General features: G+C 45.3%; 51 protein-coding genes and 2 tRNA genes (2 of these 53 only partly in view). 16 read left to right on the forward strand and 37 right to left on the reverse strand.

Features of this window, described 5'->3' with window-relative positions; genetic code table 11:
* The 3 genes in view from EMP01_RS01105 to feoB are tightly spaced (at most 12 nt apart) and all read right to left on the reverse strand, a layout consistent with a single transcriptional unit that may run on beyond the window.
* Window positions 1-121, reverse strand: the 5' portion of a protein-coding gene (locus tag EMP01_RS01105; protein WP_129019654.1) for a SprT-like domain-containing protein. Its footprint begins 521 nt before the window's first position; the window shows 121 of its 642 coding nt (coding positions 1-121); it begins with the start codon at window positions 119-121; the stop codon falls past the left edge of the window.
* 12 nt (window positions 122-133) lie between these two features.
* A complete protein-coding gene (locus EMP01_RS01110) occupies window positions 134-514 on the reverse strand; it encodes a hypothetical protein (protein ID WP_129019655.1) in 381 nt (126 codons plus the stop codon).
* A gap of 6 nt (window positions 515-520) precedes the next feature.
* Window positions 521-2,629, reverse strand: a complete 2,109-nt coding sequence (gene feoB / locus EMP01_RS01115; RefSeq protein WP_129019656.1) for a ferrous iron transport protein B — start codon at window positions 2,627-2,629, stop codon at window positions 521-523.
* Window positions 2,630-3,294: 665 nt separating this feature from the next.
* Here feoB and EMP01_RS01120 point away from each other — a divergent pair.
* Window positions 3,295-4,983, forward strand: a complete 1,689-nt coding sequence (locus EMP01_RS01120) for an acyl--CoA ligase (RefSeq protein ID WP_129019657.1) — start codon at window positions 3,295-3,297, stop codon at window positions 4,981-4,983.
* 136 nt (window positions 4,984-5,119) lie between these two features.
* Here the strand turns inward: EMP01_RS01120 and EMP01_RS01125 are convergent, their stop codons facing one another.
* Together EMP01_RS01125 and typA are read right to left on the reverse strand one after the other, a co-directional pair.
* Window positions 5,120-6,157 (reverse strand): acyltransferase family protein, encoded by a 1,038-nt coding sequence (locus EMP01_RS01125; protein WP_161971182.1) that lies wholly within the window; start codon window positions 6,155-6,157, stop codon window positions 5,120-5,122.
* 139 nt (window positions 6,158-6,296) lie between these two features.
* Entirely contained in the window at window positions 6,297-8,102 is a 1,806-nt protein-coding gene (gene typA / locus EMP01_RS01130) for a translational GTPase TypA (RefSeq protein WP_129019659.1), read from the reverse strand.
* Between the two features lie 156 nt (window positions 8,103-8,258).
* On the opposite strand from typA, the gene EMP01_RS01135 reads away from it, so the two are divergent.
* Window positions 8,259-8,813 carry a hypothetical protein gene (locus tag EMP01_RS01135; RefSeq protein ID WP_129019660.1) on the forward strand — a complete coding sequence of 185 codons (555 nt, stop codon included), beginning with the start codon at window positions 8,259-8,261 and terminating at the stop codon, window positions 8,811-8,813.
* Complete coding sequence (locus EMP01_RS01140) at window positions 8,806-9,672, forward strand: hypothetical protein (RefSeq protein WP_129019661.1); 867 nt, start codon at window positions 8,806-8,808, stop codon at window positions 9,670-9,672. The genes EMP01_RS01135 and EMP01_RS01140 overlap by 8 nt, the downstream gene beginning before the upstream one ends.
* Before the next feature lie 10 nt (window positions 9,673-9,682).
* On the opposite strand, the gene EMP01_RS01145 is transcribed toward EMP01_RS01140, so the two are convergent.
* On the reverse strand, window positions 9,683-10,486 hold the full coding sequence (locus tag EMP01_RS01145) for an SDR family oxidoreductase (protein ID WP_129019662.1): 804 nt from the start codon (window positions 10,484-10,486) through the stop codon (window positions 9,683-9,685).
* 160 nt (window positions 10,487-10,646) lie between these two features.
* Here EMP01_RS01145 and EMP01_RS01150 point away from each other — a divergent pair, with 160 nt between their 5' ends.
* The gene (locus EMP01_RS01150; protein WP_129019663.1) at window positions 10,647-10,859 is read left to right on the forward strand and encodes a hypothetical protein; all 213 of its coding nucleotides are present in this window, start codon (window positions 10,647-10,649) and stop codon (window positions 10,857-10,859) included.
* Between the two features lie 55 nt (window positions 10,860-10,914).
* On the opposite strand, the gene EMP01_RS01155 is transcribed toward EMP01_RS01150, so the two are convergent.
* The 6 genes from EMP01_RS01155 to EMP01_RS01180 form a co-directional block, all read right to left on the reverse strand.
* Complete coding sequence (locus EMP01_RS01155; RefSeq protein ID WP_202615968.1) at window positions 10,915-12,000, reverse strand: PhoH family protein; 1,086 nt, start codon at window positions 11,998-12,000, stop codon at window positions 10,915-10,917.
* Between the two features lie 134 nt (window positions 12,001-12,134).
* Window positions 12,135-12,386, reverse strand: a complete 252-nt coding sequence (locus EMP01_RS01160) for a hypothetical protein (RefSeq protein WP_129019665.1) — start codon at window positions 12,384-12,386, stop codon at window positions 12,135-12,137.
* A gap of 52 nt (window positions 12,387-12,438) precedes the next feature.
* On the reverse strand, window positions 12,439-12,675 hold the full coding sequence (locus tag EMP01_RS01165) for a hypothetical protein (protein ID WP_129019666.1): 237 nt from the start codon (window positions 12,673-12,675) through the stop codon (window positions 12,439-12,441).
* 55 nt (window positions 12,676-12,730) lie between these two features.
* Window positions 12,731-13,507 (reverse strand): (Fe-S)-binding protein, encoded by a 777-nt coding sequence (locus EMP01_RS01170; protein WP_129019667.1) that lies wholly within the window; start codon window positions 13,505-13,507, stop codon window positions 12,731-12,733.
* A 41-nt stretch (window positions 13,508-13,548) separates the two neighbouring features.
* Window positions 13,549-14,010 carry a DinB family protein gene (locus EMP01_RS01175; RefSeq protein WP_129019668.1) on the reverse strand — a complete coding sequence of 154 codons (462 nt, stop codon included), beginning with the start codon at window positions 14,008-14,010 and terminating at the stop codon, window positions 13,549-13,551.
* 24 nt (window positions 14,011-14,034) lie between these two features.
* A complete protein-coding gene (locus tag EMP01_RS01180) occupies window positions 14,035-15,357 on the reverse strand; it encodes a (Fe-S)-binding protein (RefSeq protein ID WP_129019669.1) in 1,323 nt (440 codons plus the stop codon).
* A gap of 206 nt (window positions 15,358-15,563) precedes the next feature.
* On the opposite strand from EMP01_RS01180, the gene EMP01_RS01185 reads away from it, so the two are divergent.
* Window positions 15,564-17,495, forward strand: a complete 1,932-nt coding sequence (locus EMP01_RS01185) for a KUP/HAK/KT family potassium transporter (RefSeq protein ID WP_129019670.1) — start codon at window positions 15,564-15,566, stop codon at window positions 17,493-17,495.
* 22 nt (window positions 17,496-17,517) lie between these two features.
* Entirely contained in the window at window positions 17,518-18,441 is a 924-nt protein-coding gene (locus tag EMP01_RS01190) for a bifunctional riboflavin kinase/FAD synthetase (RefSeq protein ID WP_129019671.1), read from the forward strand.
* Here the strand turns inward: EMP01_RS01190 and EMP01_RS01195 are convergent, their stop codons facing one another.
* The 11 genes from EMP01_RS01195 to lysS all read right to left on the reverse strand — a co-directional run bounded on the left by EMP01_RS01195 (window position 18,442) and on the right by lysS (window position 31,931).
* On the reverse strand, window positions 18,442-19,422 hold the full coding sequence (locus EMP01_RS01195) for a hypothetical protein (RefSeq protein ID WP_129019672.1): 981 nt from the start codon (window positions 19,420-19,422) through the stop codon (window positions 18,442-18,444).
* Between the two features lie 21 nt (window positions 19,423-19,443).
* The gene (locus tag EMP01_RS01200; RefSeq protein WP_129019673.1) at window positions 19,444-20,397 is read right to left on the reverse strand and encodes a hypothetical protein; all 954 of its coding nucleotides are present in this window, start codon (window positions 20,395-20,397) and stop codon (window positions 19,444-19,446) included.
* A gap of 12 nt (window positions 20,398-20,409) precedes the next feature.
* On the reverse strand, window positions 20,410-22,230 hold the full coding sequence (dnaX, locus tag EMP01_RS01205; RefSeq protein ID WP_129019674.1) for a DNA polymerase III subunit gamma/tau: 1,821 nt from the start codon (window positions 22,228-22,230) through the stop codon (window positions 20,410-20,412).
* A 152-nt stretch (window positions 22,231-22,382) separates the two neighbouring features.
* Window positions 22,383-23,105: a hypothetical protein gene (locus tag EMP01_RS01210; RefSeq protein ID WP_129019675.1), complete on the reverse strand. Its 723-nt coding sequence runs from the start codon at window positions 23,103-23,105 to the stop codon at window positions 22,383-22,385.
* Between the two features lie 27 nt (window positions 23,106-23,132).
* Entirely contained in the window at window positions 23,133-23,618 is a 486-nt protein-coding gene (locus EMP01_RS01215; RefSeq protein WP_129019676.1) for a hypothetical protein, read from the reverse strand.
* Between the two features lie 122 nt (window positions 23,619-23,740).
* Window positions 23,741-25,993, reverse strand: coding sequence for a T9SS type A sorting domain-containing protein (locus tag EMP01_RS01220; RefSeq protein WP_129019677.1), 2,253 nt, complete (start codon window positions 25,991-25,993; stop codon window positions 23,741-23,743).
* 166 nt (window positions 25,994-26,159) lie between these two features.
* Window positions 26,160-26,675 carry a response regulator gene (locus EMP01_RS01225; protein ID WP_129019678.1) on the reverse strand — a complete coding sequence of 172 codons (516 nt, stop codon included), beginning with the start codon at window positions 26,673-26,675 and terminating at the stop codon, window positions 26,160-26,162.
* A gap of 95 nt (window positions 26,676-26,770) precedes the next feature.
* On the reverse strand, window positions 26,771-28,081 hold the full coding sequence (locus tag EMP01_RS01230) for a methylmalonyl-CoA mutase family protein (protein ID WP_129019679.1): 1,311 nt from the start codon (window positions 28,079-28,081) through the stop codon (window positions 26,771-26,773).
* A gap of 15 nt (window positions 28,082-28,096) precedes the next feature.
* A complete protein-coding gene (locus tag EMP01_RS01235) occupies window positions 28,097-28,504 on the reverse strand; it encodes a thiol-disulfide oxidoreductase DCC family protein (RefSeq protein ID WP_129019680.1) in 408 nt (135 codons plus the stop codon).
* A 1-nt stretch (window position 28,505) separates the two neighbouring features.
* On the reverse strand, window positions 28,506-29,534 hold the full coding sequence (galE, locus tag EMP01_RS01240; RefSeq protein WP_129019681.1) for a UDP-glucose 4-epimerase GalE: 1,029 nt from the start codon (window positions 29,532-29,534) through the stop codon (window positions 28,506-28,508).
* 675 nt (window positions 29,535-30,209) lie between these two features.
* Window positions 30,210-31,931, reverse strand: coding sequence for a lysine--tRNA ligase (gene lysS / locus EMP01_RS01245; RefSeq protein ID WP_129019682.1), 1,722 nt, complete (start codon window positions 31,929-31,931; stop codon window positions 30,210-30,212).
* Between the two features lie 612 nt (window positions 31,932-32,543).
* Here lysS and EMP01_RS01250 point away from each other — a divergent pair.
* A complete protein-coding gene (locus EMP01_RS01250) occupies window positions 32,544-32,867 on the forward strand; it encodes a hypothetical protein (RefSeq protein WP_129019683.1) in 324 nt (107 codons plus the stop codon).
* A gap of 73 nt (window positions 32,868-32,940) precedes the next feature.
* Here EMP01_RS01250 and frr read toward each other — a convergent pair whose 3' ends face one another.
* The 5 genes from frr to EMP01_RS01275 all read right to left on the reverse strand — a co-directional run bounded on the left by frr (window position 32,941) and on the right by EMP01_RS01275 (window position 38,215).
* On the reverse strand, window positions 32,941-33,504 hold the full coding sequence (gene frr, locus EMP01_RS01255; protein ID WP_129019684.1) for a ribosome recycling factor: 564 nt from the start codon (window positions 33,502-33,504) through the stop codon (window positions 32,941-32,943).
* An 80-nt stretch (window positions 33,505-33,584) separates the two neighbouring features.
* The gene (gene prmC, locus EMP01_RS01260; RefSeq protein ID WP_129019685.1) at window positions 33,585-34,439 is read right to left on the reverse strand and encodes a peptide chain release factor N(5)-glutamine methyltransferase; all 855 of its coding nucleotides are present in this window, start codon (window positions 34,437-34,439) and stop codon (window positions 33,585-33,587) included.
* Window positions 34,429-35,433, reverse strand: a complete 1,005-nt coding sequence (locus EMP01_RS01265) for a cation diffusion facilitator family transporter (RefSeq protein WP_129019686.1) — start codon at window positions 35,431-35,433, stop codon at window positions 34,429-34,431. The genes prmC and EMP01_RS01265 overlap by 11 nt, the downstream gene beginning before the upstream one ends.
* 1 nt (window position 35,434) lies before the next feature.
* Entirely contained in the window at window positions 35,435-35,815 is a 381-nt protein-coding gene (locus tag EMP01_RS01270) for a hypothetical protein (RefSeq protein ID WP_129019687.1), read from the reverse strand.
* Between the two features lie 6 nt (window positions 35,816-35,821).
* Window positions 35,822-38,215, reverse strand: coding sequence for a penicillin acylase family protein (locus EMP01_RS01275; protein ID WP_161971183.1), 2,394 nt, complete (start codon window positions 38,213-38,215; stop codon window positions 35,822-35,824).
* A gap of 192 nt (window positions 38,216-38,407) precedes the next feature.
* Between EMP01_RS01275 and EMP01_RS01280 the strand changes: the two genes are divergently transcribed.
* From EMP01_RS01280 to EMP01_RS01295, 4 genes are read left to right on the forward strand one after another with little or no spacing between them, the layout of a single operon-like run.
* Complete coding sequence (locus tag EMP01_RS01280; RefSeq protein ID WP_129019689.1) at window positions 38,408-38,860, forward strand: MarR family winged helix-turn-helix transcriptional regulator; 453 nt, start codon at window positions 38,408-38,410, stop codon at window positions 38,858-38,860.
* Window positions 38,861-40,276 (forward strand): TolC family protein, encoded by a 1,416-nt coding sequence (locus tag EMP01_RS01285; protein ID WP_129019690.1) that lies wholly within the window; start codon window positions 38,861-38,863, stop codon window positions 40,274-40,276.
* 3 nt (window positions 40,277-40,279) lie between these two features.
* Window positions 40,280-41,239: an HlyD family secretion protein gene (locus tag EMP01_RS01290; protein ID WP_129019691.1), complete on the forward strand. Its 960-nt coding sequence runs from the start codon at window positions 40,280-40,282 to the stop codon at window positions 41,237-41,239.
* A 3-nt stretch (window positions 41,240-41,242) separates the two neighbouring features.
* On the forward strand, window positions 41,243-42,412 hold the full coding sequence (locus EMP01_RS01295; RefSeq protein ID WP_129019692.1) for an ABC transporter permease: 1,170 nt from the start codon (window positions 41,243-41,245) through the stop codon (window positions 42,410-42,412).
* 71 nt (window positions 42,413-42,483) lie between these two features.
* Here the strand turns inward: EMP01_RS01295 and EMP01_RS01300 are convergent, their stop codons facing one another.
* The 5 genes from EMP01_RS01300 to EMP01_RS01320 all read right to left on the reverse strand — a co-directional run bounded on the left by EMP01_RS01300 (window position 42,484) and on the right by EMP01_RS01320 (window position 46,828).
* Complete coding sequence (locus tag EMP01_RS01300; protein ID WP_129019693.1) at window positions 42,484-44,139, reverse strand: T9SS type B sorting domain-containing protein; 1,656 nt, start codon at window positions 44,137-44,139, stop codon at window positions 42,484-42,486.
* 393 nt (window positions 44,140-44,532) lie between these two features.
* A complete protein-coding gene (locus EMP01_RS01305; RefSeq protein WP_129019694.1) occupies window positions 44,533-45,801 on the reverse strand; it encodes an adenylosuccinate synthase in 1,269 nt (422 codons plus the stop codon).
* 119 nt (window positions 45,802-45,920) lie between these two features.
* Window positions 45,921-45,992 (reverse strand) — tRNA-Glu (locus EMP01_RS01310).
* Window positions 45,993-46,019: 27 nt separating this feature from the next.
* Window positions 46,020-46,094 (reverse strand) — tRNA-Glu (locus tag EMP01_RS01315).
* Window positions 46,095-46,156: 62 nt separating this feature from the next.
* Window positions 46,157-46,828, reverse strand: a complete 672-nt coding sequence (locus EMP01_RS01320) for a toxin-antitoxin system YwqK family antitoxin (RefSeq protein ID WP_129019695.1) — start codon at window positions 46,826-46,828, stop codon at window positions 46,157-46,159.
* A 102-nt stretch (window positions 46,829-46,930) separates the two neighbouring features.
* On the opposite strand from EMP01_RS01320, the gene EMP01_RS01325 reads away from it, so the two are divergent.
* The 5 genes from EMP01_RS01325 (at window position 46,931) to EMP01_RS01345 (ending at window position 52,310) form a co-directional block, all read left to right on the forward strand.
* The gene (locus EMP01_RS01325; protein ID WP_129019696.1) at window positions 46,931-47,737 is read left to right on the forward strand and encodes an NHL repeat-containing protein; all 807 of its coding nucleotides are present in this window, start codon (window positions 46,931-46,933) and stop codon (window positions 47,735-47,737) included.
* 18 nt (window positions 47,738-47,755) lie between these two features.
* Window positions 47,756-48,340 carry a MarC family protein gene (locus EMP01_RS01330; RefSeq protein ID WP_129019697.1) on the forward strand — a complete coding sequence of 195 codons (585 nt, stop codon included), beginning with the start codon at window positions 47,756-47,758 and terminating at the stop codon, window positions 48,338-48,340.
* Between the two features lie 20 nt (window positions 48,341-48,360).
* Window positions 48,361-48,870 carry a hypothetical protein gene (locus EMP01_RS01335; protein WP_129019698.1) on the forward strand — a complete coding sequence of 170 codons (510 nt, stop codon included), beginning with the start codon at window positions 48,361-48,363 and terminating at the stop codon, window positions 48,868-48,870.
* 154 nt (window positions 48,871-49,024) lie between these two features.
* Window positions 49,025-50,182 (forward strand): cystathionine gamma-synthase, encoded by a 1,158-nt coding sequence (locus EMP01_RS01340; RefSeq protein ID WP_129019699.1) that lies wholly within the window; start codon window positions 49,025-49,027, stop codon window positions 50,180-50,182.
* Window positions 50,175-52,310: an OstA-like protein gene (locus tag EMP01_RS01345; protein ID WP_129019700.1), complete on the forward strand. Its 2,136-nt coding sequence runs from the start codon at window positions 50,175-50,177 to the stop codon at window positions 52,308-52,310. Before EMP01_RS01340 ends, EMP01_RS01345 begins: the two co-directional genes overlap by 8 nt.
* Window positions 52,311-52,374: 64 nt before the next feature.
* Here EMP01_RS01345 and EMP01_RS01350 read toward each other — a convergent pair whose 3' ends face one another.
* The 4 genes from EMP01_RS01350 to EMP01_RS01365 all read right to left on the reverse strand — a co-directional run.
* The gene (locus tag EMP01_RS01350) at window positions 52,375-53,700 is read right to left on the reverse strand and encodes a T9SS type A sorting domain-containing protein (protein WP_161971184.1); all 1,326 of its coding nucleotides are present in this window, start codon (window positions 53,698-53,700) and stop codon (window positions 52,375-52,377) included.
* Window positions 53,701-53,797: 97 nt separating this feature from the next.
* Window positions 53,798-55,642, reverse strand: coding sequence for a PorT family protein (locus tag EMP01_RS01355; RefSeq protein WP_129019702.1), 1,845 nt, complete (start codon window positions 55,640-55,642; stop codon window positions 53,798-53,800).
* A gap of 3 nt (window positions 55,643-55,645) precedes the next feature.
* A complete protein-coding gene (locus tag EMP01_RS01360) occupies window positions 55,646-56,236 on the reverse strand; it encodes an RNA polymerase sigma factor (protein ID WP_129019703.1) in 591 nt (196 codons plus the stop codon).
* 745 nt (window positions 56,237-56,981) lie between these two features.
* On the reverse strand, window positions 56,982-57,671 hold the final stretch of the coding sequence (locus tag EMP01_RS01365) for a choice-of-anchor I family protein (protein WP_129019704.1). Its footprint extends 3,393 nt past the window's final position; the window shows 690 of its 4,083 coding nt (coding positions 3,394-4,083); its start codon lies off the right edge, out of view; the stop codon is at window positions 56,982-56,984.

Genomic DNA, 57,671 nt, shown 5'->3' on the forward strand with positions numbered 1-57,671 from the left:
TGCGCTCACGGGTGATGATCAGTTTTATGGTATATTGCTGAAACCAGGGCTTTACCTTATCTAAAGTGCCCTGTGGCAGATACCGGCCAAACGCATCAAAACTCAACTTCTCTGCACTCATCAGGACTTTATCTTAAGCTTTTTTCTTCCCTTTCTGTGATAATACCGCAGACTCGAGAATAGAATAAATCACGTACATACCCAGGAACATGAATACTGTTGGCTTGATACCAGCCTTGCCATGCACATATGCGTAACCGATGAATAAGACCACACAAAGGAAAAAACGCATCATTGTGCTGCCCATTTTGGCGCGGATAAAGGCATTGGGATTATCACTCTTCAGCGCACCGGTTACCATAAAATAGGTTACGGCAGAAAGAATGGCCAGTACGCCATTACCGATCAGTAAGGCATTGAAATCGTAACTGCCCGGCTGGGATGCATCAAAGGCATATACCATTCCGCATAAAGCCAGGAATACCCCGATAATGGCCAGTAAATATTTGTTCATGAATCTTTATTTTAAAACCTGGTAAACAATTAATGCGCAAATGTACGCCAAGCCGGACATATATGCGAACTGAATCAGGGGCCATTTCCAACTTTTTGTCTCCCGCTTCACAATAGCGAGGGTACTCATACACTGCATGGCAAATACATAGAAGACCAGCAGCGAGCTGCCTGCAGCCAGTGTATATACCGGACTACCGTCGCGGTGACGGGCCTGTGCCATTTTTTGTTTTAAGGTAGACGCTTCTCCATCGGCATCACCCACACTGTATAAGGTAGCAATAGTGCCGACGTAGGCCTCACGTGCAGCAAAGGAGGTGATCAGCGCAATGCCGATCTTCCAGTCATAACCCAGGGGCTCAATCGCCGGCTCTATGGCCTTGCCCATGATACCTGCATAAGACTGCTCCAGTTTCTCATGTGCCTCTTCTATCTTCTGGTCCTCTGTAAGTTCCCCACCCTGTGCAGTCCTGAATGCTTCATACCTGGCTTCTACCGGCGCCATTCGTTTTGAAGGGCCATATGAGGCCAATGCCCAGAGCACTACGGAGATCACCATAATTACCTTACCGGCATCTTTTACAAAGATCATTGCTTTTTCTGCCATCGTCTGTAAAGCATTACGCCAACGCGGCGCACGGTACAGCGGCAGCTCCATCAGGAACATACTTCCGTTGCTGGTTTTCAGCAATATACTCAGCACTTTGGATACGACCAGGGCCATCACAAAACCTAAAAGGTATAAGCCCATCATGACCAGTCCCTGTAAAGACAGGAAACCCAATATATTGGTTTTAGGGATCACCAGGCTGATGAGTATGGTATACACCGGCAGACGGGCCGAACAGCTCATGAGCGGTGTAATCAGGATCGCGATCAGGCGCTCCTTCTTGTTTTCAATGATGCGGGTGGCCATCACAGCAGGAATCGCACAGGCCAGTCCGCTGATCAGGGGCATAGCCGCGCGGCCGTTCATACCTACCGAACGCATCAGGCGATCGGTCAGGAAACTGATACGGGCCATGTAACCGCTGTCTTCCAGTATGGTAATGAGTCCGAAAAGAATGGCAATCTGGGGCACAAACACCACTACCCCACCAATACCGGCAATAAGGCCGTTGATGATCAGGTCGCTCCACCAGGCTTCGGGCAATACACCACTGAGCCAGCCGGTAAGCATTCCAAATCCGGAATCGATCCAGTCCATAGGATAGGAGGCCAGCCAGAAGATGCTCTGGAACAATAGTATGAGTACCAGCAGCAGGATCAGGTTGCCCCAGACTTTATGCAGTAATATTTTATCTAAACGGGCAGTAACAGACGTTTTATTTTCCGGACCATCGGTACGGGTTGCAGATTGCAATACCTGGTCTATAGTCGCATAGCGGTCCAGTACCTCTGCTGCCTGGACTTTGGCTTTGGAGAACTGGTATTCTTTTTTTGCCTGCTCAATAGACTCCAGTTGTGTACCGGTCAGGAAGCTCAGTCGCTCTGATGCACAGGCGATATGCAATGCCGCATAATCATTATCGATCTGTGTGATTTCACGGATCTGCTCCAGAAAACCCGGCTGCAGCGAGGGGAAGGAGACAAAGGGTTGTTTCAGTACCCCTACACCACTCTTTGCATGTACGATGGCTTCTTTCAGCGGGCGAACGCCCTTACCTTCTCTGGGATTGACATTCAATACCGGAATGCCCAGCATGCGGGAAAGGATGTTTTCATCAACAGAAAGTCCTTTCTTGCCGGCTATATCCATCATGGTCAGCGCCAGGATAACAGGCTTTTTCAGATCCATGATCTGCGAACAGAACAGTAAATTACGTTTGAGATTGGTGGCATCGGCCACAACAACAATGACATCAGGCACATCTTCTCCTGAAGGATTAATGAGGGTTTCATAGGCCACATACTCATCAGCACTTTTAGGATAAAGGCTGTAAGTACCCGGCAGATCGATCACTTTTGCCTTATTACCATCCGGTAACTGGGTATAGCCGATCTTCTTATCTACGGTTACGCCAGGGAAATTACCCACCTTTTGGTTCAATCCAGTCAATACATTAAACATTGATGTCTTACCACTATTGGGATTTCCTGCAAGCGCTATATTCATGTCCTATCACATTAAAAATTGGATGCAAATATACGACCAGATTTTCTAGCGAGGGGACCTGACAGGCTTTTGTCATCAAGATCTGACAATCGGCAACCTGCTAAAAATCTCTAAAAATCACGGTTTTGCATATAATTTTAACTGAGTATCCGCTTTTAGGAAACAATACTAAATATTACTCTTTTGGTTTCCACCTATACTTATTGGTACCTTTTGCCTTGATGCAAAAGGTACCGCCAAAAAATCAAGGCTGTATAAATCCCTGGCTAAAAATCAATGTGTCGGTCGGTCGCAAACCAGAACGCTGCGCTCAGACAATGGTTTACGACTTTATCGACCGAGCCAATGATTTTCTTAACGCCGGATTTATAAGGCCTTTCGAGCGATCTGTACTGTACGGATTGCTTGTTGTTTTCATCACAGCGATAGCCATTTTGGTTGGAGCTGCGATCGTTGAGCACCGAACGCATCACACGTTAAGCTCAGACGATCAATGCACGCAACGGTACAAAATGGCGGTGCACCGCAATCGCCTTGATGAAAACAAAGGCACTTTTGGTCCTTTTGTTGCCGGACAAAAGGACGAAGAAAATAGTTTACTATATGCGGATAGTCAGCTAATTTTATTAACTTGTACAGGTATAATCCCTTCTTTTAATTGCTTTATGGAACAGCTGTTCAGACGCTTCCGGGAACTTCCGGAGCAGGAAAACTCCGACGCATTAGCTTCAATAAATATTCGAAAACCACAACATTTTAACTGGGTACAGGAAGTCTTTGAACAGATCAATATCAAAGATCAGCCGGATGCCACTGCCCTGCTCTGGACCAATGGTCTTGAAACGCAACGATACTCGTTCCGAGAAATGGGTATCGCCTGTAACCAGCTGCTGAACCTGCTCCGGGATAAAGGGTTGCAACAGGGCGATGTGATCCTGACCCAGCTCTCGCTGCAGACCATTAACTGGCAGGCGATCCTGAGCACGATCAAAGGCGGCTTCCGGATGATACCGGCTGCAACCATACTGGGTACACAGGATATAATATACCGCTTTCAGAAACTGATGCCCAAAGCTGTTATCGCTGACCAGGACAATGCAGCCAAGATCGAAGAGGCAGAGGCTCAATTAGGCATACAGATTCCGGTAAAGATCATTGCTGACGGCATTCGCAGTGGCTGGATCAATACAGATGAGATAGATGACTACCCGGAAACGGCGGTTGCGGCAGATACCCAAGCCGATGATCCTTTGTTCCTGTTTTTCACCTCCGGCACTACAGGAATGCCTAAAGTAGTAACCCATACACAGTTCAGCTATCCTGTAGGGCATCTGACCACAGCCAGCTGGATTGGCTTGCGTGCAGGAGACATCCATTATAATATTTCGCAACCTGGCTGGGCCAAATTTACCTGGAGCAGCTTTTTCGCGCCCTGGAGTGTAGGCGCAACTATATTTGCCTACCATACAACAGAGCGGTTTAACAGCAGCAGACAACTTGAACTCATCTCCCGACACGGAATCACTACATTTTGTGCACCGCCGACGGTATTACGTATGCTTATTACAGAAGACCTGGAAGCCTATACATTTCAGTTCAGGAGCTGTGTGGCTGCTGGCGAACCTTTAAACCCCGAAGTAATTGAGGCCTGGAAAAAAGGCACGGGCATACTGATCCGTGATGGCTACGGACAAACGGAAAGTACCTGTATGGTTGCCAATATGCCGGGTGCAAAGGTTAAGTTTGGCTCTATGGGCAAGCCTACCTTCCTGTATGATATTATTATTGCTGATGAGGAGGGCAATGAGCTGCCTATCAGCGAAGAGGGCAATATATGTGTACGTACCGGAACGGATATACCTAACGGTATCTTCCTAGAGTACCTGGACGAGCCGGAAAAGATGAACACGGTATTCAAACACGGTTTGTATTATACCGGGGACAAGGCGTACAAAGATGAGGAAGGCTATCTATGGTTTGTGGGTCGCGACGATGATGTGATCAAATCTTCGGATTATCGCGTGGGACCTTTTGAGGTTGAAAGTGTATTGCTGGAACATACTGCAGTGCTGGAATCAGCTGTGGTCGGCAGCCCACACCCGGTGAAGGGTTTTGAGGTGAAAGCATTTATCATCCTCAATGCGGGTCAGGAACCCTCTGTAGCCCTGGCCGAGGAGTTATTTTCCTATTGCCGCAAACAATTAGCTCCGTATAAAATGCCAAGAGTTTTGGAGTTTGTACTCGAACTGCCGAAAACGATCAGTGGAAAAATACGCCGTATAGAATTGCGTGCCCTGGAAGCAGAACGTAAGGCTAAAGCCATTGTACCGGATATGGAATATCGTGCTACATAATAAGCATTACGATCGTACTCATTATATCTAACCAAGTTACAAAACCAGAGGAAAGAAATATCACGTTATAAACACTTACATTTTACTGGCCCGGGTTGCTAACCTGCGCCAATAGATAAAATCAAAAAAGGTCCGGCTATAACCGGACCTTTTTTCTGTATATAAATTGCTTCTCTATAAAATGGTAGGAGCACCAGCCTGCAAGCCAGCTGCACAATAAGGACCAAAGCAATAACCAGCCTACCTCCCGTACTCCGGAAGCGATCAGCAGCTGCTGTATAGGATAAGCGTAAATATAGGTTCCGTAACTGATGTCCCCGATCTTATTCCCTACCTGCAATGCCGGACTATACTGGCTGCCAAAGCTGATGAGCAGTAAAGGATATATCCAGACAGAGGCCCAGGACATCCAGGCAGGTTGCAGCCACATAAATAAGGCAAGTACAACCAATGCTATCGGGAAGATGGTACGAACGTATGGTTTCCATGCCTGGGGCCATAGTGCCAGTAATACACCACTGTAAAAATAGGTGGTTAAGGTAAAAAGATTATCGAGGTGGTACGCCAGGCCTGCAGATACGATACCGGGCTTCAGCGTCAGTAACAACATACCTGATAAGGCCAGCCCGTAAATGGTCAGGGCACCTGCCTTATGCAACCGTTTCGGAATCATAAAAAACAGGAGCATACCCATATAGCACAATACTTCGTACCGCAGGGTCCAAAGCGATCCGTTGATCTCGGGCCGTGGATTATTACGGAATACTCCGGGTAGAAGATTGTCAGAAGGGATCAGGAATATATTTTTCAGCAGGTACTTATAAGTTGCTGTATCACGAAGGTACGCGCTAAGGGGCAGATCAGTCACCAGCACCCCCAGTGCAAAGGTGCTCAGCAGCACTACCGCAGCCAGCCCGGGAAAGATGCGCAGTAACCTTTTTCGGATAAATATGCCTACACTCTGGCTATTCACCACACTCTGGTATATGAGCATCCCGCTCAGTACAAAGAACCCGCTGACACCTATTCCGGAAAACACCATTCCGGTAAGCCTTTTTAACGGCTCCTGGTCTTCCATACCCAGTAAGGCATAGCTGTGTGAGATGATCACAAAGGAGGATAAAAGCAGCCGGAGGAAATCGAAATTATTGCGATGAACAGTTTGTTGTTGCACGGTGTAAGAATAGATCCGTTCAAAAATAATGTATTACAGCTCAAAATGCAAAAGTCAGCATAAACCTGAGATCCTATAAAAGAAAAAGCCGTGCTCGATGAGCACAGCTTTTTCTGTTATATCTGTATGAAAAAATCGATTAAGATAATTTCAATTGTTTTGCAACTTTGTTACGTTCAGTTTCTTCCAGGATGATCTTACGGATACGGATGCTCTTAGGTGTACACTCGATACACTCATCTTGCTGAATGTATTCCATACACTCTTCCAGAGACATCTGGATCTTAGGAGCAATGTTAGTTGCTGCATCAGAACCGCTCGCACGCATGTTCGTCAGTTTTTTACCTTCTGTAGCATTAACTACCAGGTCACCTGGTTTAATGTGTTCAGCGATAACCTGACCCATGTATACTTCTTCACCCGGATCTACGAAGAATGAACCTCTATCCTGTAATTTATCGATAGAATAACCAGTAGTAGTACCACCTTGTTTCGCGATCAGTACACCGTTGTTACGGCCAGGGATCGGACCTTTCCATGGTTTATATTCAGAGAAGTTATGTGCCATAACCGCTTCACCAGCAGTTGCTGTCAGCATCTGCGAACGCAGACCGATCAGACCACGGGAAGGGATATCGAACTCTAAGTGCTGCATTTCGCCTTTAGCTTCCATAATCAGTAATTCACCTTTACGCATGGTAACCAGGTTTACTACTTTACTGCTGAATTCATCCGGAACGTCAACTACCAATGTTTCATATGGTTCGTTTTTCTTACCATCGATTTCTTTAGTAATTACCTGAGGTTGACCTACAGTCAGCTCATAACCTTCACGACGCATTGTTTCGATCAGTACAGACAAGTGGAGGATACCACGGCCATATACCAGGAATTTATCTGCATCATCAGTATCTTTTACGCGTAATGCCAGGTTTTTCTCCAGTTCTTTCATCAGACGGTCACGCAGGTTACGGCTGGTTACGAACTTACCTTCTTTACCGAAGAATGGAGAGTTATTGATGCTGAACTGCATGTTCATTGTAGGCTCATCGATAGCGATTACCGGTAATGCTTCAGGATTTTCGAAATCAGCGATAGTTTCACCGATCTGGAAATCTTCAATACCTACAACAGCACAGATATCACCGGCAGCTACTTCCGTAACTCTTTTCTTACCCATACCTTCGAATATGTACAGTTCCTTAACCTTGTTACGAACCATAGTACCGTCCAGTTTGCATAATTGGATGTTCTGACCTTCTTTGATACTACCACGGCTTACACGGCCAATAGCGATACGACCCAGGAAGGAAGAGTAATCCAGAGAAGTAATCTGTAATTGCAGGTTACCTTCTGCTACTTTAGGAGCAGGTACTTTTTCCAGGATGATATCCAGTACAGCATCGATGTTGTCTGTTTGCTCCAGGGTAGTATTGAACCAACCTTGTTTAGAAGAACCGTACAGGGTCGGGAAGTCTAATTGCTCCTCGTTTGCATCCAGTTGGAAGAACAGATCAAATACTTTATCGTGTACTTCATCCGGACGACAGTTAGGCTTATCTACTTTATTGATTACAACGATCGGACGCAGGCCCAGACCTAATGCTTTTTGCAGTACGAAACGTGTTTGCGGCATTGGTCCTTCGAAGGCATCTACCAGAAGCAGTACACCATCAGCCATTTTCAGAACGCGCTCTACCTCACCACCAAAGTCGGCGTGACCAGGAGTATCGATAACGTTGATTTTTACACCTTTATATGTAACAGAAATATTTTTAGCTAAGATCGTAATCCCGCGTTCACGCTCCAGGTCATTATTATCCATTAATAATTCACCAGTCTCCTGGTTCTCTCTGAATACCTGCGTTGCGTGAATGATTTTGTCCACCAAAGTAGTTTTACCGTGGTCAACGTGTGCAATGATGGCAATGTTACGAATGTTCATTTATTATAAAATTTTCTATTTTAAGGCTGCAAAGGTAGCATTAATATTTAGATTTTTTGTGATTAATGCTAAAATATGGATTATTAATAGATTAAATTTGCGCAATACCATGTAAAAGGCAGTCTTTTTATCCATTTTTACCTGAATGTAAACCGTATGAAAAATACTTATCTGGCCCGGCTCAAACAACAGAACAGGAGACTGTACCGTTTTGTTATTGCCTTTATAGTAGGCTCTGTATTGCTGATCCAGACAAGATATACATCGTTTATGTTCTTCGACCTGACACCGGTATATACCTGGGGTATGTTCTCTACCGAACTTAATCCTGCAGAGCATCAGAACTATACTTTTTATGTATTAAAGTACGATGGACAAACTTTTAACCTGCCTACTTATAATGATCATAAAAAAATATTCTTTACCTATACTATACTCCATTATGACCGGATAATGGGCAATGGTTATACCGATCCGGCCAACCAGAATTATGCGTCCCTGGCCCGCAAATTACACCTCCCGGACCACTATGCCGAACGCATGGGCAATACGCCTGATGCCGCACAGCAATACCCGGCCTGGCTGAAAAGATACATGTCGCAAAACCTGGGGCAACCGATCTCAACAATAGAGGTCACTAGATACTGGACCCGGTTTGACGAACAGGCACAACTTATTACCGACAGCAGTAAAGTACTGATCCATGAATAATACCAGCACTTCTCCTTTTGCCACCAACCGGGTCATCATTACCCGCCTGGTTATGATCCATTGCCTGTTCTGCCTGCTGCTCAGGGCCTATTCGCATACACTACCCATGCAACTGGCCCAGCCTGTGCTGACCCGTGCCAGTTATAATATTACCCATCTCCTGTATAATATCAGTGGTATAGGTCAATTGCTCACCCAGCATTATGCTACATCAGTATTTTTTACCGCTGCGCTATTTGCAGTGGTGATCCTGCTCTTCCTGTTTCCGCGAAAATCCTGGCTGGCTATTGCGTTTGCCCTGCTGTTCCTGCTGCTGATTGTAACCACCAATGTATATGTAGATTTCAACCAGCACTACCTGTTCCTGTTATGGATCGGTATACTTCCCTTCTGTGCCCGCCGGGACAGCACCTTCGGCTTATTATGGGAAGGTGCCCGCTATTATGCCTGCTGGGTATATGGCTCTACTTTCATCCTGAAACTCATCAATGGGGCTATGTGGCAATGGGATTACGGGATCATGACGATGAAGGAACAGATTGCCGAATATGTGTTTCTCAATCCCGGTACCAACCTTACGGCACTGTACACCTGGCTGATCCGCCATCCCGAGCTGGTCAATGTAGGACAGAAGCTGGTGTTCCTGGCAGAGGGCCTATTCCTGGTCGGCTTTTTCACCCGTAAATATGACCGCCTGCTGATCGCTTCCGGTCTGATTATCTTTATCACTACGTCTTTGTTTGCCAATGTATTCTTTATAGAACAACTGGGCATTATGATTATGCTGCTGTTGCCTGCTGGTCAGTGGGTAAAATGGAAAAACCGGTTCCGCAAAGGGCAACCGGTTGTATCTTTCTAGTATTTCTTTATTATTTCTTCAGCGGACTATTCGGCTCTTTGGCGAAATGGTTGAATACCATTTTATCAAGGAAGCCTGGCAACAGTTTGCTCAGCAGTACTGTAAGCTTGCCCTGTGATGTCATAACAATAGTACGCTTGCGTTTCTCAATACCATCAAGGATAATACGGGCACAGGTTTCTGAGCTCATCAGTCTGCTTTCATCAAGCGGGGTTTCCTTTTGTGCCTTACCATCTGCAGCCAGTGCGGTATTGCGGATATTGGAAGAAGTAAAGCCAGGCGCTACCCACATGACATTTACATTTTTATACAGCAGTTCTGTACGCAGCGATTCCAGGAAGCCCTGCATCGCAAACTTGGAGGAAGAGTAACCTGTTCTGCCCGGCAAACCTCTGTAACCGGCAATAGAAGATACGCCTACAATGGTCCCTCCGTTTTTAATAATGCTTGGCAAAGCCGCTTTGGTCGTACATACCGTTCCCCAGAAGTTTACATCCATCAGCTCGCGCAGTACTTTTATATCCAGTTCCTCAAACAAAGCACGCATACTGTTGCCTGCATTATTGATGAGTACATCTACCCTGCCCCATTTGGCCATAACAGCATCTATAAAGGCAAAACAATCTTCTTCTTTAGACACATCAGCCTGTACGCATAAGATATTTTCGTGCTGCGGATAAGCTTGTTGTAATTTTTCCAGGCTTCTGGCGCATACAGCCACCTGTGCTCCTCTGCTCAGGGCATCCATAGCCAGTGCTTTTCCGATCCCGGAAGAGGCCCCGGTAATGGCTACTACTTTATGATTCAGGTTCATTGATTATGTTTGTGCGCCCAAAATTAATTGATTTGTGTGTATGCACACAGTAATTTTAAGAGAAACAGTATTGCACAATTTTTGTGCATTTTATTCACCTCACTTATTATTATCTTTACAAGGTTCCGGCGGACAAATCTCCTAACCCATAATCCATTACATGAAAACGGTTTTCAGAATTATACTTATGACCCTGGTCTATAGTATTGTGAGCACTTTAGTTAAAAAATTTCTCTGGCAGGATCCAGATGTAACCTCAATCAAATCACTGATGAAGACAGGAATAGCTGCGCTGGTCTTCTCCATTGTCTTCGTTTATCTCGGCAAAAGAGGTATCCGGAAGCAGCAGGTAGCCTCTATAAAGAACACATAATAAAAAAGTGCACCATAAGTGGTGCACTTTTTTATTATGATTGCAATTATTTGCATTAAGATGCTTGTCTCGGCTCTGTATGCTCCGGCTCTACTCCGGTTTGCGGCTCTGCCGGTGGTGTGCCATACTGGGCACGTCGTTCTTCTTTGTACTTTTCTTTCAGTTTATCTTCTCTTTCAGTTTCATGATCATATGCTCTGATGATCTGTTTTACCAATCGGTGGCGCACTACATCATCTCCTGTCAGTTCGATAAAGCTGATACCATCGATATTTTTCAGGATGCGATGGGCACGGGCCAGGCCTGATTTCTGGTTTTTAGGCAGATCGACCTGCGACATATCCCCGGTAATGAGGGCTTTCGCAGCCGGTCCTATACGGGTCAGGAACATTTTCAGCTGCAGATCGGTTGTATTCTGTGCCTCATCGAGGATAATATAACAGTTATCAAGCGTACGACCACGCATATACGCCAGGGGTGCAATTTCTATAATGCGATTGGCCATATAATAGCTGAGCTTATCCGGCGGAATCATATCGTCCAGGGCATCGTATAAAGGACGCAGGTACGGATCAATTTTTTCCTTCAGATCTCCGGGCAGGAAACCCAGGCTCTCACCCGCTTCTACAGCCGGGCGGGTCAATACTATTTTCTTCACTGATTTGTTTTTCAGCGCTCTTACAGCCAGCGCTACGGCGGTGTACGTTTTACCGGTACCGGCAGGCCCTACCGCGAAGATGATGTCGTTTTTCTCTGCAGTAGCTACGAGTAATTTCTGATTCTTCGTTTTTGCCTTAATGACTTTACCATTGTTTCCAAAAACAATGATGTTGTTATCAGAATCGATGTCAAGAATACTGCTGACGGCATTATCGTCTACGCCTCCGTCGGCGTCGCCTAATATGGTAGAGAAATAATCTTCGGAAAGATGTCCGTTTTTCTCCAGGTACTGTACAATTAATCCAATTTTGTCTTTTGCTAAAGCAACTTCATCGGGATGGCCTACGACTTTGAGTTGTGAACCTCGGGATAATATTTTCAGTAAGGGAAATCGCTTCTTTATCAGGTCAAATTTGTTGTTATTAACACCAAAAAACTCAATGGGATTTACGGATTCTAAGTTGATGATTTGTTCTGTCAAAATCGGGGATGTTTAGTTGTACTAAAAATACGCTTTTTTTCGAACTATACCATTAAGGAAATAATAAATTTAGAAGGGCATTCTCGTAGAGAATGCCCTTCTAAATTTATATGCTTTTTTAGTATTTTTAAAACTTAACTTTTATTGAGATTACAGTATTTAACGGTGTCTTTACTATCATTTTCAATATAGTCTTTCTGCTTCTGACCTTCGATCAGTTCGCAATTAAATATGGCATCTGCTTTTGTTGAATTTTCAATGGCCGTATCTTTTGTACTATACTCACCGTTATTTAAACTCACACAAGAGCAGGTATAATCTCTTTTACAAGACTGCAGCAGGAGAATTGATGCCACCGCCGTTACATACAATACTTTCTTTTTCATGGCTTAAAGTTACGGAAAAATGAATTCCCAATTTACAAGTTTGCGGTAAACACTATTTCAGCGAGCAGGAAACATCGGAGAAGCTGGACTTCAGACCGATCTCAATTGCATCGCAGGAAGCTTTGGCATCTACACGGGTATATCCTGCCAGAGTAGAGTTGTTGGTTTGTTTAGTACCGCTTCCATCGTCATATGAACATTCACATTCATAGCTTTTAGAGCAAGATACCAGACCAATTGTAGTGCAGATTGCAACTGCAGCCAGAGCGGTAAAAATTACTTTTTTCATATTGAATTTTGTTTTTAGGGTGAATGAATATAGAGCCCTAAGGGCTGTATTTGGGTTAAATGCTTTGTGCAATCATTTCGGCAATGTCCAGAACCTGTACACTATCTTCTTTTTCCTGGTTTTTCACCCCATCCATCAGCATGGTAGTACAGAAAGGACAGTTTGCGGCGATGATTGATGCACCGGTCGCTACCGCTTCTTGTGTACGTTCAAAATTCACGCGGGTTGTACCCTGTTCTTCTTCCTTAAACATCTGCGCTCCACCGGCACCACAGCAAAGGCCATTGGTACGGCAACGCTTCATTTCTACCAGCTCTACATCCATCGCTTCCAGTACGGCTCTCGGTGCTTCATAGATATTATTGGCACGCCCCAGGTAGCAGCTGTCATGATAGGTAATTTTTTTACCCTTAAAGGTTCCACCCTCTTTCATAACAATGCGGCCATCATTGATGAGCTGCTGCAGGAAAGTAGCGTGGTGAATCACTTCATACTCGCCACCCAGTGCAGGATACTCATTTTTAAGCGTATTAAAACAGTGCGGGCAGGCAGTTACGATCTTTTTGATACCGTAGCCATTCAACACCTGTATATTATTATAAGCCATCATCTGGAACAGGAATTCGTTGCCGGATCTGCGGGCAGGATCTCCCGTACACCCTTCTTCCTGACCCAGGATTGCGAACTGTATACCTACTTTATTCAGAATCTGTACAAAGGCTTTGGTAATTCTTTGCGCGCGCTGATCGAAACTTCCTGCACATCCAACCCAAAACAATACTTCTGGTTCCGTTCCTTCAGCCATATATTCGGCCATTGTTTTTACCGTCATGCTCTAGCGTAATTTTATGTAAAATTATTTCTTTTTATGTTCTATACCAGCTTACTCATGGCACCGGCTTGGCCCAAGTGCAGGAGATCGTGGTGTGTACAGCACTGCAGCACTGTATCTATATTATCCATATCAAAACCGAAAGTCATCGTCTGGAATGGTGTTATGGTTGCAAAACGACCGGCAGCATAATCTGCACTAATCTCTTCCAGCGATACCACCAGGCGGTCTTTCAGGCGTGTAATTTCTTCGGCAGGTATATAGGCTTCCGGCCTGGTACCATGACGGTATTTTTCCACTCCTTCGATTACTCTTTCAGGATCTACACCTGTTTTGTAATAACACAGTATTTCCGTACTGACTACAATATGTCCCAGGTGCCAGGCTATATTGTTTTTAAAGTGCTCCGGTATAGTATTCAGCTGATCTGTACTTAACTCCTCTACCCATTGTGCAAATTTTCTGCGGGCGCTGAGGGCAAAGGCAAACTGATCATTCATCATAATATGTTGTATTGAGGCTGTGGATTAGCTATGTGCCCAGGCATCACGATCGCTAGGGCTCATTTTCCACGGAGCCATGTTATTTTCAATATTGTTAGACATCTGCATCCATTCCTGCGGCACATTACTTTCTTCCATATACAGGTTACGGCGCAGCTCCAGGATAATATTCAACGGATTAATACTTACCGGACAGGCTTCTACACAGGCATTACAGCTGGTACAGGCTCTTAATTCTTCAGTACTAATATAATCATGCAGCAGCGATTTGTTATCGTCTACAAATTCTTTATTGGCATCAATGTTCTTACCTACTTCTTCCAGACGGTCGCGGGTATCCATCATGATCTTGCGCGGAGACAGTTTCTTACCGGTAATATTGGCCGGACAGCTGGCGGTACAACGGCCACATTCTGTACAGGCATAGGCATCCAGCAAGCTTTTCCAGCTCAGGTCCATCACATCCTTAGCACCGAACTTAGGCATCGCTGCATCTGCAGGCACTTCTGTAGGTGCTTTATCCGGTTCCATAGCATATAATACTTCGTTCTGAATATCCTTCATATTGTGCATTTCTCCGGCAGGCTCCAGCGATGCATAGTATGCATTAGGGAAGGCCAGTACAATATGTAAGTGCTTAGAATAAGGCAGATAGTTCAGGAAGGCCAGGATACCGATAATGTGGATCCACCAGGCACCACGCTCTACAGCCAGCAGGCTGCTTTCGCTCAGGCCGGAAAATAATGGCGCAATATATTGAGAGATCAGGAATGGTCCGGTTTGCGCATAATGTTCTGCATGCAGCTGCTGCAGGTTATAGTCACAGGCATTCATGATCAGCAGTAAAGACATCAGTACGATCTCTGTAACCAGGATCAGGTTTGCATCTGTTTTAGGCCATCCTCCGCTCAGTTCACCGGTAGTCAGGCGTTTCAGCTTCAGTACGTTTCTTCTGATCAGGAAGATCACACAGGATACCAGTACTGTCAGTGCCAGTATCTCGAACATACCTAAAAGCACAGGATATACTACACCCAGGAACGGGGAGAATAAACGGTGGGTACCTAATATACCATCCAGCACGATCTCCAGCATTTCTGCATTGATAATGATGAACCCTGCATATACAAAGAAGTGCAGGATAGCCGGTGTCATGCGTTTAAACATTTTCTTCTGTCCGAAGGCCAGCAGCAAGACATTTTTCCAGCGCAGGCCAGTATCACCTCCGAAAACTTCCTCTTTACCGAGGTTGATATTCCGGCGGATGGACATGATCTTTTTATAGAAGACAAACGATGCAAAACCCAGAACGAGAATAAAAAGGACTTGTTGTATAATATGTAACATACGTGGTATTGAATATATTATTTACAGCGTGCAAGGTACTGATTTCCGGTTGGTAACCGCATTGCAGGACACACCCTGCGAAAATACATCAGTTTTCGTAACTACAAAAGCCTTTGTCATGTTTCTGTAAAAGATTTTACACAGAACAATAATTTTGTAGTTTGGAATTTCCGTATACCTTTGTCGTCTAAAATCTCTTTTAAGCCGTGAGTGCACAGTCTAAAAAGTTATCCTTAGCCGGTATTATTATCGCATTAGGAATTGTCTACGGAGATATCGGTACTTCTCCGCTCTACACTATGAGTGCCATTGTCAGAGACCGCGTGATTGATGAACTGCTCGTTGTGGGTGGTGTATCCCTGATCATCTGGACCCTGACCCTTCAGACCACTATTAAATATGTATGGCTCACCTTGCGGGCAGACAACAACGGCGAAGGAGGCATCTTCTCCCTGTATGCGCTGGTGAGGCGACACTCCAAATGGATTGTAATCATTGGTATGATCGGCGGTGCGGCATTGCTGGCCGATGGGCTCATTACCCCCCCCATTACCATTACCTCGGCTATTGAGGGACTGAAGCAATCCCAGAGTACTACAATCTCTATCGTAATCGCGATCCTGGCTGTGGTCTTCTTAATGCAGCAGTTCGGCACCAAATCGATTGGTAAGCTATTCGGGCCTGTTATGTTATTATGGTTCCTGATGATGGCGGGCATTGGCCTGATCCACATTGGTGATGATGCAGCCATTTTTAAAGCCATCAATCCTTATTACGGTATTAAACTACTGATCGCAGAGCCTAAAGGGTTCTGGATATTGGGTGCGGTATTCCTCTGTACTACGGGGGCTGAAGCACTCTATTCCGACCTGGGCCACTGTGGCCGTGCCAATATACGCATGTCCTGGATCTTTGTTAAGGTCTGCCTGATCCTGAACTACATCGGTCAGGGTGCCTGGATCCTGCACCATTATCATGGTAAGGTGATGCCGAGAGAGGTAAATCCTTTCTTCCAGATTATTCCGGAGCAATACCGTACTATTGGTATCGTAGTGGCTACTTTTGCAGCGATTATTGCCTCTCAGGCACTGATTTCCGGAGCCTTCTCGCTGGTAAGTGAGGCTATTAAAATGAACTTATGGCCTAAGCTGAAGATCAATTACCCGACTACAGAACGTGGTCAGTTATATATTCCGGCGATCAACTGGTTCCTGTTTGCCGGTTGTTGTATGATTGTATTCTATTTCGGTAGTTCAGAGCATATGGAAGGTGCTTATGGTTTATCCATTACCCTGACTATGATCATGACCTCTACCCTGTTTGCCTTTTACCTGTATACCCGCCGCATTTCCAAGATGCTGATTTTGGTGTACCTGCTGGTATACCTGACCATTGAGGTATCTTTCCTGATTGCCAACCTGGATAAGTTTGAGCATGGTGGTAAGGTGACCCTGGTGATTGCGGTAGTGCTGTTTGGTATCATGTATGTATGGTATCGTGCCCGCAAGATCAAAAACCGCTACGTGGAATTTGTACGCCTGGAAGATTATGTGCCGATTATACAGGATCTGTCCAACGACCGTTCTATTCCTAAATATGCTACACACCTGGTATATCTGACCAGTGCAGATGATCATAAAGAGATCGAACATAAAATTATTTACTCTATCCTGTACAAAAAACCGAAACGTGCCGACATCTACTGGTTTGTACACGTGCATGTACTGGATGAGCCTTATACTACCGAGTATTCTGTACATACCATTATCCCGAATGAGATCATCCGTATCGAATTCAGACTGGGCTTCCGTGTGGAACAAAAGGTGCAACTGATGTTCCGTAAGGTGGTGGAAGACCTGGTGGCCAATAAAGAGGTGAATATCGTGAGCCGATATGAGTCTCTGAGCAGCCATAATGTACGCGGCGATTTCCGCTTCATTGTACTGGAGAAATTCCTGTCGAGAGATAATGAACTGTCTTTGTTTGAGAAGATGGTGATGCGCGGATATTTCATCCTGAAAAACATCAGCTTATCTGAAGAGAAAGGTTTCGGACTGGACCCTTCTGATGTAACGATAGAGAAGTTCCCGCTGGTGGTATCTCCGAGTACTACGATCAACCTGAAACGAATCGATTAATCCCGAAATAAAAGCGACTAAAGTGAGTGTATTTTTTGCGACCCATGACCTTCCAGCATTCCGTAATCCTGTACTGACGATCGGCTCTTTCGACGGGGTACATGAGGGGCATCAGAAGATCATCAAGCATGTGGTGGACAGGGCGAAGAGTGTAGGAGGCGAAAGTATCCTGCTTACTTTTGAACCGCACCCGCGCAAAATTATACAACCCGACCAGCCGCTGGGCCTCCTGTCTTCTCTGGAAGAAAAAATGGCCCGTATTACTGCCGAGGGTATTGATCATATTATCGTCATTCCGTTCTCCCGCGATTTTTCGATGATGAGTGCGGAGGATTATGTGATCGACTTCTTATACAATACGTTCAAACCATATACCATCATTATCGGATATGACCACCATTTCGGGCATAACCGCTCGGGCAATATCCATACTTTAAAGGAAATGCTGCCGGCTTCTGTGCAGGTAATCGAGATTGCCGAACACCTGATCCATGAAGCAGATGTAAGCTCTACCAAGATTCGTAAAGCGATCATGCAGGGGCAAATTACTACTGCGACTGAGATGCTGGGACGCACTTATGGTTTCGAAGCGGTAGTGGTACACGGCAATAAAATAGGCCGTACCATCGGCTACCCTACGGCTAACCTGCAACCGACTTACGGGGATATACTGGTGCCGGGTATCGGTATCTATGCAGTAAAGGTACAGCACAAGGATCGTGTGTATAAAGGTATGATGAGCATAGGCAAGCGCCCGACCGTAACAGACGACAATATTGTGACGCTGGAAGTAAACATCCTGGACTTCAATGAAGATATTTACGGAGAGAAGTTATATGTGGAGTTTATCGCTTATGTACGCGGGGAGGAGAAATTTTCCGGCCTGGAAGAGCTGAAAGCACGCATTGCACAGGATGAACTGGAGATACGTGCTATACTTTCCTGATTATTCCACTTTTGAGGTGCCAATCGCACCACCACCCCATTCTACTAATACAAAACCCTTTCTTAGCGTTTGCTGTAATTGCTGCTCTGGAAGCTTTGGCGTTGTACCATCGTAGGCTTTGTATTCCATAAACACACGAATTACTGTTTCCGGTTTAGGTTCTACATCCAGCGTTGAAGAATGGTCGATATCATCATTCACCCAGAAATGGATAAAATTGGTCTCATTTTTACTTAATGCCGGTAACCAGTACACTATAAAGTCGTTGATCTCCGTTTCGTTCAGACCCATCTGTGCCAGGCGTTGCTGTAAAAATGGTATAATCTCTTTGCGCGATACATAAAAGCCATCCTTGTACACAAAGTGCTCTTTACCGAAATGAGTCGATCCATCCCAGAACAGGTAGTTATAATTACGGCCATCGGCCTTGTTTTTCAGCTTCCCATCCGGACTCGCCACTACATTCCAGCCATCTTTGTATTCGGGAAAGGTATTGAGCACCGTACCCTTGAAGGTATGCTTAATCGAAACGGCTGTTTCCTGCTCGGGATAGAGGTAGATAGCGGGTTTCATGACATATGCATTCGGATCCAGTTTCTGACCATAAACTACAAAATACAATTCTACATCTATAGAATCAGATTTAACCTTCTCTATTGCAACAATATCGTTCTTATCACCGGATGGAAATTTCACGAACTCCAGAAATTTGTATTTTTTCAACTGCTGTTGATCCAAGGTCAATTCAAATGCAGAAGTGCTGCCCCAGGCAAATGTATCCTTACGTCTTCCATCTTCCTTTTCCTTAAGAAAGATGACATATGAAGCACATTCTTCATAGTACTCAGTATCTACCTGTTCTCCATCTATCGTATCTAGTCCGTTGCTCCATTCATACACCTTACCCTTAATTGTTTTCTGTGCTGTAGCAGTGTATACGAATCCGATAAGGCAAATAATGCCTGCTATTATGTTTTTCATAAATCCTTAATGTATCTGTGATTACTCTAGTCTTCCGCTACCGATGGTTCCACCACCCCATTCTACTAACACAAAACCCTTTCTTACCGTTTGCGGCAACTGCTGCTCTGGAAGCTTTGGCGTTTTACCATCGTAGGCTTTGTATTCCATAAAGATGCGAATAACCGTCTCGGGGTTGGGAGTGACCGAAAGTTTTGAAGAGTGGTCTATATCATCATTCACCCAGAAGTGGATGAAATTGGTTTCATTTTTGTTCAGTGCTGGTAACCAATACACGATAAAATCGTTGATCTCCGTTTCGTTCAGACCCATCTGTGCCAGGCGTTGCTGTAAAAATGGTATAATCTCTTTGCGCGATACATAAAAGCCATCCTTGTACGCAAAGTGCTCTTTACCGAAATGAGTCGATCCATCCCAGAACAGGTAGTTATAACTACGACCATCGGCCTTGTTTTTAAGCTTCCCATCCGGACTAGCCACTACATTCCAGCCATCTTTATATTCGGGGAAGGTATTGAGTACGGTACCCTTGAACGTATGCTTTATGGAAACAGCTGTTTCCTGTTCAGGATATAGATAGATGGCGGGTTTTAATACCTGCACTTCTCCATCATACTCATAATTAAGCCTCCGTAGGATAACATCTATCGAATCCGGGCCTATATCCTTTATTTTCAATACACGGTACGTACCGCCCCAAAGAGACCCAAATTCTATGAACTTATATTTTCGTAGCTGTTCCTTAGTCAGGGTAAATGCAAAAGCTGCTGTATCGCTACCGGCAATTCTTAAACCTTCTTCACTGAATCTATGCTTTCTTAGTACTACATCGTAATAGCGAGCCTCTACAAATTCCTTATTATCTCCTAGAGAATTTTCCTCGTCCGGCTCATACACCTTCCCCTTAATCGTCTTCTGTGCCGAAGCCGTATTGGCCAGGCTCAGCAGACAAAGCATTAATACTATTTTCCTCATTGTGTTTATAAATTATCCTATATCCAGGCGCAGCTGGTCTTTGAGTTGTTTTAAAAGCGGATTTTGTCTGACCATCAGATCGAACTGATCCGATTTGGAGATGGATTGTACTTTAGGTGCCTGGCTTACTGCTGTAGGATCAAGGATCGCAATTACCCTCAGGTCTTTGTTATTGGTTTCCTGCTTGCAGAAATCGCGGATGGCATCTGTATTACCGGAAGCATAGATCAGTCCGATATTACTGTTGCAGACCAGTATAATCTCATCCGGCGCATTGATCTGTACCGTAGCACTGGCCAGGTTTGTGGCCTGCAATACTTTCTCTGAATCATGCTTCAGACGATCAATATAGCGGGCATACAAATCCTTCGCGATATCCAGCGTCAGGGCTATTGTTTCCTGTGGAACAACGGCTTGTGAAGCCTGCTCTTGTATCTGTTGCAGGAAGTTCTTACCTAATTTAGGCTTAGGTGGACCGGAAGGGCCTGCCGGTGGTGGAGCCGAAGGGGCAGAGGCCTGTGGAGGAGTACTTACCGGAGCCTGTGCCTGCACTGGTGGTACTGCGGCCGGTGGAGGCGGCGTATATACAGGAGCAGGTGCCTGGTAGGCCTCCTGTTGTACTGATGCTGGCGGGGCTGCCGGAGTTGATGTTGCTACCGCAGCAGCCGGTGCCGGATTATTTACAGGCTGGCTATATTTTTTTTTTGCATCTTCTGCAATAGAAGATGTATCCAGCACATTGTTCAGATAACAGAGTTTAATAAAGGTGACTTCGAGATGTAATCTCTTGTTCAGCGTAGTCTTATAATTGATTTCTGCTTCATTAAGGATATTCAGTGCCGACACAATATATTCTGTGGCGATCATCTGTGCCTTTTCGAAGAACATGCGTTTATGTGCTTCGGGAATATCCAGCAGCATAGTCATCTTAGGATCCTTACACAGTAAGAGGTCGCGCAGGTGCTCGGCAAAGCCGTTAATAATCGCATCGCCCTCAAATCCACGCTGGTACACCGATTCCAGTTGCAGTAATACACTGGCAATATCGGTGCTCATAACCGCATCCAATTGTTTGAAATAGAAACTGGCATCGAGCAGGTTCAGGTGCTCTACAGTCTGATCATACGTCAGGTGCCCGTTACTGAAGCTGGAGATACGGTCCATTATGGACAGTGCATCACGCATACAGCCCTCGCTCTTCTGCGCAATGATGTGCAGCCCTGCCTCTTCTGCCACCAGGTTTTCTTTGATACAGATACCATTCAGGTGAGCTACAATATCATTGGTCTGAATGCGCTTAAAGTCAAATATCTGACAACGGGACAGGATCGTAGGCAAGATCTTGTGCTTCTCCGTTGTAGCCAGGATAAATATAGCATAAGAAGGCGGTTCTTCCAGTGTCTTCAGGAAGGCATTGAAGGCCGCTGTACTGAGCATGTGTACCTCATCTATGATATACACTTTGTACTTTCCTACCTGGGGGGCAAAGCGCACCTGCTCGGTAAGGGCACGGATATCATCTACAGAGTTGTTAGAGGCCGCATCGAGTTCAAATACGTTGAAAGAGCTGTTTTCATTAAAAGTCAGACAGGTGTCACAGGTGCCACAGGCTTCTGTTTCTGCAGTGGGACGCTCACAGTTGATCGTCTTGGCCAGGATACGGGCACAGGTCGTCTTCCCTACTCCGCGCGGACCGCAGAAGAGGTAAGCATGTGCCAGATGCTCGGTTTTGATCGCATTTTTCAATGTGGTCGTGATATGCGATTGCCCTACAACCGTTTCAAAGGTTTGGGGGCGGTATTTACGTGCAGAAACTAAGTATTGTGCAGACATCAATTACAACAGATCAAAATATCAACAGGAGGAACGAAAATGTTCCTTATTATCCCTGCAATTTCTGTCATTTTGAGCAATTTACAAAATAGGGTTTCCCCCATTAAAAAAGAGGGCTGCAATTGCAGCCCTCTTCCTGTATGATCTTTGTTTTACGCTTTAAACGGTATAGCTGTCGGTACACGCAGGTGGGGGTATTTCTGCCCCAGTACGTATAGGAAATGATTGGCCACTACAATATTTTCTACCTGTTTATGCGGACTCATGGTCAGTGCATTACCGCCACTACTGGCAAAATTGAACAGGAGCATATTGTAAATGTCCATAACCACCTCGCCGTCTTCTGTAGGTAAATATAATTTGTACAGTTTCAGGTCGAACTTACCGAATTTGGCCTGTGCCCTGGCCATTCCGCTCAAGGGTTTCTCCTCAATGCGGGCCTGTTGCAGGCGGAACGGTTCAAAAACGATGTGCTTGGTAATGTCGCCATCGGTATCGGTATCCATCAGGTGCAGCGCTCCCCCGCTTAATACAAGGTATTTGGGTGTTTGTACTGTTCTGAATTTTACCGTGCCCAGTGTAGCCAGCCCTTTCAGGGTGTCTTTGGCAATATCTTTGGCCTGGTCTTTGCCGGTATACTGTGTATTGGCATAGGTAAATGCATCTGCAGGCTGATCGCCCAGTTGCTTTTTCACAAAAGCATACTCTGTTTCTAACAGGCGGTCTTTATAGGACGGTGCCTGCCTAGCCTCTTCGTCCATATCCAGGTGTTCCATTACATTCAGCAGCTTTCTGCGGCGCTGATAAGTGATGTAGAAAAAGGCTCCGTAAATGACAGCCATAATGACCACAACATATAAAATAGTATTGTACATATGCGTCCTTTAATTAAAAATAAGAAATTAAGCAGATTGCGGGGTAACCGGAGTTTTTTTAGATGGTATCAGCCCCCAGATAATGAATAAAATAATGAGTACAGCAACAAGCTTTCCGCCATAACGTGTGTAAAATCCCAGTTTATTCAGCTTATTTTTATCCAGTTTATTTTCGTCAAGTATGGTCTGCAGTTCCTGATCAGATAATTCGTAAAAGCTCTGATCAGTCTCGTTATATCCTACCAGTTTAGGCTCCTGGGTTACCCATAATGGTAATAACCAGGCTATATTAAATTCTTTGTGAAAAGTAGCAAGGTCGAGGTACTGGCTTTTAGTGTTCATCATTTTAGAACCTTCTTTGATCAGGTATTCGTCCGTGTCGGGCAGGTCAGCGACTTTAGTCAGTGCCTCGCGCTCTCCGAAAGGGATACGCGCACGGGCTTCGGATTTCTGTACACAACCAAAGATAGCAAGGGATAGGGTCAGGGCAATAGGGATTAAGCGTTTCTTCATGATTTCTTGTTTGAGTTTAGTTATTGATTGGTTATATTTCACGAAGATAAGAGCAAAGCATTAAAAAAATACACCCCAGCTTAAATCTTAAGCTGGGGTGTATTAATTACACTATCAATTAATTATAATTTAACAAATTTAACATTTTGCACTATTCCTGCCTCTATACGGATGATATAATTACCCGCAGTCAGGGCACTTACGTCCAGGTTATAGGTCTTGCCGGTAGCTTTGTTTCTGATCAGTTCCTTACCGTTAAGGTCAGTAACAATGATTGTAGCAGCGGCATCCGTTGCCAGGTTAATGGTAATATTATCCTGCACTGAAGGATTAGGATATACTGCAATCTGCGCTGCGCTGGTATTGTTGATCAGTACAATTCCGGACGTTTTGCTGCTGCCGTCAAAGTCTGTCTGTACCAGTTTATAATAATGCTTAGCAGCACCTGCATCTTTATGGATGAACTGGTATGCCAGGACTGCATGGCTGTTGCCCTCTGTAGCCAGAGAGGATACAAACCCGATTTTGCTGAAGTTTTTACCATCTGTTGCGTGCATAATGTCAAAACCACGGTTGTTTTGCTCCATCGCTGTAGACCAGTTCAGGATGTTATTGCCCTGCTGTGCATATCCTTCAAAAGAAGTAAGCTGCACCGGCAGAGGAACGGAACTACTACCGATGGTGAACGGACTGAAGGCAGCTACACCGAAGGCAGTTACCGTACCATCGCTGGCCGTACCTGTAACCGTTTCGCCCAAAGGCTCCCAGGCATTAGCAGTGCTGTTGAAGTGCGCCAGACGTACATCTGCCGGATTGATTACATTAGAACTGCTGCCCCAGGTCAGGGTCACATCCGCGTCGGCTGTACCGCTGCGGTTGATATCCCAGTATTCGCTGTTGGTCACCGCATCTAAACGTCCACTTACGGTAGTATTGCCATAACCGGCATTAAAGTATTCGGCAGTATAGGTTGTCGCTGCAGTAGAAACCGGCTTAATGATCACCGGGCGATATACACCGGCCTTACCTACCGGCAGGGTAAATGTTGTAACGGTATTGCTGCTCTTAGCCACCGGGCCATCGATATATGCAGTTGCACTGCCACCGGTAATTTGTGCGTCATTGCCCAGTTGCAATAATGCCGAAGCAGAAGTATGCAGGATACTGCCCAGGCTTACCGTACCATTAACGGTTACATTACCTGGCAGTTGTTTTTCACCACCGGAAATAACCAGGTTGTTATAGGTAATATCGGAAATAAACTGGGTAACGGTAGCATTATACTCAATCGTAGAGGCATTGTTGATGGTTACATCTGACATACGGAAGGTGCTTATAGTGCTGCCGGAAAGACCGTATTCATTGGTGCTTTTTACAGAACCGTTCAGTATAACCGGTTTAGTGGTAGCCAGTACATGATCTGCTGCTGCCAGCACACCATCAACTTTCAGTGTATCGGCGCTTTCATCAGCAGTCATGGTAACGGTATGTGCAGACTGGATAGTCACTACATTGCCGGAACCCGGTTTCTGTGTAGCATCGGACCAGGTAGGCGGGGTTGTTACAGAAAGATATTGCCAGGTAGCTGCAGTATTATAATCGCCGCTCGCTTTAGATCTGAACGGAGCTGTTCCGATCGGATTGGTTGCTGCCGGTACTGTCCAGTTGATCGTTACATCATCAATAGACAATCCGTGATCATTACCGGAGTGATCCGGATCATCCCATTTCAGCATAATATACTGTCCCGGAGCCAGACTTAAGCCGGTTAAGGCTGTGGCAGAAATTGCCGTTCTGTTAGCCGCCGAATTACCATTAATGGCATTGGTAGTATTATTGGCACCCGGACCATTTGTCTGTGGGCTGGTAAAGTTCAGTGCCGAAACCGCTGTCCAACCACTGGTAGTGGTTGGCTGCAGATCATTGATCACACCATTAGCTGTTTTGTAATAAAAAGATACGGTTTGCGCACCCGCACCGGCTGCGTTTCTCCATTGCTCGCCTGTATAGGCAACCGTTATATTAGTAATCGTCTGCGTTGAATTATTGCGCAGCAATACACCATAAGCAAAGTCTCCTGCTGCGGCATTGCCGGAACCCAGAGAGCCCAGGGCGCGGTCGCTGTTGCTGGTTGTACCGTAACTGTAAAGCCCACCAGAATTTAATCCTCCATCAGAAACCAGGATACTTGTACCATTACCGGTACGCTGTGCATACCAGCTGGAAATCGTACTATTGTCCGCCCAGGTACCGCTAGAACTGGCCGGAAGTGTGTTAAAGGCTTGCGTATAGCTGTTTGTGGCAGTCATACTCACTTGTGCAAAACCTGCATTACCGGCCAAAGCCAGTAAAACTAAACTGTAAATGCTCTTCATACAAATTATAATTTTAATATATATTTGCAAAACTAGAAGAGTTATATCACCTTAGAATGTCCATATAATTAATAAATTGTAAAGTATGTTTATAACAAAAAAGGAGCCTTATCTGCGGACTGCAGATAAGGCTCCTTTTTTGTTATAAATTATTCCGGCGGTGCGTTTATTGCGCGTCCAGGATAGGCTTCAGGAACATGAAGAATACGGCTCCTAAAACGATCAGTCCGATCACGATGGTCAGCAGGGTGATGGTACGTTTGTACCCTTCATTTACAATTTTCAGCTTATGTATTTCGCTGGCATTGTTGATTACATTTTCAATGCGCGGGAAAGCACTCTCTCCCTTTACAATGTAATCGAAGGCTCCGTACTTCATTGTATCTACAGCCACATCTATTTTATCCTGTCCGGACAGGATGATCACCTGTGTCTCCGGGTTTTTGTCCTTGATTTCTTTAAGTACGTCTACACCGTTCTTTGCATTTTGCAAATGAGCGTTCAGATGGTAGTCCAGTACAACGATTTCGGGGTTCAGGTGCATTTGCGCCATAGCCTCTTCTCCGTTATCGAATACTTTGATCTCGTATGTGTATCGTTCTGTTAAAAAGTCTTTCAACATTTCGTTTTGGATAGGCTCGTCGTCTACCAAGAATACGTAACGTTTGTCTGAAAGTGCCATATGAGTGATTGTTTTGTTGTAATTCCCCCGAATATATAACGCATTTTTTTAAAATGCAAGTTTATACTACAATAATTTTATCACGACATAGTGAATTATATTATTGTAGCCAGGCTCAACGGGTATATACCCGGCTGCTCATGTTGCGGTACCGGTGCCGGTTGTGGCATATCTACCTGATTAGGATACTTGTTCATCCCGATCCATACCAGGCTTCCATTACGGTAACGCTCCAGCAGATCTGCCGCCTGTGCCGCTACCTTTCCGGTCAGTATACCGTCGTTAAATGATTGTATAAATCCTCCAGCAGCCTCAATCTCTTTAAAGACATCCCAGCCTTTAGTACCCATCTCTGCGGTTAGTGTCTCCAGGTAATAACTACCATTGGCGACATCGGCAATATGGTGCAGGTAACTTTCTTCTTTAAACAGCAATTGTGTGTTTACACTCATCCTTCTGCTGAAGGCTTCTTTACCTTTAGAATGTCCTTCATCGAACGGGAGAATGTACACCGCATCACTACCACCCATTACAGCGGCCATACCGGCCAGTGTATCACGCAGCAGGTTGTTGTATGCATCGTATGGTGCTTTATATAAAGTACCGGTTATAGCCTGTATGGCTATTTCCGGGTTGATATCGTATTGTGCAGTAAGCAATTGCAACAGCTGTCTTAAAGCGCGTACTTTGGCAATCTCTTCAAAGAATACGGTACCGGTAGCCACAGTCACATGCAATTGTTTTACTGTATTTAAGGCATTGCTATCGGCCAGTGCCTGCAGGTATTCATTCACCTGCGCAGTAATCAGTCCCAGCTGGTATACCGATGGTGATCCGGCATTATAGTACAGGCTGCCATCAACGATCAGCTGCCCTGTACTCTGCGCGATGCGGTTTACCGCTGCTGCAAAGGTCTCGGCTGTAGCCTTAGCCTGTACATAATCAGATAAAGTATCGTGGCCTATTGTGGCCTGTACAGCATTATGTGCTTTCAGGTACGCTGTCAGTGCTTCTACAGATGCATCTGTTGCATTGCGCAGGTTAAAGAAGGTATGGATATAGGCTACCTCTACCCCATTGAGTAGTGTCGCCCAGTCGGTATTTTCGGCGGCCACTTCGAAAATCAGTCCGCTGGCGCCGGTAGCCAGTGTTTGTAAAGCCAGTTTATTGGCGTCCTGTTCCTGGTTTACGACGATGCGCTCCATAATACTCCAGTCAGTATGGGCAAATACAGGCTTGGTATCATGATCTGCAACATCTTCAATCGTATAGAACGGCTCTATAGTGATGCCATTATCATCGATTCTTCTCAGCTGCTCAAAAGTAATTCCTTTCAGATCTTTGGTCAGTTGTGCCTTCCAGTCTGCAGCACCTGCGGGGTCGAACCCTGCTAAAATATCTTCCATTATATATGTAAACTATTATGCAATAAATTTATTTTTCAGCTCGGGAGTTGGTATCCAGCAAGCCTCTTTTTTGCCAAACCAGCGATAGCGGTTGCGTGCAATCCAGGCATACACCGTATTCCTGATCATTCGCGGCAGGATCATAAACCCATACAGTAAAGAATATGCTCCTTTAAGTCTGCGGGCAATCATCAATGCTGCGGAAGACTGTGTATATACCTTTCCATCTTCGACCAGCACGATACTGTCTGTGGTTATGTTATACTGCTTTTTCAGTGCTACGCCCAGATCAGATTGCAGTGAAGCGAAGCGAAAATAATCTTTCCGGTCATTCTTAATGATCAGCTGCACGCTGTTGCTACAGAGATTGCATACTCCGTCAAAGAGTATCAGACCGTGATCAGTAGGAATGCCGTTTGTCATATTATTGTGCTGTTTCTTTGGCCAGGGCCTGTTGCCAGTTCCAGGCGGTCTGCATCATCGTGGTTATATCATAACCAGGCTGCCAGCCCAGCAGGGTTTTGGCTTTGGTATTGTCTGCATATACTTTAATCACATCGCCTGCTCTGCGCGGACCGATGTCATAATTCAGTTTAAGACCGGATACGGATTCAAAAGCTTTGATCAGTTCCAGAACCGTTACCCCCTCGCCCGTTCCCAGGTTAAAGACCTCACAGCCTGATGGCAATGCATTCTCTATAGACTTCTGCAGGGCCAGTGTATGGGCATGGGCAATATCCATTACATGTATATAATCCCTCACACAAGATCCATCGCGGGTATCGTAATCATTACCAAATACCGTCATTCCGGAACGGATACCGATGGCTGTCTGGGTAACGATAGGCACCAGGTTTTCCGGACGCTGGTTCATCTCACCGATCAGGGTAGACTCATGCGCTCCTACCGGGTTGAAGTAACGCAGCAGTACGATTTTGAAACCGGGATTACCTTTTACAAAATCAGCACAGATCTGCTCGCCCATTTGTTTGGTAGCAGCGTATGGAGATTCTGCTTCTTTTAAGGGTGCTGTTTCGGTAACCGGCAGTGTATCTGCATTACCGTATACGGAACAGGAAGAGGAGAATACTACATTCTTCACACCAAATTCCTTAGCACACTCCAGTATATTGATCAGTGATCCGATATTGTTTTTATAATACATCAGCGGAGCATCTACTGATTCCGGCACCGATTTGTATGCTGCAAAGTGAATGATACCTTCGATATCAGGATTTGCTTCGAAGATGGTACGGGTAGCTGCAGCATCGCTCAGGTCTACTGCGTAATTATGAATGGATTTGCCTAATAACTTAGATACTTTATCATTCATCTCACCGAAGCCACGAGAAAGATTGTCTGCAGAGATTACCTCAAAACCATGATCTACCAGGTCTACAATGGTATGGCTGCCGATATAACCGCAACCGCCGGTCACTAATATTTTGCTCATGTAGATGTATTGTAATTTAACAGCACAAATATACAGCATAAAAAAGTCCTGCGCAAAGTCAGGGCTGATGTTGACATAATATTAAAATACAAACTGAGTATCCGCTTAAAGGAAACAAAGTCTAGTATTATAATTTAAGTAGCCTATATAGCTATTGCTACCTTTTGCATTGATGCAAAAGGTAGCGCCAAAAAATCAAGGCTGTATAAATCCCTGGCTAAAAATCAATGTGTCGGTCGCAAACCAGACTCGCTACGCTCAGACAGTGGTTTGCAACTCTATCGACCGAGCCAATGATTTTCTTGACGCCGGATTTATAAGGCCATTTGAACGATCTGTACTTGTACGGATCGCTTGTTGTTTTCATCACAGCGATAACCATTTTGGTTGGAGATGCGATCGTTGAGCGCCGAATGCATCACACGTTAAGCTCAGACGATCAATGCACGCAACGGTACAAAATGGCGGTGCTATGCAATCGCCTTGATGAAAACAAAGGCACTTTTGGTCCTTTTGTTGCCGGACAAAAGGACGAAGAAAAAAGGTTACTACATGCGGATAGTCGGTAAATACAATTGCTCTTTGTTCTTTATCGAGATACTCTGAAAAACAAACTACATAAAAGGGTAAGGGCTGCAAATTGCAGCCCTTACCCTTTTATGTAGTTTTGTAAAATTAGTCTCTGTTCAGTACAAAAACGCCTTCTTCATTTTTCTCGATTTTAGCGAGATTGGCAGAGGTCAGTTCTTTAATACCTTTATCCCATTTCTTACCGGACAGTTTACTTTCTGCTTTTAAGGCATCCAGTACTATTTTATCGGCCTGTTGAGATAATATATCTTTAATAGCTTTAGCCTCATCGCTCAATGGAACGCCACTGTCAAACTTCTCCGGTCTCATCTGAGGGAAGAACAGTACATCCTGGATAGACGGCTGATTGGTCAGCAGCATACACAGGCGGTCGATACCGATACCGATACCTGAGGTTGGCGGCATACCGTATTCCAGTGCACGCAGGAAGTCATGGTCGATAAACATGGCTTCATCATCGCCACGCTCCATCAGTGCCATCTGATCCTCGAAACGCTGGCGCTGATCGATAGGATCATTCAGCTCAGAATAGGCATTGGCAATTTCCTTACCATTGATCATTAACTCAAAACGCTCTACCAGACCTTCTTTGCTGCGGTGCTTCTTCGTCAGCGGAGACATCTCTACCGGATAGTCTATGATGAATGTCGGTTGCATATAAGTATGCTCCGATGTTTCCCCAAAGATCTCATCGATCAGTTTGCCTTTACCGATGTTAGGTGCCACTTCTATATTCAGTTGTTTACACACCTGGCGCAGACCTTCTTCATCCATTTCACTCACATCGATACCGGTATTTTCTTTGATAGAGTCGAAGATAGAAATACGTTTGAACGGAGCTTTAAAGCTGATGATCTTATCGCCTACCGGCACATCTGTGGTACCATGTACGGCAATGGCCATTTTCTCGAACAACTGTTCGGTAATGTCCATCATCCAGAAGTAATCTTTGTACGCGGTATACCACTCCAGTACGGTAAATTCCGGGTTGTGTGTACGGTCCATACCCTCGTTACGGAAGTTACGGCTGAACTCATAAACCCAGTCAAAACCACCTACGATCAGTCGTTTCAGGTATAATTCATTCGCAATACGCAGGTAATAAGGTACATCCAGTGCATTGTGATGGGTGATGAACGGACGTGCCGCTGCCCCACCCGGGATGTTCTGTAATACCGGTGTATCTACTTCTATTGCGCCCTGTCCGTTCAGGAAATCACGAATGGTATTCATGATTTTGGTACGTTTCAGGAATGTTTCTTTAATATGCGGATTCACGATCAGGTCGGCATAGCGCTGACGGTAGCGGAATTCAGGATCGGTAACTTCATCAAATACATTACCCTCTTCATCTCTTTTTACTACAGGTAATGGTTTCAGACATTTGGACAACAGGGTAAACTCTTGTGCATGCACAGAGATCTCTCCTTTCATGGTTGCAAATACATAACCTTTAATACCGATGATATCGCCCAGGTCAATACCTTTGATTGCTACATCCCAAAGGGTACTGTCTTCTTCCGTAGACAGTTCTTCTTTCTTTACATATATCTGTATGATGCCTTTACTGTCCTGTATCTTCAGGAAGCCTGCCTTGCCTTTGTTATTCACGCTCATTACACGGCCGGCCACACATACTGCTGCAAACTCATCCTTCTTCTCCTCTGTATACTGCTTCTTTATGTCTTCAGAATAATGAGATACAGGATACAGTGGCGCAGGATAGGCTTCTATCCCGGCCTGCGTTAGTGCGTTTAATTTCTCTCTGCGCACTAATTCTTGTTCGGATAAGTGTTGAACTTGCATATTTTTTGAATACGTTAAAAAATTTAAGACTGCAAATATAGCGCTAATTTGCTAATACGTCGGTGGCAAGTGGCCTGTAATTTCGATGCAACTATAAATTATAAGGAATAATGTGTAGAGATAAGTGAAATTGATTGTCTATTTACAGGACGTAAAGGCCTACATTACTCTTTGATCTTTAATTATATTTATGGCTACCTTTTGCCTTGATGCAAAAGGTACCGCCAAAAATCAAGGCTGTATAAATCCCTGGCTCAAAATCAATGTGTCGGTCGGTCGCAAACCAGACTCACTTCGTTCAGACAATGGTTTGCAACTTTATCGACCGAGCCAATGATTTTCTTGATACCGGATTTATAAGGCCGTTCTAAGCGGTCTGTACTGATCGCTTATTAATTTTGAGTACAGCGATAGCCCTTGTTTGGTGCTTCGGGCGCCTCATCAACCGGAGTTTTGTGCCCATAGGGTCTCGAAGGGTAATTCAACGCAGGCGATGCTACAAAATGGCAGTGTTTTGCAATCGCCTTAATAAAGACAAAGGTATTGTGTATATTATTTGGAATTTATAACAAAAAAACTACATTTGTATCCAAAAGTAAAACAAAACCCAACATGGATCAATTAAGACAGCAAGCCCTGGCTGTAGATATTCAGAAGCAGATAGACTTAGGCTTCTCGGCTAAGGAAATAAAAGAAAACCTGGTGGCTAATGGTTATTCTAACGAAGAACTGTCGCAGGTAAATGCGCTGATGCAAAAAAGCGAACAGGTCGAAAAACAGGCTAAATCGAGCCCCTGGACTATCATTATCTCCATTGTATTTATCCTGAGAGGGGTAATGTACCTCTCCAAAGGCCAGACGGGTCTTGGCGTACTGATGCTGAGTGTTGGCTTTATTGGCCTGATCATCAAACTGACCGTGGGCCGGAAATTTTAAAAGATTACAACAGTATATATAAAAGAATAGGGCTAACCAATGGTTAGCCCTATTCTTTTATAATTAAGTATACTTAGATCGTCATGATCTCTTTGTCTTTGTCTTTGCAAGCCTGGTCTACTTTCTCGATATTTTTATCGGTCAGTGCCTGTACGCGGCCTTCTGCTTCTTTGGCAGCATCTTCGCTTACGCCGTCTTTCTGCAGTTTTTTGATTGTTTCAAATGCATCACGACGATTGCTTCTGATCGCAATTTTCGCGGTTTCACCTTCTGCATTCACCCGTTTTACCAGTTCTTTACGACGCTCTTCGGTAAGTGGTGGCAGGAACAGACGGATTACTTCACCATCATTCTGTGGGTTCATTCCGATATTAGCCATCATGATAGAACGCTCAATCGGGCTGATCATGTTTTTTTCCCAAGGCTGGATAGAGATCGTTCTTGCATCAGGAGTCGTTACATTGGCTACCTGGCTGATCAGCGTAGGGGAACCGTAATACTCAACGGTAATACCGTCGATCATTGCAGGAGATGCTTTACCAGCGCGTATTTTCAACAATTCAGCATCCAGATGTGCCAGGGCTTTTTTCATACCTGAAGCAGCACTGTCTACTGCCTCGTCTAATAGTTCAATCATCGTTTTCGTTTTGTAAATGAGTTCTGAATCACTTTCAATAGGCACAAAAATAGAAAAATGTGCCACAAAAATGAAATTTTTTATCGGGTGCAGCGCAGCATACGGTCATTATCGTTCAGGTCCCGGAGCAGATCTGCCTGCCAGCCGGCGGCACTGTACAGGGCCTTTGTATCTGCTGCAAAATACTGGTTCAGCTCCAGGAAAACGGCCCCGCCCGCCTGCAAATAAATATCTGCAAAATGGGCGATCTTGCGGTAAAACTGCTGCGGATCACCATCGGTCACAAAAAGTGCCGTATGTGGTTCCTGATCCAGTACATGTACCTGCATAGCTTCCTGCTCCTGCGCTGTAATATAAGGCGGATTACTGACAATGATGTCAAAAGTTCCCAATCCGGGCCATTGTGCCTCGTCCAGAAAATCGCATTCTATAAAATTGACTTCAGCCTGCAGGCTTGCTGCATTCTGCCGTGCAATAGCCAGTGCATCTGTAGTAATATCTACTGCAGTAATATCCAGCTGAGGCGACTGCTTTTTTAAAGCGATGCTGATGCAGCCGCTACCTGCCCCAACCTCCAGTACACGCAAAGGCGCTCCGGCTCGCTGGCGTACACATTGCAATACAAGGTCTACCAGCTCTTCGGTCTCCGGCCGCGGAATCAGTACCGCAGGACTTACCACAAAGGTATATCCAAAGAAATAACTTTTACCCAGCACATATTGTACAGGGATATATTGCTGCAGTTGCTGCAGGCATGCTTCCATACGATCAAGCTGCACTTGCGTAAGCGCATCTTCCCGCTGCATTCTTAAGGAAAGTGTATCCAGGCCCGTAAGGTCTTCTATAACCCAGCCTGCAATGGCCTGTGCCTCCCCTGCTTCGTACAGATCGGCTAACTGGTCTGCTATATATTGTGAGGCTGATTTAATGGTCATGGGTCAGGCGGTCTCCCTCCAGGAGGTGTTTACTATTCTTCATTACATTATCTATATCCCATTCTATTCTGTAGCGGAATGGGGCTTTGCGTACGGTACAGTTTTCTATGGTACACAAAGGGCAGGAAAAGGGCTCACAGGGATCGAGGTGTATAAACAGCTCTACGGTAGTCCCGTACTTATCCACAACCAGGTCTTCCAGGGCCTTCATCTCTTCGTGTGCCTGTGCTACCGTATAATACCAGGGTACAGTAAGGTGCCCGTCCAGGTGTAAAATATTACCATAGCGGATAATGCGCAGGTTATGCAGATCGATCCAGGCGGGGCGTCGGTGCTCATTTACGTAAGTAATCACCTCTTCCAGCAGGCTCATATCAGCCTCATCCATAATTCCTGAAATGGAATTGCGTAACACACGGTATCCGGTGACTAATATAATGATGGCAAAAACAATAGCCACAACAGCATCCAGCCATAACCAGCCGGTAAACCGGATCAGTACCAGCCCGACAACAATACCTATGGTAGAATAGGTATCGGTACGCAGATGGCGGCCACTGGCTTCCATTGTGACAGAGCGATTCTTCTTACCGGTATTGACGGCATAGGTGCCTACAATATAATTGACCACTGCGGTAAAAGCCACCAGTACCAGACCTATATCCAGTTTCTGTAAGGTATGCGGCTTGCCTAAGCCTTTTATAGACTCGATGATGATGACCAGTCCTGCTATGGAGATCAGGGTACCTTCTATAGCTGCGGAGATAAACTCGACCTTACCATGACCGTAAGGATGATTGGCATCCCGGGGTTTGGCGGCCAGCCAGAGACTGTACCAGCCGAAGAGACCGGCAACTACATTGACAATACTCTCCAGTGCATCGGTAAAAATGGCTACAGAACCCGTCAGTAACCAGGCGACCATTTTGAAGGCTAATAAGAATATAGCGAGGAAGGCTATATTGCGTTGTATACGCACCGGATTATTATTCATATTAGTGATTACTTGTTGTACGCGGAGCCATTAGACCCGGACGTAAAATACGGTTTAGTGCGCTGGCTGTAAATCCACCCAGGGCACCGGAAATAAAGCCTATAAGGCCGGTGATGCATACTACAAAAATGTAGGAGGGTACGCCCATCAGTACTGCAATCTGCCGGCTGAGGATGTGCTCATTACCGATATCACGGAACAGGGCGATCACCAGCCAGCAAAGCCCTACACCCAGAGCTGCCGACAAAATAGCCGGCCCCATGCGTAAAGGCAAGAGCAGCACCATCAGGAAGGCAATCACCATCGATATCCACCAGGGGAGAAAATGTAATAACAGGGCTGATGCCAGTGCTGTTATCAGCATAATGATAAAAAACCGCATAATATCTTATTTACTGTTTTTAGGATAGAAAGTCAGCTGGTTATACGTTCCGTCTGCCCATTGTTGCATATAAGCGCTATAGAACTTACTGCCGGGATGCCCGCTTTGCCCACCGGGATATATACCGTAGGCTTTGATGCCGTTCGGGTCCATATCCACAACCATTCTCCAGCTGGGACCTTTACGGCCCTGCATGGCATTCAGCGTATTATAATCACCACCGGTAGGCAGGTTGGTAAAGCTAAAGGCTGCCTGCTCGCTCAGGTGCTTCACCGTAGTCTGTTTAGACAGGTACCAGGCTCCACCATTTGCGGCTTTTACTTTTTCAAAACTATCTGTAGCCTGCTTATAACTTTCCTGTACCAGAGCCCCCATAGCTTTGCCCGCAATGGTTTCCAGTATAGGCTTATTCGCCGCTACGCTATCATGCAGCAGCAACTGCAATGTTACGGCATCATCCGGTCGCACCAGCGCAGGATAGCGCCCCAGGCTGCTTTGCCATATATTGCGTCCTAAAGTATACCAGAGTATATGAAAGAAGGTAGCGTCTTTACTGTCCTTACTCAGTAGGTAAGGATGTTGCTGATCTTCCCATTTCAGTTGGGGTACATACAATTGTATGGCCGGGTACAGCTGCTCTGCCAGCATAGAGTACGCACTGTTCTGCAGCTGCATCATATCTTCTACACCGATGCTGCGCGCAGAATCGGACAGCCATTGTTGTAGTGTACGATTCAGGTACCAACCCCGCCACTCTGCAAAATCGCCGTTGTACCAGTAGGGATAAGTATTGTCTGTTACATTCTGATTCGCACTGGCTACATAACCCTGCTGCGGGTTCCATACGTGCGGGTTATCCTTCATAGGAATATCATTACCCCAGATTGTTTTGCTGGTGCTCCCGTTCATTACATATTTACCCTGGTCTTTCCATTTATTAATGAAACGGCCCTGTGCCCAAAGGGCAATATTTCCATGTCTGTCTGCATAGGCAAAGTTCTGTGCCGGACAGGTAAAATTACTGATGGCACTGGTAAAGGCTTCATAATTCTCTGCACGGTTCAGGGCATAAAAAGCCTTGAGCTCATTGGAGGGGCGATGTGCCATCCATTGCATGGCCAGCAATTTGCCGGAATGCAGAGGATCGGGAAAGCTGCTATCATACTGCACCGGACCCTGTATGGTGTACCGCACCGAATCGATGTAGGCATTGTCTTCGTCACGGATATAGATCTCTTCGCGACTGAAATTATACGGCACTTCCTGCTCATCGTAGATATAATAACGCGGATCGGTGGCCTGCTTTATTTCATAATAATCTTTTACATCACGGGCATTGTTAGTAAAGCCCCAGGCTATGCTGTCATTGAATCCGATAACCACAGAGGGGATACCGGGAAAGCTAACCCCATAGCTGTTGATACCCGGAGCTGTCAGCTGCACTTCGTACCATAAAGAAGGCAGATTGAGCTGCAGGTGCGGGTCATTGCACAGAATAGCCCCACCCGATTTGGTACGTTGTCCGCTGATGGCCCAGTTATTGGACCCTATACCGGTATTGCGCTCTTCCTGGTATCCGGCAGCGGCGACCAGAGAATCTTTAAGGGTAAAGGTAGCCCATAACTTAGCAACAGGGGTAATGGCCGGCATCTGTGAAGGGGCCGGAAAAAGAGTACCTGCGGGAATGACCGGGCTGCTGCCCTGCACCTTCTCCGGGTACAACATATCGAACTGCTCCTGCGGAAAGATCTCTTTCAGGTAAGAATAGGCAATATCGTCGGAGTAGCCGGTCAGCTTATCGGCCATAAATTTAATGATGAGTACCGATTTCAGGTTGGTCCATTCTTCCGGCTTAAAGTCCATCATTTTATATTCGAAAGGATAATCCATCAGCCTCAGCGAAGCGATATAGGTGTTTACCCCCCTGGTATAATTATCCAGCATGGCTTTGGTCTGCGCATCCTGCTCCATCATTTTGAGTGCATTCTTAGCGGCAAAGACCATTCCTTTCCTGCGCTGCAGGCGGTCATATTCCAGTGTTTTCCGTCCTGCTACCTCGCTCAGGCGGCCTCCCGCAGCCCTGGCCTGCATATCCATCTGCCATAAACGATAATATGCATGAACGTAACCCATCGCAAAGTACAGGTCTGCATCATTCTGTGCCGCTATATGTGGTACCAGCCGCTGATCAAAAGTAACATCAACATTACTGCGTAGCTCTTGCTGGGGGATGTGCATTTCCCGGCCATCTTCCGTAACGGCAACAGCATTCTTCCAGAAGCCTTTTACCGGTCCGAAGAATTTGCCTAATGGCGGGGTGCTACCCCAGTGATTGTTCAGGAAAAAGATCCATGCAGCACTCAGCAACAGTGCTATTGCAGCCAGTAGTATACGACGCATAGGATATAGTTTGCTTATGCACAAAGATAATGATTGGGCACAGCTTTCACCGTTTTTATTTATCCTGTTTCGTATTTGTATACAGGCCCTTGCGATCTGCTCCCAAAACGGCTTTAACATTATTTTAAACAAATAGTTGTCTATGCAATCATTTTTATATCTAATTTTGTAGTTGCATAAACAACTATAATTATGGATACCAAACATATCATCTCGACAGAAGACCGTCATAACCTGCTCACCGGGCGCATATTCATGCATGTGAGCCGCTTTCTTGGACAGCAGTTCAAAGCGAATGATATAAGCCTGACCCGGGAACAATGGACGATACTGGTGGTTTTATGGAAACAGGATGGCGTATCGCAGCAGACCATTGCTGATGAAACCGGAAGGGACAAACCCAGCACTACCCGCCTGATCGATAACCTGGAGAAGGATGGTTATATCAGCCGTCAGCCGGATGCCAAAGACCGCCGCCTGAATATTATCGTCCTTACCGAAAAAGGGAAAGCCCTTGAGGATAAGATTATGCCGGTGGCCAATAAAACGCTGGGAACCCTTACCCATGGCCTGACGGAAGCGCAATTACTTACAGTAAAAGAGGTATTTGCTACTATTTACGAAAATATAGATGCACATAAATAAATGATGAAAAAGTATTTATTAAGCAGTATGATCATTGCCGGTATAGGCATGAATACTGCACTGGCACAACCGGTATTAAGTCCTTCCCTGCAGGAGGCTGTTCATGCAGCCCTGAGCCTGAGTACAGACTTAAACACAGAGCGCCTGGAACTGGAGAAAATGGAACTGGAACGCAAGGGTGTATGGAACAAATATATTCCCCGTGTCGAGGCCAGTGCCTTGTACAGCTACCTGGACAATGATCTGACCATTGATATTCCGGCGGCTACTCTGCCCCTGACCGGCAATACCATTTTCGACGGCAAACAAACGTTCCAAAACCAGGGACAGGTATTTTACGGTGGTATTACGGCCAAAACGGTTCTTTTCAGCGGCGGACAGATATATAATGGTGCCAAAGCGATGGAGGCCAAGGCCAAAGGCAGCACTTACCTGCTGGAACCAAAGAAAGATGCGGTGATTAAAGAAGTAATCTTTGTGTTTGACCAATTACGCTTACTGGATGAGGCTGATCAGCTGATTGCGGAAAGCCGTAAAAGACTGGACAAGGAACAGGAACGGGTGGAGAAAGCGATATCGCTGGGACTGGCCATTCCTTATGACCGGGATAAAATAAAACTGGCCGACCTGGAACTGGAAACGCGCCAGGTAGAACTCTCGGGCAAACGAAAAGTGCTGATGCAGAAGATCGGTGACCTGTGTGGTTATGATGAGGCACAGATTGCTGCGGTGGTGTACGAGGTGCATCCGATCATGATTCCAGACCTGGCTGCGCTGAGTACAGAAAACAGGGCAGAGGCCAAAGCATTATCTTCTTTCCGTGAGGCCTATACCTATGCATTGAAAAAGGAAAAAGGATCTCTGCTCCCTACCCTGGGTGCCTTCGGATCGTACAGTTATGCCTCTTTATTTAATGGCAGCACGTCCACAACAATTCCTTTAACAGCCCTGAATGGTACGGCGTATAACTATAATATGAACCTGCGATTGAACGAGGCTACTTTAAGTCCGAACTGGATGGTGGGCCTGGCCTTTAAATGGGAACTGTTTGGCGGATTTGAACGCAAACATAAAATTGAAGCGGCCAGGATCAACATTGACCAGGTAGACCTGAAGCTTAATGATACAAAGCAGAAAATGAAACTGCAACTCGAAAACAATAAGGCCCGTTATGAGACTTTACTTCGCCAGATAGACCTTGCCGACCAGAGAGAAAAGGTGGCAAGCAATAACCTTACTATGGCGGAGAAACAATACAAAGCAGGCCTGATCAATGTTACCGAACGCCTCTCTGCCGAAACGGATATGTATCAATCCCGCCTGAACAAGATCAATACGCTGATCGAGGAACGCCAGGCTGCACTGGATACCTACGCTGCAACCGGTACTTTACAATCATCTCTTCAAACAAAATAAATCATGAAACAATATATTTTATACATAGCAGGTGCGCTGACCCTGGCCTCCTGTGGCAATAATAAGGATACTGTAAAACCGGTACAAGGCAAGGTAGAACGGGACCAGGTAGCGGTGGTGAGCAAGATCGCCGGACGCATATCGGTACTGAAGGTTCAGGAAGGTGATTTTGTACACAAGGGCGATACCCTGGCGATACTGGATATACCGGAAGTGGCGGCTAAAAAAGCGCAGGCCGAAGGTGCGGTGACCTCTGCAGAGGCGCAGTATCAGATGACGGTACACGGGGCGACCGGCAATCAGCTGAAGCAATTACAGGCCAAGAAACAGGCTTTAAAAGAACAATACGATTTTGCGCAGAAATCGCTGGACCGCCTGGGGGCTATGGTAAAAGACTCTTTGATTCCGCAACAGCAGTATGATGAGGTCTATGCCAAATACCAGGGTGCAAAGGCGCAGCTGATCGCGGTAGATGCAGAAATTGCAGATGTACAGAATGGTGTGCGCATCGAACAGCAAACGATGGCCCTGGGCCAGCAGGACCGTGCCCTTGGTGCCTTGCAGGAAGTGACTGTTGCTGATAAGGAACGGTATATTATAGCGCCTCAGGATATGCGTATAGAGGGCATTACCCTGAAGACGGGAGAGCTGGCCTTGCCGGGCTATACACTGGTTACGGGTTCGCTGCTGGAATCTACTTACTTCCGCTTTACCATACCGGAAAAACAACTGAAAGCATACCAGACCGGAAGTACGATTAACGTAACTGTACCCTACCTGGACAACAAGAGCATTACCGGGACCATCAAACAGGTAAAACAGATCGGGGCCTATGCCAATATCGCGACGGCCTATCCCGACTATGATATGCAGGAATCGCTGTATGAGGTGATCATTAAACCACAACAGCCGGAAGATGCCGCAAAACTGTACACAAAATCTACTGTAACCTTAGCTCCATAAATCATGAAGACATTTTTGAAATTACTACGCAGAGAGTTCGGCATGTTCTGGCAGAACAAGGTACTGCGTATGCTGTTTATCGGTGCGCCATTAATGTATGGTCTCCTGCTGGGCTATGTGTACAGCAAGGGTAAGGTGACTGATCTGCCGATCATTGTGGTAGACCATGACCAGAGCCGTATGAGCCGTAAGGCTATCGAAATGATGGAAGATAACGAGGTATTGCACATCGCTTCGCTGCAGTTTGATGAAAACCAGCTGAACCGTCTGGCGATTGAAAAAGAAGCGGCCTGTATTGTGATTATTCCAGACGGTTTTGAAAATGCTGTACTGACCAAACGATACCCCGAGATCACTACTATTGTGAATACGTCTAACGTACTTACAGCCAACTATGCTGCTACGGCCATACAGGTATGTCTGGGTACGCTGAAGGCTGGTATGCAGATGGAAACCTTACGAAAACAAGGCACACCGGAGCAATTACTGCTGAGCCAATACGAACCGTTCCGCACTACATTCATCAAAAAGTTCAACCGCTCGACCAACTATATGTATTTCCTGTGGCCGGGTATCCTGGCTACGGTATTGCAACAGGTACTACTATTAGGACTGGCCCTATCCTTTGCCGCAGAGTTTGAGAAAGGTACTTTTAAAGACCTGGTGAAACAATCCAAATCGACGTTTATGCTGCTCTGGGTAAAGGTGATTCCTTACCTGATCATGAGTTTCGGAATATGGATGATGTACTGGGGGTTTACCAAATGGTTCCGTATCCCTTTCGATCATAACCTGGGCACACTGACCCTCATTGCAGGGGTATTTGTACTGGCGGTATGTTTTATGGGTATCCTGTTCAGTATACTGATCCCTAATCAGCTTAAGGCAACGGAGATCCTTATGGTTGTAGCTACACCAAGCTTTATCCTCTCCGGTTTTACCTGGCCCCTGAGCCAGATGCCCGGCTGGATACAGACTATTGCAGACATCATTCCACTGACTCATTTCCTGCCGGCCTTCCGTATCCTGATCATTGAAAACGGTGCAGCAGACCTGACTTACCCATACATCGGTAAACTAGCCCTGATTGCGGTAATCGGTTTTGTATTATCCTTTATCGCACTGCACATCAAGAAGCGCAAAGTGCTGAAGGCGGAGGTGATTAAAAAATAAAAGAGTGCTAAAAACAAAACAAAAAAGGCTATACAATTATGTATAGCCTTTCCTTTTTGGTCTTAAAAATTCTATCTGAATAAAGTAATTTCTCCTTTAAATTCTTCTACACCATCTCTGGTACGCATACGGGCATAATAGTAATATACTCCGGCATCGGCTACTTTACCATTAAAGGTTCCGTCCCATCCGCTTTGTGCTTTAGAGCCGTAAGCGCTGTACACCAGTTGACCCCATCTGTTGAAGATATCAAACTCCTCAATAGTGATCAGGTTAGGATAGTTGCTCAGCGGGGCAAAGTAATCGTTACGTCCGTCACCGTTTGGCGTAAAGGCATTCGGGAACATTGTCTTTTTATCTTTGTAATCTACTGTCAGGTTGATCGTAACCGTACTGTCACAACCCAGTGAAGACAGGAAGCTTCCTTTATAAGTACCCGGATCCATCAGCTGCATATCACCAAACTCGTAGCTTTCGCCTTCATTGATGGTAATGTTCAGTGTTTTATTATAGCTAGGGAAAACTTTAACGGTCATGATACCGGTATCCTTACAACCCTGCGGTGTAGTACCGATGGCGCGGTAAGTAGTGCTCTGTACCGGATTAGCCACAACAGAAGCACCAGTAGTAGCGCTTAACCCATCAGGAGGTGTCCAGGTAATATTAGGGGCACCTACTGCTGTCAGTAATAATGGTGTTCCTTTACAGATCTCTGCATATGCAGGGCTTATAGACATTTCAGGGGCAGGATTAACCGTAACGGTAATCGGCACACGCTGGCTTTCAATAGCACAACCTGCAGCACTTTGCGTTACCCACCATGTAGTGGTACCTGGTGTGCTGGTATTTGGTGTAGGAGCGGTGCTGCTGCTGGTACCACCAGAAGAGGTAGTATACCAGTGAATATTAGCACCTGGTAATGTATTAGAAACGGTTAATGGTGCTGAAGTGGCGCCAACACAATAGCTCAGGTCTGCAACCGTAACAGGATCAGGTTGCTGACCACCGGAGATGATTACATTCTTAACAGCATGTGTTTCATAAAGTGCACCTGTAGAAGCGGAGAAACCGAAATAACCTACGTTATTGTTTAAAGCCAGGGCTCCTGTAATGATTGGAGTAGCTCCACCATCCAGATACACGCTCATCACCCCACTCTGATAGATCATGGTACAGGTATGCCAGCTACCATTGATCAGTGTAGACTGGTTGTATACTTCAGATCCGATAAGGCCGTTATATACGCCCTCTGTGTATCCTGTATTGGTAAATTTTCTGAGGGTAATCAGCGGGTTATTTGGTGGATTAACATTGTTATCATTACTGTATACATCGAAGATCAGGGCAAAGCCATTCATATTGGCCGGCATGCCCAAACCTGCGCCCAGTACGGTACCGGAAGGTGGATTGGCAATATACCAGAACGCCAGACCATCTGCAGGATCTACACCTGGTGTCACCGTAAATTTAAAGTCGAATGATACGCTGAAATAATCGCAGGCACTGCTCAGGTTCTGTGGGGTGCCATAGTAGATACTTCCGTTCTGACTTGTTGTGGCATTATTCAGCATAATGTCCGTAACGTTGTTAAACGCTGTTCCGGTCAGTGTCCATCCGGTAGTATTAATAGGATTGCCATTTAACGTATATGTATAACTCTGAGCAAAGGCTCCGGGCATGATAGTAGTTAAAAAGCAAGCAATAATGAGTAGAAATTTGCTCTTCATAATGAAAGTGATTTTTTGTTGTCCGTAACAATAAAGACACTAAAATACACTGCTTTGGTTGGATTTCATAGCAATTTGCCCAAATTATGCAAAAATTGAGGTCGAACAATAAGCTGATAATTACAGATTCGCCAATCAAATTTAAAATAAAATAAATATGTAAATAATCCATTTAACAGGAACTACAATACATGAGACAAATAAATCATTTAACATTTCTACTGTTCCTGTGCCGGAAAATATCTTTTTACAATACCCCCGATTTCAAAATCACATACTTGAATTAAACAATGTGTACTCAAAAAAATATCCTGCTGAGAATAGATATATAATAAGTATAGCCCGGCAATATGCCGGGCTATACTTATTATATATTGTATGTAATTGCTGTTTTTAGAAAAACTTCATCAGGTTATCTCTACCGGTACCATTAGATACATATTGTACTCTGGTACCCAGGTAGTTCTCGATGAACTTGCAATACTCGGTAAAGGTTTCCGGTAAATGCTCCAGACTGGTACATGCACTGATCTTTTGTGCAGTCCATCCAGGGAAAGATTGGTATACCGGCTCGATAGCCATATCACAGATATCAAAAGGCATTTCTTCCGTAACGGTTTCCCCTACTTTATAAGCAGTCGCCATTTTGATTTCTTCAAATTCATCCATAACGTCTGCCTTAGTAATGATCAGACGGGTAACGCCGCTCAGCATAATAGTATAGCGTAAAGCAACCAGATCGATCCAACCACAACGTCTAGGACGTTTGGTCACTGCGCCGAACTCGTTACCGGCTTTGCGTAACGCTTCTCCGGTCTCATCGTGCAGCTCGGTAGGGAAAGGACCACTACCTACGCGGGTACAATATGCTTTGGTAATACCATACACCTCACCGATCTGGGAAGGGGCAATACCCAAACCTGTACATACACCGGCTGTAATGGTATTGGAAGAGGTAACGAACGGATAAGTACCGTAGTCTACATCCAGCATAGAGCCTTGTGCACCTTCAGCCAGTACTTTTTTGCCATTGGCAATATGATTATTCAACCAGTACTCACCATTCACAATATTCAATTGCTGCAGGTAAGCCACTGCTTCAAAGAAGGCTGCTTCCCATTCCTGCCATTCGACTTCGGTCTGGTACATACGCAGCATTTCTACATGCTTAGCTTTTAATTTTTCATAACGCTGCTTCCAGTCAGAAGCCATTAAATCTCCTACTCTCAGGCCGTTTCTGCCGGTCTTATCCATATAAGCCGGACCGATACCTTTTAAAGTAGAACCGATCTTTTCAGAACCTTTTGCATGCTCAGAAGCAGCATCGAGTGCTCTGTGCGTAGGCAGGATGATGTGTGCTTTATGAGAGATGAAGAGGTTTTCTTCAACAGGAACGCCCAGTGCTTTCAGACCTTCGATTTCTTCTTTTAAAGTTACCGGGTCAATTACCACACCGTTACCGATAAGGTTCAGTTTGTTTTCCTGGAATACGCCGGAAGGAATGGTACGCAGTACAACCTTCTGTCCGTTTACGTAAAGAGTATGGCCTGCATTCGGGCCACCTTGAAAGCGTGCAATAATTTCGTACTGAGCTGCAAGGTAATCTACGATTTTACCTTTACCCTCATCACCCCATTGCAAACCTATTAATACATCTACCATAGCTTATTAAAGTAAAGCGCAAAATTAAGGAAACTTTTGGGGTAAAAAAGTATTTTTATCAACAAGCTATAAATTAAAAAAGTCTCTTATCATTAAGATAAGAGACTTGCTGCTTTTCGTACCACGTACGGGAATCGAACCCGTGATTCCTCCGTGAAAGGGAGGCGTCTTAACCCCTTGACCAACGCGGCAAAAACGATCAACAATTAAAAAAACTCTGGTACCACGTACGGGAATCGAACCCGTGATTCCTCCGTGAAAGGGAGGCGTCTTAACCCCTTGACCAACGCGGCAATTGTTGTTGTTTAATCGTTTTGGGATTGCAAAGGTAGAATCCTTTTTTTGATTTACCAAATTATTTTATCAAAGATTTTTTGGAGCTTGTTTTTCCGGCATCCCAACCCTTGTGTTTACCACCTTCATGTGGTAGTTTAGGTCGCTCAGGAGTGGCTCTGGGAGCGGGTTCTGTAAATTCTTCTTCTCTTAGTAACAGATCAACCTGGTACTCTTCTTCTTTTACCAGATGACCGGTTACAGGATTGTAATAACGCCATAATCCATGCTTGGTATACCCTCTGTCAGATGAAATGATCACCATCGTATCATTCAGGGTAACCGGGTTAGTCACCATAAAAGTATCGTATGCATACTTGGAATATATGCCCCTGTAATGTCCGATGCAGTACAACCGGCCTTCATCAAAATACTGTGCCTGTCCATCCAGCACACCTTGTTTAAATGTTTCAATAGAGATCAGCTGGCGCTCCTTACTGAGTTTATACCACAGCCCACTCTTCAGATCATCTTTATAGGTACCGAACTCCATATAGGAGGGATCGCCAAACTGTTCCGGCATATTAAAGAACCACATACCCTGCTTCTTACCCAGTTTATCTTTTTTGTTCAGGTTATCTTCACTAGTCGCCTTCGTCTCTTTGGTCTGTTGTGCATTCAGGGACAGTGGCAGTGCGTTCAAACCCATCATCATCAGTACTGTGCCCAGTAATATTTGTTGCGCTTTTTTCATGCTCTAATTTATAATTCACTTTATTCTTATGCCAAAATAACGTAATTTTAGTTTATGCTGTGTATAAGCTATTGTGAAACCTTATTTTTACGGCCTTTCTCTATGCGCATGTACCATTTCTGCATTTGCTTTTTACTGCTGTTCATTCCCGGCAAATCATCTGCCCAGGAGCTTTTGTACCAAAAGCCGCTGAACAGTGCCGCAAAGAGTATGACTACCGATGAACTGGGTAATGTATACATCATCTTTAAAGACAACAGCCTTGTAAAATATAGCCTTAACGGAGACAGCCTGGGCAATTACCGCAGCATACAGAATGGCGATCTGGCCACTGTTGATGCCAGTAACCCCCTCAAGCTCCTGCTTTTCTATCCCGAATATGGTAAAATAACTTTCCTCGACCGTATGCTCAGCCCTAAGAATGAGATGGACCTGAAGAAACTGAACCTCTTTCAGCCCACCGCTGCCGGTATGGCCAGGGATGGCAATATATGGGTATATGATGTGCAACTGGCGAAGCTGCAAAAAATTGATGAGCAGCTGAATGTAATGCAGCAAAGCGATGACCTGCGCTCTGCCACCGGCGATGTACTCTTTCCGGTACAGATACTGGACCGTGACCGCAAGATCTATACCGTAGACACTGCAAAGGGTATTTTTGTATTTGACCAGTATGCTACCATACTTACAAATATGGATTTGTTTCATGTGAAACAATTACAGGTATTCGATCATACACTGGTATACAGCACCCAACAAAAATGGATTAGTTATGATCTGAATATCATGAAGGAGCAGACCCTTCCCCTACCCGATGATCCGGAATTTATCATGGCCAGGATCGAAAAGGAGCGGATTTACTACTTATTTACCCACAAACTGCAAATATTCAGGACAATACACAATTAAAATCATCATTTTTGCGCTATGAACGAATTCGGCCAGATTAATATCAATGAAATTGTCACCATATCGATTACGCTATTTGCCGTGATCGATATACTCGGATCTATACCGGTACTGATCGGTATTAAGAAAAAGATGGGCGATATCAGTGCATTGACGGCAACAGTTGTGTCCGGTGCATTAATGATTCTTTTCTTCCTGGCGGGCAATGATATCCTGAAGTTTATGGGACTGGATGTCTCTTCTTTCGCGATAGCGGGTTCGATCATTATCTTTATCCTGGGTCTGGAGATGATCCTGGGTATAGAGTTCTTCAAACCGGACGGCGGCTCGGCCAAGACCGGTAGTATTGTTCCTATTGCCTTTCCCCTGATTGCAGGATCGGGCACCTTAACCACTATTCTTTCTCTGAAATCGGCATACCACCAGTATAATGTCCTGATCGGCATCCTGGTGAACCTGGTGATTATTTTTGTCATTATCCGTTCACTCAATGCTATGGAAAAACTACTGGGGCCTGCGGGTATCCTGGTGATCCGTAAATTCTTCGGGGTAATCCTGATTGCTATTGCCGTGAAGATATTCAGAGAAAACATGCATTTATAAACAAAATACCTGGCTACCGTATGAATATCCTCTTCCATACCGGCGCTGCTATAGGAATTATTGCTCTATGTGCCCAGCATATACCCCGTAATCCACGACCTGTACAACAGGCCGGCTACGGTTTATTATGTTTCTCGCTGGGCATAATCACACATGGTATCCTGGACTATATACCTCACTGCTACCCCGTACCGGCAGCACTGGATGCAAGTCTGGGCCTGATCATTATTTTACTCAACCTTTTGTTCGCCAGTGGTCGCTATCGCTTCATCATTTTTTCGGCCTTCCTCGGCAGCGTACTACCCGATCTGATCGACCTGGCTCCGCAGATTATCAACAAGCGTACGCATATCGGTATGCCTACACACAGCCCATACTTTCCCTGGCACTGGAAAGAATTTTCCGGATCTATATACAATGGCCATTGCCTGGTGTCAGACATTAATCATATTACCCTGCTGGCCTGTGTCCTGCTGGTATGCCTGGTAAACCGCCGGCACCTCAAAAGGCTATACCTGCAGCGCAGATAAGGCACTTGTATGAAGAACACAACATAATTTTAGCCCCTCTTATTTTTCCATCATAATCATTTGGCCTAATTTTGGGCTGCTTTCGCATTCCTGTATCAGGAAATAGAGAGTTTTTACGTTTATTCATCTGATTAAAATACTTATCTGAAATTATATGAGCAATCATACTTCTTATGGTATCGGTACTAACCTGATCCATGCCGGTGTAGAACCGGACCCAAGCACCGGAGCTATTATGACCCCGATCTTCCAGACCTCAACTTATGTACAGGATGCTCCTGATGAGCATAAAGGATTTGACTACTCCCGTGCAGGCAATCCTACCCGTCAGGCGCTGGAAAATGCACTGGCCGGTATCGAACACGGACAGTACGGCCTGGCATTCGGCAGCGGTGTTGCGGCAACAGATGCGGTTATACGCCTGCTCAATCCCGGTGATGAAGTAATTGCGGCAAATGATATGTACGGTGGCACCTATCGTTTATTTGAAAAGCTGTTTGTCAAATTCGGCATCCGCTTTCATTATGTAGACATGAAGGACCCGGAGAATATCCGCAAAGCCATCAACAGCAATACCAAACTGATCTGGACCGAAACCCCGACCAATCCACTGATGAACATTACCGACATTGCGGCGATTGCAGCGATATCCAAAGCGGCTAATGTTTTATTATGTGTAGACAATACTTTTGCCTCTCCTTACCTGCAGAATCCTCTGGATCTGGGTGCTGATATCGTGATGCACTCTGCTACTAAATACCTGGGTGGTCACAGTGATGTGATCCTGGGTGCGCTGATCGTGAATGATAAGCAACTGAGAGATGATCTGTTCTTCATCCAGAAGAGTGCGGGTGCTGTACCGGGACCACAAGACTGTTTCCTGGTGCTAAGAGGGATCAAAACCCTGCACGTACGCATGGATCGCCACTGTGAGAACGGTGCTAAAGTAGCACACTTCCTGCGCAACCATCCTAAGGTAGCTAAGGTGTACTGGGCGGGATTTGAAGACCATCCGGGACATGAAGTTGCGAAAAAGCAAATGCGCAATTTCGGTGGCATGATCAGTTTCGAACTGAAAGATGACAGCCCGGAGAATGTAAAACGTATGCTGATGTCTACCAAACTGATTGCCCTGGCAGAAAGCCTTGGTGGTGTAGAATCACTGATCAACCATCCTGCTACGATGACACATGCTTCTATTCCTCGTGAAGAGCGCATCAAGAACGGTCTTTCCGACGGACTGATCCGCCTGAGCACGGGTATTGAAGATGTGGAAGATATTATCAATGACTTAAACCAGGCTATTGGATAAACTTAATTTATGGTACCGGCACATGACCGGTACCTTCTGTTTTCAGATAAAGAGGCTGCAGACCGTGGCCTTATGCTGTATGCTGCTGCTTACCAGCAATGCTTTTGCGCAGCAACAGGTACCAGCTGCTGATACGGCCAAAAACAGCAATACAGCCTTTATCGAGATCCTGAATTCGACCTATACTGATATTGTAAAGCAAGGCACAGAACAGATCACCCGCATAGTGGGCGATGTAAAACTGCGTAACGGCAGTGATATCCTGTATTGTGACAGTGCTGTACTGTACCAGAACCAGAAGGTGGCAGAAGCGTTCGGTAATGTATCGATAGAACAGGCCGATGGTACACAGGCATTTGCCGATTACCTGAAATATACCGGTGGTACCAAGATCGTGTATATGAAGGGTGATGTGGTATTGAATGACAGCAAAGGCAATAGTTTATGGTCTGATGAGGTGGATTATAACCTGGCCACGAAAGTGGGCAAATACTACCATAACGGTACTTTACAGAATGAAGCGACACTGCTCTCCAGCAAATCGGGCGAGTATAACCTGAAAACAAAAGATGCGCGCTTTAAAGGGGATGTTGTGGTGAATGATCCGGAGTATACGGTTACTTCTGAGGACATCGGCTATAATACCGATACCCGTGTGGTAAAATTCTTTGCTCCATCCATTGTGCAGAATGACAATACTTACCTGGTTGCCAAAGCCGGGACCTATGATGCTGAGCATAAAATAGCGAAGTTCAAAGGGCGCTCCAACATCATCCACAATGCGCAGTTTATAGAGGCCGATGACCTGAAGTATAACCGTGTCTCCGGCTGGGCTGTAGCTACCGGGAATGTTGTTGCGATCGATACTTCAATGAAAACAACCTTATACAGTGGCTTTGCCATGTATAATGAACTTACAGAGAAAATGACGGCGACCGACCATCCGATCATGAAACGAAAAGATGGTAAGGATAGTATATTTATCATTGCAGATACGGTGTTTAGCGAACCTATAGCCAACCTGCAAAGACCTGATGCCGGGCCTATAGACACGGCGAAACTGCAGCTGGACAAACTGATCAATGCAATGCAACAAGGTGTGGAAGTGGACAGTACCAAACTACTGTTCCGCTCTTCCGTTAAGGATAGCACTGCATCATTAACAGGAAAAGACAGTACAGCTCACCTGAAAGGAAAAGACAGTCTGCTGGTGCAACCCGTAACAGACAGCCTGAACATACCGGAAGAGCCTGCATTGGAATTGCCACAGATGAATGTGGCTGCAGATGATTCTTTGCTGGTAGATACCGATACGGTGGGCGCTGTAACTGATAACCTGAAAACCTCATCTGAACGACCGGAAAGACCTAAGCAGCGTATCGGAGAAAATGCTGCACAAAAGATATATGATAAAGGAGATGGGAAAGAGGCCGATAAGCCGAGGTATTTTATTGCCTACCGTCATGTGAAGGTATATGCCGATTCGGCTCAGGCCAAATGTGACAGCTTACGCTATGCACAGTCTGATTCATTAATGATCCTCTATAAAAATCCTGTGGTATGGGGACGTAAAAGCCAGATACTGGGCGATACGATTTATGCCCTGCTGGACAGCAGCAAGATACAGGAAGTATATGTGCCTAAAAATGCAATTGTGATCCAGCAGAATGGCCCGGAAACAGCAGGCATGTATGACCAGATCCAGGGTAACCGGATTCATGCTTTTTTTGTAAACAACGAACTGGACTCTGCTGTAGCCTACCCTAATGCAGAAACAATTTATTTTCCTAAAGATGATGAAGAGGCCTATATAGGAGCTTCCAGGGCATCAAGCAACAGGTTGCGGATACAGTTTAAAGAGCGTAAGGTAAAAATGATTTATTACCTGACCGATTTCAAGCAAACGATGACCCCAATGATGCAGGTGGATCCGCAAAGTTTGCGCCTGAGCAGGTTTAAATGGCGGGAAGCCGAAAGACCAAAATCGCTGGAAGAGTTACTGGAACATGCTACTCCATTCCAAAGGGAACAGATACTGGGCAAAAAGGCCGACAAAGAACCGGATGCTACAGATCCCAAACCCAAGCCAGAGAAGGCTACACCCAAAAAGAAAACAAAGAGAAAATAATCATAGCAAAAGGAGCCCAATGGGCTCCTTTTATATTTGGGTTGGTATGAATGATGAAATAAACCTATTGCTTACTGATGCGTAAAGTTTGTACCGCATCACCAGCAGTGATTTTGAGTACATATACTCCTTTAGCTAAATGGTGCATATCTATTCCTGTTACAGGTTTTGCAGCGCTGTATACTTCCTCGCCAATGATATTATACATTTTTACGGTTGCATTGTTCACCTGTGTTTTCCAGCTGATATTCAGTTTATCGGTAACCGGATTAGGATACACGCCTGCTAATGCTACTGTAACGTTGGTCAGTGCAGTAGGACTGGTTGGTTTCACTTTTGTTGCCGTCTGGGTGAAGTTTCTGTTGCCGATGGCGCTACCAGAAGCATCTACAGTTATATGCTCGTCTGCAATGGTTTCAAAATTAAGGGCATCAGGGAAGATTGTATATGTTCCTGCAGGCAGATTTGCAAAAGAGTAATGGCCTTGTGCATCTGTAGTGGTATGTGCCACTACTTTATCCGTTGCCTCATCTTTCAGGTAAATATCCATGTTGCTTACAGGATCTCCCACAGCCAGGGTCTGCCCTGCACCAGGTCGATTGGCTCCCTGAGTCACATTACCTCCGATAAAGCCAGGACCGGTCGTCTGCGCACCGCTGAGCATAAAGATGTTTTGGCCATAAACAGGCATAGTATTCGTATGATTAATGGTAGCAGCACTGTACCAGTATATAGAGCTCATATGATAGGTAGGTACCATATACAAGCCGCCATTATTAATATTCAGTAAGTCCTGAGCCTTTACAAGATAATCGCCATTAGGCTTACCTGCAAAGTTGTACGCTACATAAATGGCATTGGTGGCACTTACGATCTGGGAGTCAACAGCAGTCAGCATATTGGTATTTGCATCGTGCTGAATGAGCCATACTTTAAAGGACAGGTTAGGGTAAACATAAGTAGGTGTTGTAATGCTATCATATGGTGCAAAAATGTTACCATAGAGATTGGCATTGGGAGCAGGCGGGCCTGTAACCACAACGGTTTGCGTATCGTTTGCATTGCAAGAACCCAATACAGAAGAATCTGACATGGAAAGAATCACCTTATATGTACCGGGAGCATTGAAGGTATACTGTGCCGTACTCCCATTACCTCCGATGGAATTCATGTACGTCAGATACGAATTGTTTGTCAGCATCAGCAGTGCATAAGACTGGTACGAGGTGCTGCTGGCCACAGTCGTATTGGTAAAGGTGTACGTTAACGTGTTGGAACCCGTTTGCGCATAAGTAAAGTCAGGGTTACAGGAAGGTTGCTGTGCATTTGCAGAACCCGATAGCAGCCATCCGGCAGCCAGGATAATAAGCGATAAAAATGTGCTTTTCATAATGATCATTTAAGGTTACAGAATAAAGGGGATTGAAAAATTAGTTGTCGTAATGATAATGACGATTGGTCAAAACAGTTTGTTAGTATGCTGATCATTATTTTTTGCGGGTACCGAACAGTTTGTATCCTGCAGACAATCTAAAATAGGCCTGGGAAAATACTTGTCGTATACCTGGTTCCGTAAGGCTACCATAACCGGAAAGATTTTGCTGCATCAGCAGATCGATCATTAATCTCTCGCGCAGCGTATAACTAAGACCAAGACTATAGCCAAAACGCATGGGGCTTGTATTGGCGGGTAATGCCAATGGCTTGTACTCTGCAAATGATGTGCTGCCGGGATGAGCAAATTTTGCAGATGCGGCGGGTGCCACAGTATCTGTAGTGTTCAGCACGGTATCGGTAATCGTAAAGCCCGATATTGTCTGTAGTTTATTGTTCCACAGCACAAGCTTGCCAAAAGTAAAATTCACCCCTGCCATAACCGAAAACTGCGGGTTTATTTTATAGCGGAGAAAAAGCGGTAACTCCAGTTCCGTAAAGTTCTTTTTCATTTCTACAGAAGCGATTATAGAATCATACGTTTGCCGGTATGCATAATCATATGTATATCCGGAACTATCATCTCCCCGGACATTGAACATCCTGGAAGTAGTTGCTCCGGCCTGGAAATAGTTACCGGCCTGGATCAGCGTACGATTCAACTGCGCCACTTTAATGCCGGGCTGCAATAAAAAGCTCCACCGGTCTGAAAGTTGTACTTCTCCGAATACAGAACCCACATATTTACCCGATGTAAAACTACTGAAACCGGTTTCATACCCGGCTTTAATACCCAGAAAGAGGTTCAGGGATTTCCTGATTTTCTGCTCTTCAGCAAGGGTCATTTTTTGCGCAGGCGGCAGTTTAACCGCTGCAGGCTGCTGCATTTTCTTTTCCGACAGGCGGGCCACTTTACCGCGCGTTACCGTTTCCTTTTTCCCTGCGGCCTCTACCCTGTCTCCGGATGCTTTTGTTACGTTTGCTACAGCAGGTTCTATATTTTCTATTGTATAGTTTACTGCGGCATTTTGCTCCGGAACGTATTTTCCTTGCGCCGCATTGGAGGTATCTGAAGCGCCTTTAAATGCAACTTTATGAAACACGATAGCCTCCGGCGATTGGTCTATAATATCCGGCGGCTCCGGTGCATGATCCTGCGCGGCATTGTCTAATGTAACCTTATCTTTATTGAGTTCTGGTACTTCGGCAATATTTCGGTCATTCGCCATCTTTTTAGCTGTAACCGTAGGATCAAGCGGTGTATTGAATGCCGGTTCCGGTTGTACGGGGTTCCCAACAAATGGTATATGCTTACCTGCCTGCACGGCTTCACTTCCTTTTAATGATCTGTCCCCGGTAGTACTAAGGTGAGCAGAAACAGGGGTAATACTGCCGCTTAGCGTCTTTCCTGCGCTGCTACGACCAGAAGGCCCAGGGATCGATGATAAGGTACGCTTAGCCTTATCATGTTGCTCCATAGCAGAGACGCCTGTGTTAGCGGCAATGCGAGCCACATCCTCCTGATGTCCCATCTGCTGTTGTGCTGCTTTCCCGGCCTCTGGCTCGGCGTCCACAATACCCTTTGCAGGTGCTGCTGTAGGATGTTCAGCTGCATCATCCTGCCCAGAGATACTGCGCTCCTTGCCCGCTACTAATGCTGATCCGGCCTGATATTGTACCGTTAAAGAGGCGCCACTCCACAAATAGGCAATGCCCCCTACTGCAACGATCAGTGCTGCGAGCGATGCAATAAACCCTTTGCCGAAAGTCCGGCGTTCAGGAGGATGCTCTTTCAATTTTTCTTCCAAGCCCTCCCATACCGATGCCGGGGGCTGTTCACGGGCACCCGCCAGCTGCTCCAGGAAAAATTGATCAATATTTTTTTTATTCTTATCCATTGCTCACATTAAAGCGTCAATCTTTTCTTTTAATCTGCGTCGGGCATCGCTTAAATGCCACCTGCTGTTGTTTTCAGTTATACCCAGCAACTGTCCTATTTCTTTATGAGAGAAATCATCAAATACAAATAAGTTAAATACACTTCTCTGGACATCGGGTAAACTATGAATCATAGCGATCAGTTCATGATAAGCCAGCTTGCCAATACTCGTTTCGGGAACAGGAATCTCCTGCTCTGTCAGTTCTGTTCGTACAATCTGGTCCTGCTTTATCTTTTTGCGTAAAAAATCCATTGTGGCATTAACCGTAATCCGGTACATCCAGCCTTCAAAGGAACCTGTACAGGTATATTGCCCGATATGGGTCAGAATCTTAAAGAAGGCTTCATTCAGAATTTCTCCCGCAGGGGCTGCATCATACACATACCTGCGGATGGTTGCATACAATTCGGGGGCATAGCGATCATATAACTTCTTTTGCGCACGTTTATCTTTCGCAATACATTGCTCAATAAGCATAGCCAACGGCGCTTCAATACCTGAAACGCTGTTGTCCATTTGTATGATTGCGGTTTGTTTTTCGTCGAGTTTCAAAATGCCTTTTGGGATCTGGTGTACACATGCAAAGGGTACTCCTTAGCAATGACGTTCCAAAATAATCAAACGTTAGGATTTATTTTACTATTTATAAAAAACTGAGTGTCCGCTTAAAGGAAACAAAGACTAGCATTATGATTTAAGTATCCTATATATCTTTTGCTACCTTTTGCCTTGATGCAAAAGGTACCGCCAAAAAATCAAGGCTGTATAAATCCCTGGCTAAAAATCAATGTGTCGGTCGGTCGCAAACCAGACTCGCTGCGCTCAGACAGTGGTTTCCGACTGAATCGACCGAGCCAATGATTTTATGAACGCCGGATTTATAAGGCCTTTTGGAGCGATCTGTGCTGTACGGATCGCTTGTTGTTTTCATCACAGCGATAGCCATTTTGGAGTGGAGCTGCGATCGTTGAGCATCGAATGCATCACACGTTAAGCTCAGACGATCAATGCACGCAACGATACAAAATGGCGGTGCACCGCAATCGCCTTGATGAAAACAAAGGCATTTTTGGTCCTTTTGTTGCCGGACAAAAGGACGAAGAAAATAGTTTACTATATGGGGTAGTCAGTTTATAAAATAGTATCACATGATAGTGACATCCGTGTTAATGCGGTATCAGATTAAAGCCTAAAAAGCCTGAATCTATATGAAAATGCTCCATACACAAACCCGGTTATACCCATAAAAAGAAGAGCGGCACCGGGGTGCCGCTCTTCTTTTATCATCAGAAAACTGTTATAGCTTCTGTACTTTAACCGTTCCGCTGCGTTGTGCATCTTTATACTGGATAAAGTATGCTCCCGCAGGAACAGATTGCAGGTTCAGCGTTTTCAGGTTGCCATTCATATGGTCTTCCAGGATCACTTTACCGGTAATATCCATTACCTGTATAGCCGCATTTTTCACGGCTCCTTCAACCAGCAGATTAACCTCTGCGGTAGCCGGATTAGGGAATGCATAACAGAACGTTGCTGCTGCTACAGATCCTGTAGTAGTGGGCAGAAATGGTTTTACTTCGTAAATACTCAAGGAAGAAGAAACTTCATTGGCCAGGATCACATAAGGCTTTCCGGTCGGAGAGCTTACAGAATCGATATAGATGATACCCTCTGCACCATTGTCTCCGCCATAGGTAGCCAGGTTGCGGGTATTTTTATAATCTACAAATACCGGTGCGGCAGGATTGGTAATGTCATATGCCATACAACCACCGGTTCTTTCCAGGGCTATAAATGCATAGTGCTTATCTCCGATCTTCGCTACAGCAACGCCTTCCGGCTCAGGGCCTTTATCATCACTGCGATTTTTGAACGTATTATTGCTGTTGCTCGCATTAAATACTGCATGGTATTGCGGATGCTGCGCTGTGATCAGTTCAAAATCCTGTCCGTTATCAGAAACCAGTGCACCGGTCGTTCCGTTCCA

The sequence above is a fragment of the Edaphocola flava genome (assembly GCF_004118155.1).
Classification (GTDB): domain Bacteria; phylum Bacteroidota; class Bacteroidia; order Chitinophagales; family Chitinophagaceae; genus Edaphocola; species Edaphocola flava.

Coding starts and splice junctions, on each gene's coding strand:
- EMP01_RS01225 (WP_129019678.1), bottom strand. CDS start 26,675: ATGGCACTTTCAGACAAACGTTACGTATTCTTGGTAGACGACGAGCCT.
- EMP01_RS01220 (WP_129019677.1), bottom strand. CDS start 25,993: ATGAAGAGCATTTACAGTTTAGTTTTACTGGCTTTGGCCGGTAATGCA.
- EMP01_RS01195 (WP_129019672.1), bottom strand. CDS start 19,422: ATGAAAAACATAATAGCAGGCATTATTTGCCTTATCGGATTCGTATAC.
- EMP01_RS01150 (WP_129019663.1), top strand. CDS start 10,647: ATGAAAACGGTTTTCAGAATTATACTTATGACCCTGGTCTATAGTATT.
- dnaX (WP_129019674.1), bottom strand. CDS start 22,230: ATGTCTGCACAATACTTAGTTTCTGCACGTAAATACCGCCCCCAAACC.
- EMP01_RS01160 (WP_129019665.1), bottom strand. CDS start 12,386: ATGAAAAAGAAAGTATTGTATGTAACGGCGGTGGCATCAATTCTCCTG.
- EMP01_RS01265 (WP_129019686.1), bottom strand. CDS start 35,433: ATGAATAATAATCCGGTGCGTATACAACGCAATATAGCCTTCCTCGCT.
- EMP01_RS01120 (WP_129019657.1), top strand. CDS start 3,295: ATGGAACAGCTGTTCAGACGCTTCCGGGAACTTCCGGAGCAGGAAAAC.
- EMP01_RS01175 (WP_129019668.1), bottom strand. CDS start 14,010: ATGATGAATGATCAGTTTGCCTTTGCCCTCAGCGCCCGCAGAAAATTT.
- EMP01_RS01200 (WP_129019673.1), bottom strand. CDS start 20,397: ATGAGGAAAATAGTATTAATGCTTTGTCTGCTGAGCCTGGCCAATACG.
- EMP01_RS01165 (WP_129019666.1), bottom strand. CDS start 12,675: ATGAAAAAAGTAATTTTTACCGCTCTGGCTGCAGTTGCAATCTGCACT.
- EMP01_RS01135 (WP_129019660.1), top strand. CDS start 8,259: ATGAAAAATACTTATCTGGCCCGGCTCAAACAACAGAACAGGAGACTG.
- EMP01_RS01335 (WP_129019698.1), top strand. CDS start 48,361: ATGAATATCCTCTTCCATACCGGCGCTGCTATAGGAATTATTGCTCTA.
- EMP01_RS01330 (WP_129019697.1), top strand. CDS start 47,756: ATGAACGAATTCGGCCAGATTAATATCAATGAAATTGTCACCATATCG.
- EMP01_RS01250 (WP_129019683.1), top strand. CDS start 32,544: ATGGATCAATTAAGACAGCAAGCCCTGGCTGTAGATATTCAGAAGCAG.
- EMP01_RS01340 (WP_129019699.1), top strand. CDS start 49,025: ATGAGCAATCATACTTCTTATGGTATCGGTACTAACCTGATCCATGCC.
- frr (WP_129019684.1), bottom strand. CDS start 33,504: ATGATTGAACTATTAGACGAGGCAGTAGACAGTGCTGCTTCAGGTATG.
- prmC (WP_129019685.1), bottom strand. CDS start 34,439: ATGACCATTAAATCAGCCTCACAATATATAGCAGACCAGTTAGCCGAT.
- EMP01_RS01355 (WP_129019702.1), bottom strand. CDS start 55,642: ATGGATAAGAATAAAAAAAATATTGATCAATTTTTCCTGGAGCAGCTG.
- feoB (WP_129019656.1), bottom strand. CDS start 2,629: ATGAATATAGCGCTTGCAGGAAATCCCAATAGTGGTAAGACATCAATG.
- EMP01_RS01275 (WP_161971183.1), bottom strand. CDS start 38,215: ATGCGTCGTATACTACTGGCTGCAATAGCACTGTTGCTGAGTGCTGCA.
- EMP01_RS01305 (WP_129019694.1), bottom strand. CDS start 45,801: ATGGTAGATGTATTAATAGGTTTGCAATGGGGTGATGAGGGTAAAGGT.
- EMP01_RS01140 (WP_129019661.1), top strand. CDS start 8,806: ATGAATAATACCAGCACTTCTCCTTTTGCCACCAACCGGGTCATCATT.
- EMP01_RS01350 (WP_161971184.1), bottom strand. CDS start 53,700: ATGAAAAGCACATTTTTATCGCTTATTATCCTGGCTGCCGGATGGCTG.
- EMP01_RS01110 (WP_129019655.1), bottom strand. CDS start 514: ATGAACAAATATTTACTGGCCATTATCGGGGTATTCCTGGCTTTATGC.
- EMP01_RS01280 (WP_129019689.1), top strand. CDS start 38,408: ATGGATACCAAACATATCATCTCGACAGAAGACCGTCATAACCTGCTC.
- galE (WP_129019681.1), bottom strand. CDS start 29,534: ATGAGCAAAATATTAGTGACCGGCGGTTGCGGTTATATCGGCAGCCAT.
- EMP01_RS01285 (WP_129019690.1), top strand. CDS start 38,861: ATGATGAAAAAGTATTTATTAAGCAGTATGATCATTGCCGGTATAGGC.
- EMP01_RS01235 (WP_129019680.1), bottom strand. CDS start 28,504: ATGACAAACGGCATTCCTACTGATCACGGTCTGATACTCTTTGACGGA.
- EMP01_RS01270 (WP_129019687.1), bottom strand. CDS start 35,815: ATGCGGTTTTTTATCATTATGCTGATAACAGCACTGGCATCAGCCCTG.
- lysS (WP_129019682.1), bottom strand. CDS start 31,931: ATGCAAGTTCAACACTTATCCGAACAAGAATTAGTGCGCAGAGAGAAA.
- EMP01_RS01145 (WP_129019662.1), bottom strand. CDS start 10,486: ATGAACCTGAATCATAAAGTAGTAGCCATTACCGGGGCCTCTTCCGGG.
- EMP01_RS01295 (WP_129019692.1), top strand. CDS start 41,243: ATGAAGACATTTTTGAAATTACTACGCAGAGAGTTCGGCATGTTCTGG.
- EMP01_RS01300 (WP_129019693.1), bottom strand. CDS start 44,139: ATGAAGAGCAAATTTCTACTCATTATTGCTTGCTTTTTAACTACTATC.
- EMP01_RS01325 (WP_129019696.1), top strand. CDS start 46,931: ATGCGCATGTACCATTTCTGCATTTGCTTTTTACTGCTGTTCATTCCC.
- EMP01_RS01215 (WP_129019676.1), bottom strand. CDS start 23,618: ATGAAGAAACGCTTAATCCCTATTGCCCTGACCCTATCCCTTGCTATC.
- EMP01_RS01320 (WP_129019695.1), bottom strand. CDS start 46,828: ATGAAAAAAGCGCAACAAATATTACTGGGCACAGTACTGATGATGATG.
- EMP01_RS01230 (WP_129019679.1), bottom strand. CDS start 28,081: ATGGAAGATATTTTAGCAGGGTTCGACCCCGCAGGTGCTGCAGACTGG.
- EMP01_RS01180 (WP_129019669.1), bottom strand. CDS start 15,357: ATGTTACATATTATACAACAAGTCCTTTTTATTCTCGTTCTGGGTTTT.
- EMP01_RS01210 (WP_129019675.1), bottom strand. CDS start 23,105: ATGTACAATACTATTTTATATGTTGTGGTCATTATGGCTGTCATTTAC.
- typA (WP_129019659.1), bottom strand. CDS start 8,102: ATGAACATTCGTAACATTGCCATCATTGCACACGTTGACCACGGTAAA.
- EMP01_RS01170 (WP_129019667.1), bottom strand. CDS start 13,507: ATGACGGTAAAAACAATGGCCGAATATATGGCTGAAGGAACGGAACCA.
- EMP01_RS01290 (WP_129019691.1), top strand. CDS start 40,280: ATGAAACAATATATTTTATACATAGCAGGTGCGCTGACCCTGGCCTCC.